At 40.7% G+C, this 57,671-nt stretch carries 39 protein-coding genes (1 of these 39 only partly in view); 26 read left to right on the top strand and 13 right to left on the bottom strand.

Going from position 1 to position 57,671, the window contains the following annotated elements:
- From guaB to ACFSKL_RS13775, 4 genes are all read right to left on the bottom strand, one after another.
- Positions 1–488, bottom strand: the beginning of a protein-coding gene (guaB, locus tag ACFSKL_RS13790) for an IMP dehydrogenase (RefSeq protein WP_376886854.1). 991 nt of this gene lie to the left of the window's left edge; only the first 488 of its 1,479 coding nucleotides appear in the window; it begins with the start codon at positions 486–488; the stop codon falls past the left edge of the window.
- A 308-nt stretch (positions 489–796) separates the two neighbouring features.
- Positions 797–2,143, bottom strand: a complete 1,347-nt coding sequence (locus tag ACFSKL_RS13785; RefSeq protein ID WP_376886853.1) for a dicarboxylate/amino acid:cation symporter — start codon at positions 2,141–2,143, stop codon at positions 797–799.
- A gap of 18 nt (positions 2,144–2,161) precedes the next feature.
- Positions 2,162–3,238: a chorismate synthase gene (gene aroC / locus ACFSKL_RS13780; RefSeq protein WP_376886852.1), complete on the bottom strand. Its 1,077-nt coding sequence runs from the start codon at positions 3,236–3,238 to the stop codon at positions 2,162–2,164.
- Positions 3,238–4,680, bottom strand: a complete 1,443-nt coding sequence (locus ACFSKL_RS13775; protein WP_376886850.1) for a BatD family protein — start codon at positions 4,678–4,680, stop codon at positions 3,238–3,240. The genes aroC and ACFSKL_RS13775 overlap by 1 nt, the downstream gene beginning before the upstream one ends.
- 117 nt (positions 4,681–4,797) lie before the next feature.
- Between ACFSKL_RS13775 and ACFSKL_RS13770 the strand changes: the two genes are divergently transcribed.
- The gene (locus ACFSKL_RS13770) at positions 4,798–4,989 is read left to right on the top strand and encodes a hypothetical protein (protein ID WP_376886849.1); all 192 of its coding nucleotides are present in this window, start codon (positions 4,798–4,800) and stop codon (positions 4,987–4,989) included.
- Positions 4,990–5,028: 39 nt separating this feature from the next.
- Here ACFSKL_RS13770 and queG read toward each other — a convergent pair whose 3' ends face one another.
- Both queG and ruvB read right to left on the bottom strand, forming a co-directional pair.
- Positions 5,029–5,970 (bottom strand): tRNA epoxyqueuosine(34) reductase QueG, encoded by a 942-nt coding sequence (gene queG / locus ACFSKL_RS13765; protein WP_376886847.1) that lies wholly within the window; start codon positions 5,968–5,970, stop codon positions 5,029–5,031.
- Between the two features lie 329 nt (positions 5,971–6,299).
- A complete protein-coding gene (gene ruvB, locus ACFSKL_RS13760) occupies positions 6,300–7,334 on the bottom strand; it encodes a Holliday junction branch migration DNA helicase RuvB (protein ID WP_376886846.1) in 1,035 nt (344 codons plus the stop codon).
- A gap of 154 nt (positions 7,335–7,488) precedes the next feature.
- Here ruvB and ACFSKL_RS13755 point away from each other — a divergent pair, with 154 nt between their 5' ends.
- The 10 genes from ACFSKL_RS13755 to ACFSKL_RS13710 all read left to right on the top strand — a co-directional run bounded on the left by ACFSKL_RS13755 (position 7,489) and on the right by ACFSKL_RS13710 (position 20,479).
- Entirely contained in the window at positions 7,489–8,553 is a 1,065-nt protein-coding gene (locus ACFSKL_RS13755) for an FAD:protein FMN transferase (RefSeq protein WP_376886845.1), read from the top strand.
- Between the two features lie 28 nt (positions 8,554–8,581).
- Positions 8,582–9,358 (top strand): ZIP family metal transporter, encoded by a 777-nt coding sequence (locus ACFSKL_RS13750; protein ID WP_376886843.1) that lies wholly within the window; start codon positions 8,582–8,584, stop codon positions 9,356–9,358.
- A 135-nt stretch (positions 9,359–9,493) separates the two neighbouring features.
- Complete coding sequence (locus ACFSKL_RS13745; RefSeq protein WP_376886841.1) at positions 9,494–9,916, top strand: IS1/IS1595 family N-terminal zinc-binding domain-containing protein; 423 nt, start codon at positions 9,494–9,496, stop codon at positions 9,914–9,916.
- Between the two features lie 157 nt (positions 9,917–10,073).
- Positions 10,074–10,337 (top strand): DUF4212 domain-containing protein, encoded by a 264-nt coding sequence (locus ACFSKL_RS13740; protein ID WP_376886839.1) that lies wholly within the window; start codon positions 10,074–10,076, stop codon positions 10,335–10,337.
- A gap of 19 nt (positions 10,338–10,356) precedes the next feature.
- Positions 10,357–12,042 carry a sodium:solute symporter family protein gene (locus tag ACFSKL_RS13735; RefSeq protein ID WP_376886837.1) on the top strand — a complete coding sequence of 562 codons (1,686 nt, stop codon included), beginning with the start codon at positions 10,357–10,359 and terminating at the stop codon, positions 12,040–12,042.
- A gap of 355 nt (positions 12,043–12,397) precedes the next feature.
- Complete coding sequence (locus ACFSKL_RS13730; RefSeq protein WP_376886835.1) at positions 12,398–15,121, top strand: ATP-binding protein; 2,724 nt, start codon at positions 12,398–12,400, stop codon at positions 15,119–15,121.
- 7 nt (positions 15,122–15,128) lie between these two features.
- Positions 15,129–15,485: a response regulator transcription factor gene (locus tag ACFSKL_RS13725; RefSeq protein ID WP_376886834.1), complete on the top strand. Its 357-nt coding sequence runs from the start codon at positions 15,129–15,131 to the stop codon at positions 15,483–15,485.
- A gap of 37 nt (positions 15,486–15,522) precedes the next feature.
- On the top strand, positions 15,523–17,415 hold the full coding sequence (gene acs / locus ACFSKL_RS13720; protein WP_376886832.1) for an acetate--CoA ligase: 1,893 nt from the start codon (positions 15,523–15,525) through the stop codon (positions 17,413–17,415).
- 441 nt (positions 17,416–17,856) lie between these two features.
- Entirely contained in the window at positions 17,857–19,803 is a 1,947-nt protein-coding gene (locus tag ACFSKL_RS13715; protein WP_376886830.1) for a DUF294 nucleotidyltransferase-like domain-containing protein, read from the top strand.
- Positions 19,793–20,479, top strand: a complete 687-nt coding sequence (locus ACFSKL_RS13710; protein WP_376886828.1) for a 3'-5' exonuclease — start codon at positions 19,793–19,795, stop codon at positions 20,477–20,479. The genes ACFSKL_RS13715 and ACFSKL_RS13710 overlap by 11 nt, the downstream gene beginning before the upstream one ends.
- 435 nt (positions 20,480–20,914) lie before the next feature.
- On the opposite strand, the gene ACFSKL_RS13705 is transcribed toward ACFSKL_RS13710, so the two are convergent.
- Positions 20,915–22,384, bottom strand: a complete 1,470-nt coding sequence (locus tag ACFSKL_RS13705) for a glycine--tRNA ligase (protein ID WP_376886826.1) — start codon at positions 22,382–22,384, stop codon at positions 20,915–20,917.
- A 217-nt stretch (positions 22,385–22,601) separates the two neighbouring features.
- Between ACFSKL_RS13705 and ACFSKL_RS13700 the strand changes: the two genes are divergently transcribed.
- Positions 22,602–23,237 carry an AlbA family DNA-binding domain-containing protein gene (locus tag ACFSKL_RS13700; RefSeq protein WP_376886824.1) on the top strand — a complete coding sequence of 212 codons (636 nt, stop codon included), beginning with the start codon at positions 22,602–22,604 and terminating at the stop codon, positions 23,235–23,237.
- Between the two features lie 4 nt (positions 23,238–23,241).
- Here ACFSKL_RS13700 and ACFSKL_RS13695 read toward each other — a convergent pair whose 3' ends face one another.
- Positions 23,242–24,156, bottom strand: a complete 915-nt coding sequence (locus tag ACFSKL_RS13695; RefSeq protein ID WP_376886822.1) for a 1-aminocyclopropane-1-carboxylate deaminase/D-cysteine desulfhydrase — start codon at positions 24,154–24,156, stop codon at positions 23,242–23,244.
- Between the two features lie 63 nt (positions 24,157–24,219).
- Between ACFSKL_RS13695 and ACFSKL_RS13690 the strand changes: the two genes are divergently transcribed.
- Positions 24,220–25,260, top strand: coding sequence for an RluA family pseudouridine synthase (locus ACFSKL_RS13690; RefSeq protein ID WP_376886820.1), 1,041 nt, complete (start codon positions 24,220–24,222; stop codon positions 25,258–25,260).
- 726 nt (positions 25,261–25,986) lie between these two features.
- Complete coding sequence (locus tag ACFSKL_RS13685) at positions 25,987–30,288, top strand: AsmA family protein (protein WP_376886819.1); 4,302 nt, start codon at positions 25,987–25,989, stop codon at positions 30,286–30,288.
- A 186-nt stretch (positions 30,289–30,474) separates the two neighbouring features.
- Here the strand turns inward: ACFSKL_RS13685 and mnmC2 are convergent, their stop codons facing one another.
- From mnmC2 to ACFSKL_RS13660, 5 genes are all read right to left on the bottom strand, one after another.
- Entirely contained in the window at positions 30,475–31,167 is a 693-nt protein-coding gene (gene mnmC2, locus ACFSKL_RS13680) for a tRNA (5-methylaminomethyl-2-thiouridine)(34)-methyltransferase MnmC2 (protein ID WP_376886818.1), read from the bottom strand.
- Positions 31,168–31,169: 2 nt separating this feature from the next.
- Positions 31,170–31,652 (bottom strand): 2-C-methyl-D-erythritol 2,4-cyclodiphosphate synthase, encoded by a 483-nt coding sequence (ispF, locus tag ACFSKL_RS13675; protein ID WP_376886817.1) that lies wholly within the window; start codon positions 31,650–31,652, stop codon positions 31,170–31,172.
- A gap of 314 nt (positions 31,653–31,966) precedes the next feature.
- Positions 31,967–33,211: a M16 family metallopeptidase gene (locus tag ACFSKL_RS13670; RefSeq protein ID WP_376886815.1), complete on the bottom strand. Its 1,245-nt coding sequence runs from the start codon at positions 33,209–33,211 to the stop codon at positions 31,967–31,969.
- Between the two features lie 203 nt (positions 33,212–33,414).
- Positions 33,415–33,618 carry a heavy-metal-associated domain-containing protein gene (locus tag ACFSKL_RS13665; protein ID WP_376886813.1) on the bottom strand — a complete coding sequence of 68 codons (204 nt, stop codon included), beginning with the start codon at positions 33,616–33,618 and terminating at the stop codon, positions 33,415–33,417.
- A gap of 155 nt (positions 33,619–33,773) precedes the next feature.
- Positions 33,774–35,954 carry a heavy metal translocating P-type ATPase gene (locus ACFSKL_RS13660; protein WP_376886811.1) on the bottom strand — a complete coding sequence of 727 codons (2,181 nt, stop codon included), beginning with the start codon at positions 35,952–35,954 and terminating at the stop codon, positions 33,774–33,776.
- Positions 35,955–36,402: 448 nt separating this feature from the next.
- Between ACFSKL_RS13660 and bshC the strand changes: the two genes are divergently transcribed.
- The 12 genes from bshC (at position 36,403) to lpdA (ending at position 57,573) form a co-directional block, all read left to right on the top strand.
- A complete protein-coding gene (gene bshC / locus ACFSKL_RS13655; RefSeq protein WP_376886810.1) occupies positions 36,403–37,983 on the top strand; it encodes a bacillithiol biosynthesis cysteine-adding enzyme BshC in 1,581 nt (526 codons plus the stop codon).
- The gene (locus ACFSKL_RS13650) at positions 37,964–38,530 is read left to right on the top strand and encodes a 5-formyltetrahydrofolate cyclo-ligase (protein ID WP_376886808.1); all 567 of its coding nucleotides are present in this window, start codon (positions 37,964–37,966) and stop codon (positions 38,528–38,530) included. The genes bshC and ACFSKL_RS13650 overlap by 20 nt, the downstream gene beginning before the upstream one ends.
- 34 nt (positions 38,531–38,564) lie before the next feature.
- Complete coding sequence (locus ACFSKL_RS13645) at positions 38,565–39,047, top strand: hypothetical protein (protein WP_376886807.1); 483 nt, start codon at positions 38,565–38,567, stop codon at positions 39,045–39,047.
- Between the two features lie 235 nt (positions 39,048–39,282).
- Entirely contained in the window at positions 39,283–42,219 is a 2,937-nt protein-coding gene (locus ACFSKL_RS13640) for a SusC/RagA family TonB-linked outer membrane protein (protein ID WP_376886806.1), read from the top strand.
- 13 nt (positions 42,220–42,232) lie between these two features.
- Entirely contained in the window at positions 42,233–43,684 is a 1,452-nt protein-coding gene (locus ACFSKL_RS13635; RefSeq protein ID WP_376886804.1) for a RagB/SusD family nutrient uptake outer membrane protein, read from the top strand.
- A 609-nt stretch (positions 43,685–44,293) separates the two neighbouring features.
- A complete protein-coding gene (locus ACFSKL_RS13630) occupies positions 44,294–47,515 on the top strand; it encodes a SusC/RagA family TonB-linked outer membrane protein (protein WP_376886803.1) in 3,222 nt (1,073 codons plus the stop codon).
- Positions 47,516–47,534: 19 nt separating this feature from the next.
- On the top strand, positions 47,535–49,178 hold the full coding sequence (locus tag ACFSKL_RS13625) for a SusD/RagB family nutrient-binding outer membrane lipoprotein (protein ID WP_376886801.1): 1,644 nt from the start codon (positions 47,535–47,537) through the stop codon (positions 49,176–49,178).
- Positions 49,179–49,197: 19 nt separating this feature from the next.
- Positions 49,198–50,172, top strand: coding sequence for a hypothetical protein (locus tag ACFSKL_RS13620; protein WP_376886799.1), 975 nt, complete (start codon positions 49,198–49,200; stop codon positions 50,170–50,172).
- A 274-nt stretch (positions 50,173–50,446) separates the two neighbouring features.
- Entirely contained in the window at positions 50,447–51,232 is a 786-nt protein-coding gene (locus ACFSKL_RS13615) for a hypothetical protein (RefSeq protein ID WP_376886797.1), read from the top strand.
- Between the two features lie 357 nt (positions 51,233–51,589).
- A complete protein-coding gene (locus tag ACFSKL_RS13610) occupies positions 51,590–54,391 on the top strand; it encodes a 2-oxoglutarate dehydrogenase E1 component (RefSeq protein ID WP_376886795.1) in 2,802 nt (933 codons plus the stop codon).
- A 114-nt stretch (positions 54,392–54,505) separates the two neighbouring features.
- On the top strand, positions 54,506–56,053 hold the full coding sequence (gene odhB / locus ACFSKL_RS13605; RefSeq protein WP_376886794.1) for a 2-oxoglutarate dehydrogenase complex dihydrolipoyllysine-residue succinyltransferase: 1,548 nt from the start codon (positions 54,506–54,508) through the stop codon (positions 56,051–56,053).
- 122 nt (positions 56,054–56,175) lie between these two features.
- Entirely contained in the window at positions 56,176–57,573 is a 1,398-nt protein-coding gene (lpdA, locus tag ACFSKL_RS13600) for a dihydrolipoyl dehydrogenase (protein ID WP_376886792.1), read from the top strand.
- The last annotated feature ends 98 nt before the right edge of the window (positions 57,574–57,671 follow it).

Genomic DNA, 57,671 nt, shown 5'->3' with positions numbered 1-57,671 from the left:
ATGAGGTTTTCCTTGGTCATGATGGTTTTGATATCCCTGTTTGGATCTTTGATAAACCTCAAATCCCTATTGGTAATGATCCCCATGAGGATTCTGTTTTCATCGACTACAGGGATTCCACCAATGTGGAATTCGGTCATGATCTTCTCAGCATCTCTTACTTTGGAATCGATATGGAGGGTGATAGGATCCAATATCATCCCTGACTGGGATCTCTTCACTTTCCTTACTTGGGCAGCTTGCTTTTCGATGGACATGTTTTTGTGGACAAATCCAAGACCACCTTCCAAAGCGATGGCAATAGCCAATTCAGCTTCAGTGACGGTATCCATCGCAGCTGAGACCAAAGGGATGTTTAGCCTGATATTCTTCGTAAGTTGTGTTGAGGTATTGGTGTCGCGCGGGAGGACTTCTGAGTATCCTGGGACAAGTAGCACGTCATCGTAGGTGAGTGCTTCAAAGAGGAATTTATCTGAATTTCGGTTCATAGCAAATTTGGTTAGGTAACCCTATTTGCACGCCAAAGTTACAAACAATTCTGATAGCCAATCTAATCATACTCAAATAAATTTTGTTTTAGGTAAAAAATATTTTCAAAACAGGATTATCTGTAGTTGTACAGACAGGTGTTTTGATATGTTGTGTAGAATGCAGTTAATCGTAAATCAAAATGGAAAAATCAGCTCCCATTTGCTTTGCAAAATAATAATGGGGGAAGCTAAAGATACTGTCCTTCCACAAAAAAAAGCTGTCTCGTTACCAAGACAGCTTTTTATATCATTATGTGAGGTAAACCTTACTTTTCTTCTAAATCATCCACATTTGGAGTCAAAGGATTGGAATCTCTAATCAATCCCGTAGGAAGTTCCCCTTCTGTACTGGCTACTACGCAACAGACCGCAGCATCCCCGGTTACATTGACAGCTGTCCTGAACATATCCAAGATCCTATCAGGAGCAATGATCAATGCGATACCCGCTGCCGGAACATTGATTGACTCCAATACGATGATCAACATGATCAAGCCTGCCCCAGGAACACCTGCCGAACCGATAGAAGCCAATGTGGCTGTCAGGACGATCGTCAACTGTTGTGTAAGGCTCAAATCCATACCCAAAGCCTGGGCAATAAAGACAGCTGCAACTCCCTGATACAAGCTGGTACCATCCATGTTGATGGTAGCTCCCAAGGGTAAAACAAAACTGCTGACTTCTTCAGAAACACCGATTTCTTCCTCAACCTGCTTCATCGTCACCGGCAAAGTAGCTGAACTGGAACTAGTCGAGAAAGCCAATAACTGCGCTGGGCGTATGGCTTTGAAGAAATGCATATAACTGATTTTGGTAAAGCCTTTCAAGATGGAGGGATAAACCACAAATGCCATCAAAAACAATCCACCTACAACCACCAAGCTGTATTTCAACAAGGCATATAGCAGGACGAAAGCTGACTCTGGGTTTTCGCCTGCAATTTCCACTATCAAGGAAGCCATCAATGCGAAAACACCATAGGGAGCAATCAACATGATGAAGCCTACGATTTTAATAATGACATCATTGATGCCATCAAAAAACGCAATGACTGGTTGGGATTTTTTCTTGGGAATCTGAAGAAGGGCAATCCCCATGATAATTGCAAAGAACACTACCTGCAGCATCAACGAATTGTCAGAAGCAGCATTAAACAAATTCTCGGGAACAATGTCTACCAAAGGTTGTAAAGGACTTTGATTTTGAATTGCTTCAGCTTGTTTGGTCTTAGAGCCAGCGGCATCATCATATAGTGCCATTAGGTTTTCTTTGGTGTCATTTGGCAAACTTTTGCCAGGCTGGAAGATATTGACCAGCGCCAATCCCAGAGAAATCGCAATCACTGTTGTGAATATATATGTAAAGATGGTTTTTCCACCGATCCGTGAAAGTTTGGAGATATCACCCAAATTGGAAACCCCAACGATCAATGAAGCAAAAACCAAAGGAACAGCAATCATTTTGAGGGAATTGATAAAAATTGTGCCAATCGGTTTGATATAGTCTATCGTGAAATCCGGTGAGATTCCAAACTGTATAATGACCAATCCGAAAACCAAACCTAGCACCAATCCAGCAATGATCTGGGTGTGTAACGGTATTTTTTTAAACATAATATTTGGGTTAATTTATTACAACTTATTCGCCCTGCTGATCAGCAGATAATCTGCCAAAACCAAAGCTCCCATAGCTTCTACAATAGGTACAGCTCTAGGTACTACACATGGGTCATGCCTCCCTTTTCCGGAAACAGTTACAGATTCCCCCACTTCATTCACCGATTCTTGATCGATCATGATAGTTGCTACGGGCTTAAAAGCTACTTTGAAGTAAATATCCTCGCCGTTTGAAATACCACCTTGTATTCCTCCGCTGTAGTTGGTGCGCGTTTTGACCTTATCACCCTCTGTGTAAAAGATGTCATTGTGTTCCGAGCCACGCATTTTGACCCCTTCGAATCCACTGCCATATTCAAAACCCTTGACGGCATTGATGCTAAGCATGGCTTTCCCCAATTCTGCATTCAGGCGGTCAAATACAGGTTCTCCCAGTCCTGGAGGAACTCCCTTGGCAACGCATGATACCACACCTCCTACGGTGTCTCTGGATTTTCGGATTTCGTCTATGAAATCGATCATCTTTTCAGCCATTACCGGATCAGGACAACGGATGATGTTGTTTTCTGTTTGGTCAAGGTCTAAGTCCAGATAGGATTTCTCCAACTTGAGGTCACCAACTTGGCTGACATAGGCTTGGATACTGATCCCAAAATGTTTTAACATCAGTTTTGCAATAGCACCTGCAGCTACACGGGCAGAGGTTTCCCTTGCACTACTTCTTCCGCCTCCCCTGTAATCGCGGATTCCATACTTTTCTTGGTAGGTATAATCTGCATGGGAAGGTCTGAATTTATCTGCGATATGACCATAATCTTTACTCTTTTGGTCAGTATTCATGATAACCATCCCAATGGGTGTGCCGGTGCTTTTTCCTTCAAAAACCCCCGATAGAATCTGGAACTCATCCTCTTCTTTTCTTTGGGTGGTGATTTTGGATTGTCCGGGTTTTCTCCGCTGCATTTCATTTCTGATATACTCCTCGTCGATTTTCAAACCTGCCGGACAGCCATCGATGATTACTCCCAGCCCTTTTCCGTGTGACTCACCAAAGGTGCTTATTCTAAATAGTTTTCCAAATGAATTACCCATTACCGCTTTTTCATAATCAAGACAGCCAACAAAACTATTGAAACTGCCAATAATAAATTGATAAAGATGGAAAAATAGTACTTATATCGCTGGTTTAAAAGTTTATTGTTCTCAACTTCTATCAAATCGTATATTCCACCAAGACGTTGATTGGAAATTGCCTGGTTTACCTTAGATTCTCCTGTGATATTCAGGATAGCTTTCGGACGGAGTGTGTCGTATTTCGCCAGGTTTGGATTGAAATATATCCATTCAAAATGGTCCGCCAGTGCCACTTCTCCGGGTTCATTGATGGTCATATAGTAGCTGAATTCTTTGATGCCGGTGACTTTGCCCATGCCTCTATTGACCTGCTGTCTTACATTGGGATCGTAAGTATTGAGCTTTTGGATTTGTTTTGTCTTTGGTTTGGAGATGGAGTTGACATTTCCCTCACCTGAAATCCCGAAATTATAGGTGATACCTTCCCCTGTTTCGGCATTGAGTTCTTTGATGTTTTCCCTGAGTTGAAAAACCCCAATGCTGACTTCATTCCTAAGGGGATGCGGAGGCAATGGTTTGACTTTGATTGATTTTGCTGCGGAATAGAAGGTTTTGAAATCTTCCAACCTATTGCTTCCAAAGAAAGTGGGGTTTTTGGCAACTTTGTATTTGATCATTTCCCAAGAAATGGAAGGGATGTTTATTTCACCTTCAGAGAAAGGGAAAAATGTAGCTTCATAAACCTTGTATTTGATCCAGTTTTTTCCATTGATACTTACTCTTTCAGGCTGGATACTCGTGATATTGAAATTCTCCTCCCAGGCATTGCTTGGCTTGAGTTTTTTGAGAATCCCATCCAGTTGCCTACCTGGTTCATGCCAGCTGAATGTCGCCTGATTGGCTTCTGCTATATAGAATGCCAAACTGACATTTACCCCTTCGCCAACAAAGACTTCTGGTTTGTCTACCGAAGTTGCAAAAAATGCTTCATCATCAATTTCAATAAACTCTGGCTCTTCCCTTGACCTGCCAAACATGTCATCAAATGGATCGGAAGCACTCGATTGCCGTTGGGTTGACCTTGCATCTACTACCGTGATGTTTTTTCCATTGGAAGCGTAGTCATTGCCATTGATTTTTACTGTGAAATTTGGTACTTCAAACTCACCTTTTCTACTAGGTCGATAATACTGGATGATGCTGTTGGTGCTACTCATCTGTCCATTGATGATATTCATGGACGAGGATTGGGAAATCCCCTGTTTTTGGAAACCAACAATTTCGGGAAACTGGTCATAAGATTTGATTTTATCGTCCGAAATCGTTACCTTGATTGTAAAGTTTTCATTCAGGGCGATTTCACTGGGACCGAGTTCGATCTTTACTTCTTGAGCTAACACACTTGAGCAAATAAAGCCGAGAATAAATACCAAAACCCAGGTGGTCGTCGTTCTTATCATAGTTGTCTGTTTCAAAATATAACCGCAAATTAACTTTATATTTTAAACGCAACAAACCAGAAGTAGTATCGTATCATTATAAAAATTGATTCTGTTTAACCTAATACATTTTGAGCCATGCTAGAATACGTTAAAACCATCTTATTGAAAGTGAGTTTTGACAAAGCGCTCTTCGAAAAAGAGCTGAGAAAAAGCCTTAATTTGATCCTACCAGCAGAGATCAGTGAATTTAAGGCCTGGTGTTACAGGACGTTTTCCCGTATTTACGAACCAGTACTTAACAAATATTTTGTCAAACTTGCAGGTTAAAAAACCTAAAGGCTCTGAAAAGAGCCTTTTTTTATGTTTTCATTTTTTCAGAAAAGCTATGTTTCTTTTCAACCCTTCCAATTTGGTCCGCTTTACAGCTGATTTCTGGAATACCTTGTTGAATGTCTCTTGGGTTATTTCTTCCCAATCTTTTCCCGAAAAACCTTCAAGCTCTGGGTGAGGCAAAAAGTCTGGCTCCTGATGTGGCTTCGAAAATCTATTCCATGGACAAACATCCTGACAGATATCACATCCAAAAATCCAATTTTCAAATTTGCCTTTCACTTCTGTGGGAATTTGATCCTTAAGCTCGATCGTAAAATATGAAATGCATTTTGAGCCATCTACCACACCCGGTTGGACGATGGCATCTGTCGGGCAAGCATCGATACATTTGGTACAACTTCCGCAATAATCCTTGGTCATTGGTGTATCGGGACTCACTTCCAGGTCTATGATCAGCTCTGCAATGAAAAAGAAACTACCCATTTGCCTGTTGAGCAATAGGCTGTTTTTGCCTGTCCAGCCCAGTCCGGATTTTTTGGCCCATTGCCTCTCCATTACGGGAGCAGAGTCGACAAAGGCCCTTCCGCCGATTTCACCAATCTCTTCATTCAGTTTTTGCAATAAGTCCTTCAACTTATCCTTGATTACAAAATGATAATCCTTGCCATAGGCATATTTGGCAATTTTGTAATCCTTTGGGTTTGTAGTAATCTTTTTTGGTGGAGCGTAATTATAGATTAAGCTTACGACTGTCTTTGCTCCCTCCACGAGTTTCGTCGGGTCTAGCCTTTTGTCAAAATTGTTAGCCAAATACCCCATTTGGCCATGGTAGTTTTGGTTGAGCCAAGCTTCAAGCCTTGGGGCTTCTTCTTCCAAAAATCCTGCTTTCGAAATCCCACAGAACTCAAAGCCCAGGTTTTTGGCCTGGGTTTTTATGATTTGGGCATATTTATCTTTGGAGATAAGGGAGCTCATTTAATGTAAGTAAAATGGTTTATTTTTTCGATAAGAAGATAGAAATACAGTGAAAATAGGGTTGAAATACAATAGAAATAATTTGGGGTATCAGATATGATTTGAATTAATCTATTCCCATATGTCTCACCAAAGGGATGTTTCGCGAACCTTTCTAAAGAAAGGTAGAGATTATTTCAACCCAACCATGAAAGTGAACCCTAGTATCTATCAATATCAGGAATCAAATATCCACCAATATCTATTTCAATAATATTTCGCCGAAGGCATATTTCAGCGAAGCTATATTTCTACCTATTTCACTTCAGTTATATTTCAGTAAACCTGAATTATGAAAACAAACTGCCTGTTTCACTTCCGAAATTCGGTTTGATCTTCAGGTGTTTGTAGGCCAATTCTGTCGCCATTCTTCCCCGGGCAGTACGCTTGAGGTATCCTTCTTGGATCAAGAAAGGCTCGTATACTTCTTCGATCGTCTCTGCTTCTTCCCCACATGCTGTAGCTATGGTTCCGAGACCAACAGGGCCACCTTTGAATTTTTCGATGATGGTCATCAGGATTCTGTTGTCCATTTCGTCCAGGCCATTTTCATCTACATCCAATGCATTCAGGGCAAATTTTGCAATATCCAAGGTGATGGTGCCATTTCCTTTGATCTCTGCAAAATCCCGCGTTCTGCGAAGGAGCATATTGGCAATCCTTGGCGTACCACGGCTTCTTCTGGCAATTTCAAACGCAGCAATTTCATCAATGGGAGTTTGGAGGATACTTGCTGATCGGATGACGATGTCTGTCAGCAATTTTGCGTCATAATATTCCAATCTGGAATTGATCCCAAACCTTGCCCGTAGAGGAGAGGTAAGTAATCCTGACCTGGTTGTCGCACCAATAAGCGTAAATGGGCTTAAAGAGATTTGCACAGATCGTGCATTCGGACCTGAATCCAACATGATATCGATCCTAAAATCTTCCATGGCTGAATACAGATATTCCTCTACGATAGGATTGAGCCTATGAATCTCGTCTATAAACAATACATCCCCTTCTTCAAGGTTGGTCAAAAGTCCCGCCAAATCAGAGGGTTTGTCAAGAACAGGACCGGATGTGATTTTGATGCCTGCCTGCAATTCGTTGGCAATAATATTACTCAAGGTAGTCTTGCCCAACCCCGGAGGGCCATGCAGCAAGACATGGTCAAGGGGTTCTTGCCTCCTTTTTGCAGCCAAGACGAAAATTTTCAAGTTTTCAACAATCTTATGCTGTCCCGTAAAGTCATCAAAACTCAAAGGACGGAGGGCTTTTTCGATCTCCTTGTCCTTAGGGCTCAAATGCTCATCGTCTCCGCTTAAATAATCTTCTCTCATGGTATCAAATTCAATAGGTACAAAGATAGAAAATTCAGCCAAGGCAAAAAGATAAATGATTTTTCCAATTACCCATTGCAATCGTATTGCAACTTTGGCTGTTTCGACCCAGAAATTCAAAAATTAGACTTAAATTCGCAAAAAAATAAACTCTATGCGTAGTAATGCGAACAAGAATATAATATACTCAATTATTCTTTTTCTTCTGATAGCGATCGTCTATCTATACAGACAAAACCAACAAAAGCCGATTGAGCAAGTAGTTGAAGTCTCTTCTGATAAAGTAGTGGTTTCTGGAAAAACAATGGGGTCTATTACTTACAGAGTTGTCTATTTGGATAAGGATTCCCGTAACTTTAAAGTAGAAATCGACTCTATACTTGTGGATTTCAACCAGTCTTTGTCCACTTATATCCCAGACTCCGAAATCAGTACATTCAATCGGACAGACACTTTGTTTTTTGGGTCAACTTATTTTCCGGAGGTATTGGAGACTAGCAGAAAGGTATTTGAACTGACCGGTGGGGCATTTGACCCGACTGTAGGTCCGATGGTGAATCTTTGGGGTTTTGGTCCTGGAGGACCACAGTTGAAAGACAGTGTGAATATCGATGCGATGCTTAGAATGGTCGATTTTTCTGCCATTCATTTTGATCAGAAAAAAGTCTGGAAAACGAGACCCGGGATGTATTTGGATTTTTCTGCTGTAGCAAAGGGTTTGGCAGTGGATGTGGTGGCGGATTTCCTAGAAGCAAATGGCATCCAAAATATGTTGGTCGAAATCGGGGGTGAATTGGTTGCAAAGGGAGTGAATGCTGAAGGGGAGCTATGGAAAGTGGGGATCAACAGGCCGGAAGAAGGGGTGAGTACAAATGATCTTTATAGCATCGTAGCCATGGATAACCAAGGAATGGCGACTTCTGGAAATTATAGAAACTACTATGAATTGGAAGGGAAAAAAATATCCCACACCATCAATCCCAAAACAGGAAGGCCTGTGAACCATGGGCTTTTGAGCGCAACAGTCTTGGCGGAAAACTGCATGTACGCAGATGCATTAGCCACTGCCTTGATGGTCATGGGTACGGAGAAAGCAATAGAATTACAGAAAAATGCTGATTTTGAAATATTCTTGATATACAGCGATGAGAATGGGGAGACATCATCTTATGCAAGTGAGGGACTCAAGCCTTTTTTATCATTTACCGTTCCACAATAATATCCACCAGCCCAAATTTTGATTTAGCATGTTAGTGAATTTCCTATTGCTGTTTTTCACCGCTTTGATAGCGGGTAGTCTTGCTTATTTTATACCTAGCTGGCAAGAAAGGTATTTCAAGCTTATTTTGGTTTTTGCAGGCTCTTACCTGTTTGCGATTACGGTGCTACACATACTCCCTGAGTTGTTTGTAGGCACAGATGATGCCACCAATATGGGCTTGTATATCCTGTTGGGATTTCTCTTGCAGCAGGTATTGGAGTTGTTTTCTTCAGGTGTTGAGCATGGTCATATCCACCACCATGGCCATCATCATGGGATTGAGTCTGGAGTTTGGACATTGATGATAGGTTTGTTTTTACATGCATTCTTGGAGGGGACATTGCTTTCCCATGATGGGATCTTGGTAGCGCATGACCATGCTGCACATGAAGGGCATCACCACCACCATCACCATGGCAGTAACAACCTGATGTTTGGGATTATGCTCCATAAAGGGCCGGAAGCCTTTGCCCTAGTTGCTGTATTGATGAGTGCTTTGAAAAAACGTTGGGTTTTTGTGCTTCTGATCATATTTGCATTGGCCTCACCTTTGGGGATGATCTTGAGTTCGGTGTTGTTTGAGCAGGAATTCATAGGAAGAGGAGCGCTCAATGTCTTTTATGGAATGGTTGCCGGTGGCTTTTTGCACATTTCCACCACGATCTTTTTTGAAAGTAGTCCAGACCATCGGTTTCATTTGAACAAGGTTATCATCAGTATCCTGGCTTTTGCATTGGCGATTTCGTTTGAAATGCTTTCTTGATTTTTAAAGTTGGCATTGCATGCGAATTCCAGTATTTAATTTGGCGATTGGCTTTTCTTTATTGAAAGAAACTTATATCTTGCTAAAATATTATACTTTCGCTAAATTAATATACCAAGCCCAAAACCGAGTCTGATGGAGAAGCCAATATGTCCCAAGTGTGAACATGTCCAAGTTGTGAAAAGTGGTGTTGTAGGCGGAAGACAGAGGTTTAAATGTAAAAAATGTGGTTATCATTTTACAGTTAACAAACTCGGTAAATCCATCGACAAATACTATGTGGTAAAAGCACTCCAACTCTACATTGAAGGAATATCATACAGGGAAATTGAAAGGATATTGGGAGTAAGCCATGTTTCGGTCATGAATTGGGTGAAGCAGTACAAAATAAAAGTCCCTGAAAGCAATGATTACAGACCAACCTATAGGGTGCTAAACCACACAGAATTGGTCAAATTTATGGCTATTAAAGAGAATCTTACCGATACTGGAATGTTGATCACTGAGTTGGGGGACAAATTTATGATTATCAAGTGGGAAAGGTTCAAGAACCGGTAGGCAGAATATTATTTTTTCTCTATAATTAATTACCATTAAACTATTCACATTTTTTCTTTTCTACAGTAACTTTTCAATTTAGATGTGGAAGTAGTATCACCTATTCTTTAAAAAGTCAATTTTAATGGTGTCAAATGGCATCAACAACCCAATAACCATGTCAAAAAACAAATTTAGTAAAGAAGCCTATTGGAAAAAGAACCTCAAGATCTTGGGAGTTCTGCTTTTTATTTGGTTCGCAGTCTCCTTTGGATGCGGAATTTTATTCGTCGAAGAACTCAACTTCATCAGGCTTGGAGGTTTCAAGTTAGGATTTTGGTTTGCCCAGCAAGGATCCATTTATTCTTTTGTGATATTGATTTTTGCGTATGTCATACGCATGAATCAGCTCGATAAGGAATTTGATGTAAACGAAGAATAACCCCACAAAGAAACCATAAATGGAGATTTTAACTTGGACATATATACTGGTAGGAGCATCATTTGCCCTTTACATAGGAATTGCGATTTATACGAGGGCTGGTTCTACCAAAGAGTTTTATACAGCAGGTGGAGGTGTATCCCCACTTGCCAATGGAATGGCAACGGCAGCTGATTGGATGTCGGCAGCATCATTTATTTCCATGGCAGGCATCATTGCCTTTTCCGGATATGATGGTTCTGTTTATCTGATGGGTTGGACTGGTGGCTATGTCCTTTTGGCATTGCTTTTAGCCCCCTATTTGAGGAAATTCGGGAAATTCACCGTTCCTGATTTTGTCGGGGATCGCTATTATTCCAACAAAGCCCGGGTGGTGGCAGTGATTTGCGCACTATTTATTTCATTCACTTATGTAGCAGGTCAGATGCGCGGTGTGGGGATCGTATTCTCCCGCTATTTGGAAGTAGATATCAATACAGGAGTGATTATCGGGATGTGTATCGTTTTCTTTTATGCCGTTTTGGGCGGAATGAAGGGGATTACCTACACACAGGTAGCCCAATATTGTGTTTTGATATTTGCCTTTATGGTACCTGCCATATTCGTTTCCATGCAGTTGACAGGCAATCCTGTGCCACAGTTGGGTATGGGAGGTACGGTAGCTGACGGAAGTTATCTTTTGGACAAATTGGACGGTGTTTTGACTGATCTTGGTTTTGTAGCATACACGTCGGGTAGAAAGGGGATGGCTGATATATTTGCCATTACACTGGCTTTGATGGTAGGTACGGCAGGATTGCCACATGTGATTGTCCGCTTTTTCACTGTTCCCAGAGTAAAAGATGCCCGTCTCTCTGCCGGATATGCGTTGGTATTTATTGCCATTCTCTATACTACAGCCCCTGCCGTAGCTGTATTTGGCATTTATAATGCAATCGAAACTGTCGCAGACAAACCTGTAGATGAATTGCCTGAATGGGTAGAAAATTGGGAGAAGACCAATTTGATTTCCGTGAATGATAAAAATGGTGATGGGATCGTGCAATATTCTGCAAATGCAGAGACTAATGAACTCAATATTGACAAAGATATCATGGTGTTGGCAAGCCCTGAGATAGCAAATCTACCGAATTGGGTAATAGGCTTGGTGGCTGCCGGGGGAATGGCAGCAGCACTTTCTACGGCAGCAGGACTTCTTTTGGTGATTTCCACTTCAGTTTCCAGGGATTTGTTCAGGACATTCAAGCCAAATATGACCGAAAAAAGAGAATTGCTGATAGCAAGATTTTCCGCTGCCGGCGCAGTAGTATTGGCAGGGTATTTTGGTGTCAATCCCCCTGGGTTTGTTGCGGAAGTTGTCGCTTTTGCTTTCGGACTGGCTGCGGCGTCTTTCTTCCCAGTGATCATTATGGGGATTTTCTCCACTAGGATGAACAAAGAGGGCTCGATTGCAGGAATGTTGTCCGGCTTGATATTCACCATTGGCTATATTTCATATTTCAAATTTATCAGTCCAGAGTTAAACAGTGTGGATAACTGGCTGTTTGGGATCTCCCCTGAGGGAATCGGTTCTATTGGGATGCTGATCAATTTCGTCGTATGCTTTATGGTATCGAAAATGACTCCTGCACCCCCACAGGATGTACAGGATATGATTCAGGAGATCAGAATCCCCAGAGGTGCAGGCAAAGCGCATGACCATTGACAAAGAGTAAGGTTCAATAACAGGATGTCAAAAGGAAATCGCAAATAGTATTTCTGGGAGCGATGGTCTTCCGTTTTGGGGTTGCCTTGATCTGGATCCCACGATCAAGACAACTCTGAAAGATTTCAGACTAAAAACGAATATATTAAGACCCAAATGAAAGAAGCGTTAAAAAATCAATACTTGTGGGTAGTGTTTTTCTTTGGGATAATTCTTTTGAATTATCCCATTATGGCGATATACAATATCCAAGAAGTTTGGTTTGGGATACCGGCTCTTTTCCTTTTTGTCTTCTCCATTTGGTTGGGGATTATAATTGCCACGTTCTTGATTATCAAAAGACTCAAGAAGAAGGATGTTTAGCAATGCATTGATCATATCGTTTACCTTTGGTTATTTGGCATTGCTTTTTGCGATAGCTTGGTTTTCAGAACGCTCTGCAAATAAAGGCAGAACGCTCTCCAATCATCCTGCGATTTACGCTTTGACTTTGGCGGTGTATTGTACCGCTTGGACTTATTATGGTTCGGTAGGCAGGGCAGCGACAAATGGTCTTGAGTTTTTGACGATTTATATAGGACCAAGTTTGGTTGCGCCCCTCTGGTGGATCGTGATGCGGAAGATAATCAGGATATCCAAGGTTCAGAGGATATCATCCATCGCTGACTTTATTTCGAGCAGGTATGGCAAAAATGTAGCTTTGGGTGGTGTGGTGACGATGGTCTGCCTCTTGGGGATATTGCCATATACATCTATCCAAATCAAAGGTATCGCCTCTTCTTTTCAGATATTGCAGGGCGGTGGAGTCACGGAGGCTTTGGCGAACCTTCCTTTTTATCAGGACACAGCGTTCTACTTGGCTTTGGTGCTGGCTTTGTTTACAGTTTTGTTTGGGACAAGGGATATCGAAGCTACAGCACAGCATGAGGGGATGGTCATGGCAGTGGCATTTGAATCGATTTTCAAATTGATCGCATTTCTGATTGTGGGGGTATTTGTTTCCTACTTCGTGTTTGATGGTTTTACCGATATTTTTGATAAAGCGGCAGCACAGGGATTGGATCACCTCTTTGTCATGCAGGGGGAGAGCAGTAATTCTGAATGGTTTTGGATGAGTGTTTTGTCCATGATGGCGATTTTGTTTTTGCCTAGACAGTTCCAGATGGGTGTGATAGAGAATAAGGATGAAAAACACCTTGATACGGCAATGTGGCTTTTCCCTTTATATTTATTGTTGATCAACGTTTTTGTGTTGCCGATTGCATTTGGTGGGTTGGTCCATTTTCCGGCAGGGACTTATGAAGCGGATACCTTTGTCTTGGCATTCCCAATAGCCTTTGATCAGCAATGGTTGGCGATCTTGGTCTATTTGGGAGGGTTTTCGGCTGCAACCGGTATGATTATCGTATCCACGATAGCACTGAGTACCATGGTGAGCAATAACCTTGTCATGCCTCTGTTGCTGATCAATGAACATTTTCAAAAAAAGTACCAGCATAAACTTAGTCAAATCCTGATTTGGTCGAGGAGGTTTGCCATTTTTATGATCATTTTTGCCGCATATTTATACTACAAGCAAATTGCCGGGCAATTTTCATTGGTTTCTATTGGATTGATTTCCTTTGTGGCCATTGCCCAGTTTACCCCAGCTATTATTGGGGGGATTTTTTGGAAAAAAGGGGCTAGGCTTGGTGCATTGGTTGGGATTCTTGCAGGCTTTATTATTTGGTTTTATACGCTCGTTGTACCTACCATGATCAGTGCGGACTACCTGCCAGGCACATTGATGACCGAAGGATTGTTTGGTTTGTCATATCTGAAACCCCAGTCCTTGTTTGGATTTACCGAGCTGAGTTATATCAGTCATGGTTTGTTCTACAGTTTGACCTTGAATACGATGTTATATGTCCTTATTTCGGTTTTCAGCAAACAGACTTCCAAAGAACATAACCAAGCAGTAATTTTTGTTGATATTTTTAGGTACAGCACTTCTTTGGATGCATCGGTGATCTGGAAGGGGCAAGCGTATTTGCCGGATTTGAAAACATTGTTGGTTAATTTTATTGGACCTGTAAAAACAGATGAGGCTCTCCAAGATTTCATACAGAACTCTGGAAAAAGGTTAAATGACAAGATTTACGCCGATCCGGAATTGGTAAACTATTCTGAGCGATTGCTTTCCGGGATTATAGGATCTGCATCAGCAAGAATCATGGTTGCTTCCGTGGTCAAGGAAGAGGAGATCAGCATGGAAGAAGTATTGGGGATTTTGAAGGAGACACAGGAATTGAAGACATTGAACCAGCAGCTCAAATCAAATAGTCTTGAATTGAAAAAAGCTTCGGAAAAATTGCGGACACTCAATGAATCTTTACAACTCAATGATATGCTGAAAGATGAGTTTATCTCTACCGTCACGCATGAAATGAGGACTCCGATTACATCAATCAGGGCATTTTCTGAAATTTTACAAGATCAAAACTTACCTGAGGAGGATCGGGCAAGATTTTTGGAAATTATCATTGGGGAAACCAAAAGAATGAGTAGGTTGATTGACCAAGTTTTGGATTTGGAGCGTTTTGATTCAGGAAGGCAAGAGTTGAATTTGGAAAATACCGATTCAAGGAAGCTTATTTTGGAAGCGATTGATTCTATGAAGCACATTTTCCAGGAAAAAAAACTTCGGTTCGAGTATAGCTTGATGGATTTTGATGCGATGGTTTCCATGGATAGGGATAGAATCAAGCAGGTCATCTTGAACCTCCTTTCCAATGCTTCCAAGTTTGCCAAGACGGCAGTTGTCCTCAAAGCAGAGGTCAATGAGAAGGATTTGTTGATAAGCGTTTGGGATGATGGAAAAGGCATCCCTGAAGATGAAGTGCCATATATCTTTGACAAATTCTTTCAAGCAAGAAACCAAACCAGCAAAAAGCCACTGGGTAGTGGTTTGGGTTTGGCTATTTCAAAAAAAATAGTAGAATACCATCACGGTAAAATAGAAGTAAGTAGAGTGTCAAACAAAACCCGATTTGAATTCTCTCTGCCATTAACCCAAAATATAACCAAGTCAATCAATTGATAATATTATGAACAAGATTTTGATAGTAGACGATGAACCCAATATCCTTTTGTCTTTGGAATACCTCTTCAAAAAAGAAGGGTTTATGGTTTTTATAGCTAGGGACGGAGAGGAGGCTTTGGAGATAATCACGGAAACCAAACCCGAACTAGTCCTGTTGGATATCATGATGCCAAAGGTGGATGGCTATGAAGTCTGTAAATACATCAAGGAGAAATACGCAAAAATCAAAGTGGTGTTCCTCTCTGCAAAGAGCAAGCAGCAGGATGTCCAAAAAGGGCTCAACCTTGGCGCTGATCTGTACATGACCAAGCCATTTGGCAACAAAGACTTGGTATCTAAAGTGAAAAATTTATTGAACTGATTAAATCTAAAATTTTAAATCCTAAAATAACCATACCATGAGTGATAGAATTCATACCCTTAGCGGATACTTTCATGAATATCAAAAATCTGTAACACAACCAGAGGAGTTTTGGGCGCGGATAGCGGATTCCTTTCATTGGAAAAAAAGATGGGATAAAGTCTTACAGTGGGATTTTGAAGGGCCGGATGTGAAGTGGTTCGTGAATGGAAAGTTGAATATTACAGAGAATATCCTTGAGCGGCATTTATATACTTTGGGTGATAGGCCTGCCATCATCTGGGAAGCAAATGACCCAAATGAAGCAGGTCGTACGATAACTTACAGGGAGCTTTATCACGAAGTTTGCCGATTTTCAAATGCATTGAAAGCAAAAGGAATAGGAATAGGCGATAAGGTGATCATCTATATGCCTATGGTTCCAGAGGCTGCCATTGCAATGTTGGCTTGTGCTAGGATAGGAGCGATTCATTCTGTGGTTTTTGCAGGATTTAGTTCCTCAGCCTTGTCAGACAGGATCAATGATTGCGGAGCAAAAGCAGTGTTGACATCTGATGGGAATTTCAGGGGTGGCAAAAAAATCCCCGTAAAGGCAGTTGTCGACGAAGCTTTGGAGAAATCATCTGTAGAAACTGTCATTGTGTACCAAAGGACGGAACAGGATGTTACGATGAAAGAAGGTAGGGACTATTGGTGGCATGAAGTGATCGAGGGGGAAGCTGACACCAATACAGCTGAAGAAATGGACAGCGAGGATATGTTGTTTATCCTCTACACTTCGGGATCTACGGGAAAGCCAAAAGGAGTAGTGCATACCACAGGGGGCTATATGGTGTACACCAAGTATTCTTTTGAAAATGTCTTCCAATATTCTCCGGGGGACGTTTATTGGTGTACGGCAGATGTTGGGTGGATCACTGGGCACTCTTACATCGTTTATGGGCCATTGTTGGCTGGAGCCACTTCCATTATGTTTGAGGGAGTACCTACATATCCCGATGCTGGAAGATTTTGGGCAGTAGTAGAGAAATACAAGGTCAACCAGTTTTATACAGCTCCGACAGCAATCAGGGCTTTGCAAGCCTATGGAACAGATCCTATTGAGCCTTACGATTTGAGTTCATTAAAAGTCTTGGGGTCTGTAGGAGAGCCGATCAATGAAGAAGCTTGGCATTGGTATCACACACATATTGGTAAAACAAAATGCCCGATTGTAGACACTTGGTGGCAGACTGAAACTGGTGGGATTATGATTTCGCCTATTGCGGGTATCACCCCGACCAAACCTGCCTTTGCTACATTGCCACTCCCGGGAGTGCAGCTGAGTATTGTCGATCCTGAAGGAAAAGAGCTCACTGGGAATTCGGTAGAGGGGAATCTGTGTATCAAGTTTCCTTGGCCCGGAATGATCAGAACGACCTATGGAGATCATGACAGATGCAAGCAGACTTATTTCTCAACATACAAAGGGATGTATTTTACGGGTGATGGTGTCAAAAGAGACCATGACGGTTACTATAGGATCCTGGGTAGGGTAGATGATGTGATCAACGTCTCTGGACACAGAATGGGAACGGCAGAAGTCGAGAATGCGATCAATGAGCATCCTTTGGTCATCGAATCGGCAGTGGTAGGGTATCCACATGAAGTCAAAGGTCAGGGAATCTACGCTTATGTGATTTGTGACATGACAAATAGGACAGAAGAGAACTTGGTCAATGAGATCAAAGCCACTGTTTCCAAAATCATTGGGCCGATAGCCAAACCGGATAAAATCCAGATCGTATCCGGACTTCCAAAAACCAGGTCAGGGAAGATCATGCGAAGAATCCTCAGAAAGGTGGCTGAAGGGAATCTTGACAGCATGGGCGATATTTCTACATTGCTGGATCCGGAGGTGGTCAAGGAGATCATCGATGGGAAGAAATAGGGATATAGATGAAGTAATGTTGAAATAAGCCTTCGGCGAAATATTACTGACGTGAAATAGATGGAGATATTGTTTAGGTGAAATATCACTATTGTGAAATAGACAGAAATATCAATTTGCTGAAATAATGTTGAAATAAACCTTTGGAGAAGGATTACTTTCGTGAAATAGATGGAAATATGGCTTCGCTGAAATATTACTTGCGTGAGATAGTTGGAAATATAGCTTTGCTGAAGTAATGTAGTAATAGGACTCTGGTATAGATTAAACAAGTTCAGCGAAATATTTTATTCACTTCTACCAATTAGAAATCCAAGATTTCTTTTACCATCATATTTGAGGGGAAATATCAAATTATATCGCCGAAGGCATGTTTCCTTCTTATTTCTATAATATTTCAAGCTTAAATCTTAGAAAATGCACCTTTTAAATGAATAAGATATGTCCAATGTCATTGTCAATAGGGTAAAAGAATTCCTGAAAAGATATCCTCCATTTACATTTTTGAATGATGGTACTTTAGGCTTGGTATCAAAGGAAGTGGAAGTGAAGTATTTCTCCAAAGGGGAATACCTTTTCAGTCAAGGAGATCCCGCCCAAAACTTCTTTTTTGTATTGAAGGAAGGAATTGTCCAACTGGCAGAGCAAAAGGATGAAAAGGAAAATGTAGTGGAGGTTTGTGATGAAGGTGATGTGTTTGGGGTATTGGCATTGTTGGGTAAGCGTCCTTACATCCTCAGCGCCCAAGCCATAGAGGACAGTTTGGTATATGCCATTCCTGTTGGCGTATTTGAAAAGATACTGGAGGAGAATAGCAGGGTAAGTTTATATTTTGCCGCAGGATTTGCATCTGGCCAAGTGGTCGTCAGATCAGACCTGTCCCAATCACAAAAGGCTAGGAGTGAGTTCAAAGAATTGTCCAAAGACAATGGTTTGATGATCTTCACCGGTCAGTCGGACTTGAATTTTTCGTCGGATGTGCTATGTTGCTTGATAGGGAAAAACATAGGTGAAGCGGCAAAATCAATGTCTGAAAAAGGTGTTGGGTCAGTAATTATTGTCGATGAAAACAAATTTCCACTGGGCATTATCACCGACAAAGATATTAGGAATAAAGTAGTTGCCCGGGGTTTGTCATATGAAACTCCCGTCGAAGAGATCATGACCAAGCCAGTTATTACAAAGACCAAAGATGCAGGTTTTTCGGATCTCTATTTGACTATGATCAAAAACAGGCTGCACCATCTTATTTTTACCGAAGATGGAACTTCCCAGAGTCCAGTGACAGGGATTCTTTCGGATCATGATATTTTGTTGTCCCAAGGGAATAGTCCGGCTGTGTTGATCAATGCATTGATGAATACCTGGGATGTCAATGAGATGGCAAAAGTCAGAAATCGAGCGGAATTGCTTTTGAAATATTATCTGGAGAATGAAGTAGCCATGGATTTTGTGGCTAACATCATTTCTGAAATCAATGATATCATCATCCAACGTGCCATCAGGATAGCCAAGAATAAGCATGATGTAGATTTTCCAGAGGCATCGAAAGTGAAGTTTTGCTTCCTATCCTTAGGCAGTGAAGGACGTGAAGAGCAACTTTTGCGAACAGACCTAGACAATGCCATCGTGTATGAGGATGTTCCCCAGGTACAGCAGGAGGAAGTACAAAAGTACATGCTGACCATAGCGGAAGATGTCATTGAAACCTTGCTGATCTGTGGATTTCAGCCCTGTCCTGCCGATATGATGGCCAATAATCCCCAGTGGTGTCAGCCACTTTCCAAATGGAAGGAATATTTCTCTGATTGGATCATCAGTCCAAACCAGAAAGCCTTGCTTCATGCGACGATTTTTTTCGATTTCAGGCCTGTTTTTGGGCATAAGGCTTTGTCTGATGAAATGACAGACCATATTTACCAAGAGATCTCAGGGAAGACTATTTTCCTAAATTTCTTGGCGAAAAATGCGCTGCTCAATCCAGCTCCATTGGGCTTTTTTCGAAATTTTATAGTGGAAAAGACGGGAGAGCATAGGGATAAGTTCGATATCAAATTAAGGGCTATGATGCCTTTGACTGATATAGCCAGGATTTTGGTTTTGAGCCATAGGGTGGTTGGGATCAATAATACCTTCAAAAGATTTGAGAAATTGGCGGAGTTGGAGCCACACCATCAGGAATTGCTGCTGGAGGCTGGGAAAGCTTATGAAATTCTGATGAGAATGCGGGCGATTGAGGGGATGAGGTCAGAAAGTGGAGGACGATATATTCAACCCGAAGTACTGGGTAAACTGCAGCGGCAATTGCTCAAAAATACTTTTGCTCCTATAGATGAGCTACAGAAAATCATGCGAGTGAGGTTTCAATTGGATTATTTTGCAAGTTGATATGGGATGGTTTGATCTATTTTCGAGGAAAAAAATTTCCAAATCTGATTTTGTTAAGGAATATGAGGCCTTGTTTGATAAAAAGATCCCCAAACTCAGGCCTATTTCCCAACTCAGGTTTGTTGTTTTGGATACAGAGACGACCGGATTTGATTTCAAAAAAGATTACATAGTGTCTTTTGGAGCTATCAAACTCAAAGGGTATAGCATGCTGATCCAGGAAACTTTCGAAACATACTTGGATGCCCCAGTCCAAAATGCAAGCTCAATCCAAGTACATGAGATACTGTATCCAATAGAGATTTCTCCATTGAAAGATTTTGCCGCCGATTTTTTGAAGTACGTAGGTACTGACATCATTGTAGGACACCATATCGGATTTGATTTGGCCATGATGGATAAGATTTTCAAATCTTTTGGATTGAATGAACTTTTGAATCCAGTCATAGATACCAAGGACTTAGCCATTCGCTTGGAGAAAGGGCCGCATTACGATCGAAGAATGGGTAAGAGAGAAGAATACTCTTTAGATAGCCTTTGTGAGCGGTACGGGATTCCATTGGATGATCGGCATACTGCAGCAGGAGATGCTTTTCTTACCGCCCAGCTTTTGATGAAACTCCTAAAGCTCGCAGAACAAAAGGGGATAACAAATTTTGGTGAATTGATGGGGTGATTATTTTCAATTATACCAGTTTGTTAATTTGAAGGTATAAGTTAAGAGAAAAATAGGCATTAGTTATCAGTCGATAAGTTATCAGTCCACCATTTGGTGTAAATCATTGACTTTCCGCTTCTCAAATTTTAATATCTAAATCAATATAAAATATCCCCCAAATTTTCCCAGTCCCGATAAATCGTACCAATCTGGGGGGAAATCCCTCGCCTTTAGGCGAAGACTTTAGTGTTTTTTTTCTTTGCGAGCTTGGTGTTTTTACTTTGTGCTTTTTGTGGTAAAAATTATAACCACAAAGCACAAAGTTTCTCACAAACACAAAGTGCCGGATATACTATAGTAGTTTAGTTTTCTGATTTTTCAACCTAAAAAAAAGGAGCAAGCCCAAAAGCCTGCTCCTTGATTTTTTAATTTTCCAATCTTATAATCTTCCAATCAACCTACCTTCTCGAAAATTCTTCTAAAGCTACAAGCTTCAGCCAATCTTCCCTGGAGTTCGGAAATAGTCACCCTTTCCTGCTCAGTGGTGTCTCTATGTCTGATGGTGACGGTGTTGTCTTCCAAAGTCTGGTGGTCTACGGCAATACAGTATGGCGTTCCGATCAGATCTTGACGGGTATAACGCTTGCCTATAGATCCAGAGTCTTCATAGATGATATTGAAATCATACTTCAGCGCATCAAAGATTTCTTTTCCTTTTTCAGGCAATCCGTCTTTTTTGGTCAATGGAAGTATCGCTGCTTTGACTGGGGCAATGGCCGGATGAAACTTCAGATAAGTCCTTTGCTTTCCGTCCACCTCTTCGTCTACAAATGCATTGCATAAAGTCATCAAAAACAGACGGTCTGCACCAATCGATGTTTCGATTACATACGGGATGTAGTTTTGGTTGATCTCCGGATCAAAGTATTGTTGTTTTTTCTTGGAGTACTCTTGGTGGCTCTTCAGGTCAAAATCTGTCCTAGAGTGAATCCCCTCTACTTCCTTGAACCCAAACGGGAACTGGTATTCCAAATCCATCGCAGCATTGGCATAATGTGCCAATTTCTCATGGTCATGTCTTCTGAGTTTTTCGGCAGGAATCCCCAAAGCCAAATGCCAACGCATTCTGGTGTCTGCCCACTGCTTATACCATTCCAATTCTGAACCAGGCCTTACAAAAAACTGCATTTCCATTTGTTCGAATTCCCTCATCCTGAAAATAAACTGCCTTGCAACGATTTCATTTCTGAAAGCCTTGCCTATCTGGGCAATTCCAAATGGGACTTTCATTCTGGCTGTTTTTTGTACATTCAGGAAATTGACGAAAATACCCTGTGCTGTCTCCGGTCTCAAATAAATGGTAGAAGAATCTTCCGCTACAGAACCCACTTGTGTAGAAAACATCAAATTGAACTGGCGTACATCTGTCCAGTTAGTCGTTCCGGAAATTGGGCATTTGATGTCTTCATTGATGATCAAATCCCTTACACCAGCAAGGTCTTCGGCTTCCAAAAGCCTTCCCATAGCATTGAGAAGTTCTTGGGCTTTCGCTTTGTCTCCGGAATTTTCGTAAGTAGCCGCTTTATCTTCGATAAGGACATCAGCTCTGTATCTTTTTTTGGAATCTTTATTATCGATCATCGGATCGTTGAAACTGTCCACGTGGCCGGAAGCTTTCCAAGTAGTCGGATGCATAAAAATCGACGCATCTATGCCTACGATATTATCGTTGAGTCGGGTCATTGTTTCCCACCATAGCCTCTTAAGGTTGTTTTTCAGTTCAACCCCATAAGCACCATAGTCATAGACTGCTTGCAGACCGTCATAAATTTCCGACGAAGGATACACAAAACCATATTCTTTGGCGTGTGCAATTATATCTTTCAACTGTGCGTTTTCCGCAGTTTGTTCATTTTTTGCCATAGCCGCAAAATTAAGTAAACTTATCGAGAACTTAAAGGAAAGGATAAGGGATGAGATGAATCAAAACGCTTGTTCCGACGTTAATAGGCTTGGTCTGGTTATCGGTCTTGTTTGGCTGATTTTGCCAATAAGGGTAAATTTGTTAACCTTATCTCTTAAATTGATGTTGTGGAGAAAGTATTGATCGATCTTTCCCTAAGTAATAATAGAATCAAAAATGACATTGCATGATATCCATAGATTTGCGAGGCAAGGGGAGGGTTTAAAGATTGAGTTCAAAAAGAAGGCTGCCCATCCTGAGAAAATTGTCCGAGAGTTGATTGCTTTGGCAAATACAGAGGGAGGGGTCTTGCTGGTCGGTGTGGACGATGATGGTACGGTCAGTGGTCAGCGGTTTATAGAAGAGGAGGTTTTTGTGATGGAAAGAGCCATTCAGGATTTGATATTCCCTAGCTTGATGTATGAAATTGACGTTTTTAAGCTCAACCCAAAGAAGGGAGTGGCAGTATTCCAAATCCCAAAATCAGATGGCAGGCCCCACTATCTTAAGGAAAATGACAGAAAGAAGTCATTTGTAAGGGTGGGGGATAGAACCGTACAGGCAAGTAGGGAAGTATGGGAAATATTGAGGAGGGGAAAAACCCCTCGGGATATAGTCTTTACTTATGGCCAGAAAGAGACCATTTTGATGCAGGCATTGGCTGTGAAGGAAAGAATCACGCTGAAGGAATTTGCTTTTTTGGCCAAGCTGCCAAAGTTTTTGGCTTCAAAAACACTTGTCCGTCTGGTCTTGGCAAATGTACTGCAGATAGTTCCGCAAGAGTCGGAAGATTATTATAAAATCAAAGGATAGTAGTCTACAACGGCAGGGAAGTTCCATATCTATGGTTGAAACCTGCCATTCCTTGAAGCCCACCCGTGTGAAGTATCAAGATTTTTGATCCAGTAGGCAGTTGATCCTGTTTGATCATATCAAATAATCCATATACCATCTTTCCTGTATAAATTGGCTCAAGAGCGATGTCGAATTCCAAATAAAACCACTTCACAAAATCAATCAAATCTGAATTTACTTTTCCATAGCCTCCAAAATGATATTCATCGAGAATCTGAGTATTTCCCTTTGGTGAGATTTTGTATTTCTCCAACTGTGAGTTGATGTCATGATGGATAAAATCCCCCTTCAAGGAAGAGAAACCCAATAAGGTTTGGCTGTCGTTGATTTTGCTTGCGAGTCCCAGAAATGTGCCACCTGTGCCGATTGAAGTAGTAATATGGGTAAAATCCCCATCGTTTTCATCTAGGATTTCCTTTGTGCCTTTGATGGCCTCTTCGTTGGTTCCCCCTTCTGGAATGAGGTAAAAGTTTCCGAATTTTTCTTTCAATGAGAGTAAGAAATCAACTTCGGTCTTCTTTCTGTACTCTTCCCTGCTGATATAATGGATACTCATCCCATGCCCTGAGGCGGCAGCAAGTGTTGGGTTCAATGGCAGGGTTTCTTCTCCACGGATGATCCCGATACTGTGGAGGTTTGCGCTTTTTGCGGCAGCGGCACTTGCATAGATATGATTCGAATATGCACCCCCAAAAGTCAAGATAGTATCATGCCCATCTCTGATTGCCTTTTCCAGGTTGTATTTCAGTTTGAAGAATTTATTGCCAGATGCAAGCTCGTGTATTTGATCCAGCCGTTTGATTGAAACTTCTATTCCTTTGTTTTCCCAGAGTGGATATGAGATCTTTTCCGTGGTGATCGATTGGGGTATCAGCATCTTTCATTTATTTATTATGGACAAATATCAGAAACTTTGTCAAAGTAGCCTTACTTTTGTGTCATGGCAGAGGAATTTGAATTAGAAAACTTCGATGAAGAGGAAGTTGAGCTTTTTGAACATTACAGTTTCAGTATTGATAAAAAACAATCCTTGATCAGGATTGATAAGTTTTTGACCGATAAAATAGCAAATGCTACCAGAAACAAGATTCAGACCGCAATAGACAACGGACATATCCTTGTTAATGGAAATGCAGTAAAATCAAACTACAAGATCAAGCCTTTGGATGAAATCAAGGTATATCTGGAAAAACCTGTGATGAACTCAGAGGTAGTGCCGGAAGAGATACCATTGGATATCGTATTTGAAGATGAATATCTTTTGATCATCAATAAGCCCGCAGGAATGGTCGTACATCCTGCACATGGGAATTGGACTGGGACTTTGGTAAATGGGCTTGTCCATTATTTCAACCAGTTGCCTGAATTGCCAGGGAACAGTGGAAGGCCAGGCCTGGTCCACAGGATAGATAAGGATACTTCCGGTTTGCTCGTTATAGCAAAATCCGAAACCGCCATGACAGATCTTGCAAGCCAGTTTTTCCACCATACCATAGACAGGACATATTTGGCCTTGGTGTGGGGAGAGCCACAGGAAGATGAAGGGACGATCAATGCCAATGTTGGCAGAAGTGCCAAGGATAGAAAAGTAATGGCTTCTTTCCCAGATGGAAGTGAAGGCAAGCATGCTGTGACCCACTACAAAGTGATGAAAAGGTTGCGTTATGTATCCTTGATCCAGTGCAATCTGGAGACGGGAAGGACACATCAGATCCGGACACATATGAAACATATTGGCCATCCATTGTTCAACGACGCCATGTATGGGGGTGACAAGATCAGAAAAGGGACACAGTTTTCAAAATATAAATCATTTATCCAAAACTGTTTCAAGATAATACCAAGACAGGCTTTGCATGCCAAGTCTCTGGGTTTTGTGCATCCTATTACAAAGGAAAGGATGTATTTTGAAGCACCATTGCCTGAGGATTTCTTGACTGTATTGGAGAAATGGGAGCAATATGTAGTTTACGAAAACTGATCCCAAACTATTCTTCTGTTCATGTCCAAACAATCTTATGGTTGACGGAGATTTTTGGTTTATTTGGTAAAATCAAATGAATTGTATGTTGAGAATAAAAAATAGGGCACATTTTTATAAACAGAATGGCTTTTTTCTTTTTTAAAACACAAAAACTAAAAGGTTTTAGCTGGTTTTTTCTTATGGAAACTAAGATGCAGTTATCAAGTTTTCAAAAAATGAATTTTCGCAATCGTTGTAATTATTATTCAGTTAAAAATACTGGTCAAAAATTAAATATAATGTAAATTTTCGCTTGATTTGTTATTATATTTTCAAGAATAAAATTTGGTTCGTACATTTGTAATGTAATCAGAGACAAAAAGTGCTTCTTTTTACAATGTTTGAAGTGAGTCGGTCACAGTTCTAGTGAAGAAAAGAGGTTCGAATCCTCATCAATCATCAGGTTATTTTGGGTTTATTGTTAATTGACTAAGCTATGAAATTGTATTTCATAGCTTTTTTTATTTTCTATACCTCGTTATTTTTTCATAGCAGCCATATCCTTTTTGAATAATTTATGCGTTAACTGATATAAGAAAGTAAATCATAGCCTGAACATCTTTACAATGTGGGGCGATTATCTTTAAAATTTCTTCTTTTGCATCCGATTTGTATTACTTTTACTTTAGTGGAAAGATGATGTCAGATTCAAAAAGCCAAAATGAAAAATCTAAAAAGAAGGGTTTGAAATTTCTCAAACCCTTGGGTATTGTTTTGGCAATTTTATTGGTTTTACAGGTCGTCATTTACTTTTCTTCCGATTTTTTTCTGAGAAATTATCTAAAAAATAAGGTAAGTATTGCCTCGGAAGAAAAATATGAAATTGATTTTGATAGGTTCTATATTTCACTTTTTCAGAGAGGGATAATTTTTGAAGGGTTTACGCTCAATCCGGTGGACGAAGTATTTACTGAATTGGAGGATATTCCTTATTACAAGATATCCATACCGAAAATTTCCCTGACACGGTTCAATTATCTATTTGGAAAAAAAGAACTACAGGTGGGTGCAATTGACCTCAATAATCCTTTTATAGAATTTAGGCTGGAAGACGAGTTGGAGGAAATGTATGAAGAAGGTGAAACTTCGGCATTGAAATTATTGGAAGATGAGATCAAGAAATCATTTGGCGATGTAGGCTTGAAAGAGATCAGGGTCAAGAATCTGAAGATCAATGATGCGGATTTGCTTTTCAAAAACTTTATTTCCCAGCGGGCCATCAAGATGGACAATGCCAATATCCATGTCAAGGATATTCAGCTATTGCAATCACGAAGCCCTGAGACACCATTCAATGCGGAAGGTTTTGCTTTGGATTTGGAGAATTTTGAGATTTTACTTGCGGATAGTGTGCACTCCATCCAAGCCGAAGAAGTACACGTGTCTTCTCTTGAGCAATTTATAGAGGCCAAAAAGGTTGAAATCATTCCGGATTTGGACCGGTTTTCAACCAATTACTTTCAGATAAGCCTAGAAGACTTGAGATTGACGGATGCTGATATCAACAAGGTTTTCTATACCTCAGAAGTAGAGGTCGGAGAACTGAAATTGTTGAGGCCAAAGTTCAGCTTGTTTTCAACGGTAAGCGAATCCAAATCGGAGAAAGGGGTTTTTGACTTATATGAGCTGGTAAAAGGGATTTTGAATTCCATTTCAATCCGCGACTTGAATATTGAAGAAGGGGAATTTGTCCAGAGGGATGTAAAAGACTTGAACAATTACAGGATTAAGGCAGACCAAATCGATTTTGCGATGCACGAAGTCTATATAGGTCCCGATGAATCGAAGAAGAGAGACCAGTTTTTTTATGCCCAAGACGCCTCTTTGGAGCTCAAAAAAGTGGAAGTGGCATTGGGTGACAAGATCCATGTAATTAAAAGTGATTTGGTGACTTTATCTTCATTTTCTGATGCGATCGGAATTTTGAATGCCACAATTATCCCAATAGAGAGCAAAGATAGTCTAAAGAATACCACGCTATTTGAAATCAAGGTACCTGAATTGAATTTGAGTGATGCAAATTTGAGGAAAATATACAACCAGGGGATCATCGATATCCAGGAAGTGTATATCGATAGGCCTGAGATATTGTTGAGAGATGTGCAAGGCAATTTTGATGGGGAAAGCAAGCCATTTGACTTGCAGGATTTGACGGAGGATTTTTTGAAGGCGATTTACATACAAAGACTGGAAGTGAACCAAGGATCTTTGGTTGTGGATAACAATATAAGGGTCAGGCAGGATAGCCTGTCATTTGGAAATGTAAGTTTTGTGTTGGAAAAATTTGCGCTCGATGAGTCCACAGATAATGGAAACAACAAAGGGTTCTTCTTGGCTGAGGAGTTGCAGATTGAACTGACCGATTATGCCTTGAAGCTGGCAGATAACTTACATGTATTCAAGGCTGACAGGTTGTTTTTGGATACCAAGGCCTCTATGGTCCAGATTGATGGGTTTTCTATTCGGCCATTTTCTCCAAACCAAATCCAAGCTTCCTTGGACAGGTATGACAAAAGAACGGTATTGGATATTTCTGTTCCTTCTTTTTCTGCGACAGGAGTGGATATATCCGAAGCATTTTTCAATGAGAAATTGAAAATCCACCAAATTCGAGTCCCTTCTCCAAAGATCAATATCTATAGCTACAGGACCAAAGACGATGACGGTGAAGAGAAAATCGAGAAGGAAGAATTGATTGATCTTTTGGGCAATTATTTCACCGAAGTTTCTGTCGATTCTCTGATATTAATCAAGGGGAGTCTAAACTATGAAAATTATGTAAGGGATCGTCTGCGAACTTTTTCCGAAGAGAATGTAAGCATTGCGGTCAAAAATTTCCACATCGACCAAAACACAAAGCCAGAGGATTTCAGGCTTCTTTACTCTGAGGAAGTTGATTTGAAATTGAACAATTATGTTTTCAGTATTGCGGATGGAAAGTATAATATCATCGCTGATAGGATCAATTTCAATACTTCAAGGGAAGAGATTGTCACTTCAAATGTACGCTTGACACCAAGCAAATCAGCTGATTTCAAAACCCAGATCTCTGCAGTAATTCCCACATTGGCTTTCACGGGAGTTGATCTGGAAGCTTTCCTCTTTGACAACATCCTGAGTCTGAATAAAGTAAAATTCTCAGGCTCTTCAGTCAATATACTCGTAAACAAAGATATGGAGGGGATTGAAGGTTCCGATGGACAGAAAACCAGGGAAAGGGTTTTGCCAAAAACCATCAGTACGATCAATATAGACACCGTGTCAGCTGAAAATGCGAATTTCAGCCTTTCATTTCAGGAAGAAGGAGTCAAGAGTGAATTGGTAAATACAGGGATCAACCTTACTGTATTCGATTTTTTGTTGGATTCGACGATTTTGGCCAAAGGCGATATTTCCGGGTTTTTTGGAGGCTTGGCATTGGAAGTGGATGAGTTCTGGCTGACCCTTTCGGACAGTGTCCATCGGGTTACTTTTTCAAAAGTTGAGCTGGATACACGGTATGAAGGTATTTTGCTGAATAATCTAAGGGTAATTCCACAATCCCTGTACGGAAAACCCGGTTCTCCAGTCTTTTCGGGACATATTCCGACTGCCTTGATCAAAACTTCTGCATTGGCGGATATCCAAATGAAAAAAGATCTATGGTTCAGTGAACTGAGGTTGTTCAGGCCGGATATAGAGATTTTTTTGGATGATGTATCAGTTGGGGACAAAGAAGAGGTGGTTAAGGAAGAAATAGAATCTGTATTGGAGACGATTCGGATTGATGAATTTGAGATTGTGGAAGGCAATTTGGCTTTTTTCAATAAGGATAGCTCAAAAGAACCTAGACATTTCAACAAGCTGAATATCGCGATGGATGAAATAAAACTAGACTTGAAGGATATTTCAGGATTCGATAAGTCCGATTTTCTCAAAAAAGGTTTCCAAGTGAGTATCCCCAATTATAAGATTTACACCAAAGACAGCTTAAGTGTGATCAATATTGGATTGGCAACAGTCAAGAATGAATTGATTTCTCTTCAAAATGTATCTATGAAGCCAAGGATGGGTAGGTATGCTTATGCAAGGGAAGTTGGCAAAGAGATTGATATTGTAGAGATTTTTGTCCCGGAGGTATTGGTCCATCAGCCAGATTTGGAGATGCTGATCGATAGCCAAGAACTGCATGCCTCAATTTTGGAAATTGCTGATCTTGATGCCGTCATCTATAGGGACAAACGGTTTCCAGCACCGGAGAACGTATACAAATACATGCCTCAGGAACTCATGAAGCAGGTTGGGGTTGTGGTTCGTTTGGACACTTTGGAGGTCAAAAATGGCATGATCAAATACGTAGAGTTTCCAAAAAAAGGATTGGTTCCCGGGAAAATCCATTTCGCTGAGCTTTATGCGACAATTTTCCCTTTCCATTTGGGAAAAGATCCGGAGGATTATCAAGTAGAACAAGCAAAGCTACTGGCCATGGCCAAGCTCAATGGCGAAGCAGATATCAACCTACAGGGAGAGATGTCATTCACAGCTCCCTATCCGATGACGATCAATGCACAGATTGGTGAGTTTGACCTGCAATCGATCAATTCCATTCTAATTCCAAATGCTTTTGCCCGGATCAGGGAAGGTCGTGTAAAGGGTGGCAATTGGTATTTTACGGCAGACAACAAAGAAGCAAAGGGAAGCATGGTTTTCCTTTACAATGACCTCAAAATGGATTTGTTGGATGAGCGGACGTTGGAAAAAGGATTGGGGAGGAAAAAAATACTCACTTTTGTATTGAATGTTTTTGCGGTAAGGAGTAACAATCCGCGAAAATTCCCGAGAAATACAGTTCGGGGATCCATATACGAACCGAGGAATACAGAGAAATTTATATTCAACTATTGGTGGACTACCACAATTTCCGGCTTGAAGGGAAGTGTTGGCCTGGGCCAATCCAAACCACCGAAGAAATTGCCAGTTTTGAAAAGGAAAGAAGATGAGAAATAGGTTGATTTACAGGAATGTGGAGTCTTACGTGGATTTTTAGATACCAGGGCTAGCGCCCCTTTGTGTTGAAATCTGGGCAACAATTAAGTTTCGTAATTCGAGAATTTGAATTTATAAACAGCAATAATGTAAGTATCAGGCATATTCGCATTGATCATTTGAATATAAAAGCAAGAAAAATAAACCTTATTCGAGTTTCTTTTTCACCGCCCTAGTCATTTCTTTTTTTCCTGGAGGGCCTGGTAGAGTTTCTACAGTCATTCCCAATTCCTCCAAGTCCCTTTTGAGTTGCCCTTTGGCCGAATATGTCACGAATATACCGCCTGGATTTATGGCTTCGATTACTTTTGCAAGTATTTCTTTTGTCCAAAGCTCTGGCTGTTTGCTGGGGGCAAATGCATCAAAAAAGACAATGTCTGATGGGTAAAGTTGTGCCTCCTCCAATGTGACGATATCTTTCTTCATATTGAAATATTCGGACATGATTGCTCCTTCATTCCACTTGGCATCGTGGATGCCCTGGAAGTAGGGTGCAAAGTGGGAAATAGTCTCATCCACTTTGGTATAATTCAGCTGCGAGTAGATGTTTTCCTCCAATGGGAAAGGTTCAATGCTGTGATAGAGGACAGGGATCTTGTTTTGCTCAGCCCATACAAGTGTGAGCCAGGCGTTCAATCCAGTGCCAAACCCTACTTCAAAAATCCTGATTGGCTGTACGCCTTGATTGTGCATGTACCATGTCTCCAATCCGTAAAGCATAAAAACATGGACAGACTCTCTATAAGCGCCATGAAAGGAATGGTATGATTCGTTCAATTCAGGTAGAAACAATGAATGCGATCCATCCTCTGTCGTGATGATTTTTACTTCTCTCTCCATAATTATTTTTTTTCGATAAGGACTGCACAATAAGCAGACACACCTTCCTGTCTGCCAACAAAACCTAATTTTTCAGTTGTAGTCGCTTTGATGGAAATATCTTCTTCGTCTATTCCCATCACTTCTGCCAGACATTTTTTCATTTCGGGAATGTGCGGATTGATCTTTGGAAGCTGAAGACAGATTGTAGAATCGATATTTCCTACTTGGTAGCCTTTTTCCCTCAAAAGCAACATGACATCTTTGAGGAGGATTTTGCTGTCTATGCCTTTGTACTGGGGATCTGTGTCTGAGAAATGAAAACCGATATCCCGCATATTTGCCGCACCAAGCAGTGCATCGCAGATCACATGAATCAAGACATCCGCATCCGAATGGCCCACAGCGCCCTTTTCAAAAGGTATCTGAATTCCTCCCAGCCAAAAATCATATCCTTCTTTCAATTGATGGACATCATAACCAAAGCCAACTCTTATTTTTCCCATTTTTTATAAAATTATCAATTTGTATGGTTTTTCGGTATTTAAAATTGTCTTTATACTTTCCTCTTACTTCTGGTCTCACTTTAGGGAGGCAAAGAGAGAAATCTCGAACTGAAATTTATAGATACTATTCATTTTCCCACTTCTTAGTACAAAGACGGAACGAGACCTCTCCTACAGTCGAGGTGACGTAGTCGTAGAAAGCTGTCTGTGAATCTTGTATCCCCGATATTCACTTTACGTCTTGTATCTTATTCTAGCTTCTTAAATATTAAGTCTAGAGTCTTTTTTCTTGCCTCTTGCTTCTCCTCCACACCTTAGCTCGAAATTTTACTCTTATAATATACTACGGAAGAATTTTCTTCCCTCAAGATAGTATTTGCCCAATCCAAAATCTTCTCTGAAGGGATTTTTGTTTTTTTCTCGTATTCTATTTGATAATAATTCGGATTACCTAGATGGGCGTAATATGCCAAACTCATTGCCCTATTCAATAGCTGGATGGACTCATAGGTCTTCATGGCTTCCGCTTGGTTTTTGACCTTTGCGAGAATGCCATCAGATATGGAATTTCTTTTGAAGTTTTCTACTACTTCATCCAATGCCTTCTCAGCATCTTCTGCGCTTTGGCCTTTTTCCATTTTCCCAGAGAAAACCATCAATCCTGGATCCACAGTGCCAAGGATATATCCTCCAACAGAAGCGAAAATATTACCGTTTTTCACAAGGTTCTGTTCCAAAGTAGAGGATCTTCCAAATCCCAGAATATCTGTAACCAAATCTGCTTCCAAATATCCCTGCTGCATTTTACCGGGCATGTGATATACTTTATACAATGCATCGGTAGGGACATCTGCTTCTACAATTTTTGACTTTTTGCCGACTTGGGGAAGTTCTTCCGTAATGGTTTTCTTGGGGATTTGTCCCGAAGGGATATCGGCAAACCATTTTTCCGAGAGTTTTTTTACCTGCTCTAATGTGACATCACCAGCTACGACCATGACAGCATTGTCCGGAGTATAGTGGGTGTGGTAAAACTCCTCAACATACTCTTTCTTGTAGTTGACGATATCCTCAATATCCTTCCCAATAGTTGGCCATCTATATGGATGTCTATCGTATGCCAAATCCCTTATATGGTGGAATACGTCCCCATAAGGTTGGTTTAGATATCTTTGTTTGAATTCTTCAATGACTACTTTCCGCTGTGTTTCAATGGTTTTGTTACTCAAGTTGAGGTGTTTCATCCTATCAGACTCTAGCCAAAAGGCTGTTTCGATATTGACAGCCGGTAATGTGATATAGTAATTGGTAATATCGGTATTGGTAAATGCATTGCAGGAACCACCAACTTTCTCAAGTGCAGTATCGAATACGGGAACATGCTTGGAACTACCAAACATCAAGTGTTCAAAGTAATGGGCAAGTCCTGTTTTTCCTTCAGTTTCATTTCTTGAGCCCACTTTGTACAAGATGTTGACTACGGCAATCTTTGCGGTATGATCCTCGTGGACCAATACCTGAAGACCATTGTCAAGCATGAATTGTTGGTAGTTGATCATATTTTTGTTTTGGGCAAAGCTAAGAAAATAAAGCAATATGATTATCCGCAATGACACTTGAAAGTGAAATTTACACTTGTGATCATGCGGATAATCTCCAACAGGCTGTGCGCCTGCGTCATAGCTGACTGATGACAGTCGAAAAACAGGAAAGGGCGGCTTTACGAACTATGTTTGAATGCTATTGGCAATCGGATTATCTATTAAATCTTTTCTGCCTTATAGCCAGATTTTTCTAATGCTTTGAAAATATCGCTTTCAGATATATCCCCTTCCACAGTCAATATCCTGTCAGGATGTGCCAAATCGACTTTCCAAGATGCATTTCCGATCTTTTCCATCTCAGGGGTGATTGAGGCTACACATGCCCCGCATTTTACATTGGTTTTGAATTGTTGTGTTTTCATATTTTTATTTGTTTTTGTATTCGAGCTTGCAATAGGCAAGCACTTCGGGTTTTTCATTTCGCCTTTTTGTGCTGATGGCTAATCAACGATTCAGCTAGGTCAGCTTCCATCCAATCTTCATTTCCTTAAATCCTCAATTGCCCGTTGACAAACTTTCATTTCTTCAATCTCAAACTGTTCAAGACTACCGAAACAGATGAGAGTGCCATCGCGCCACCAGCAATCATTGGATTCAATAGAAATCCGAATAGGGGATACAGTACTCCTGCAGCTATAGGAATTCCGATGATGTTGTAGATGAATGCCCAAAATAGGTTTTGATGGATGATTTTGATGGATTTTTTGGTCAGATTCAGGGCTTTTGGGATGTCATTCAGGTTTGAGTGGACCAAAGTGATCTCAGCTATGTCCATCGCTATATCTGTACCTTGTCCCATGGCAATGCTCAAATCAGCAACACTCAAGGCTTCACTGTCATTGATTCCGTCGCCAACCATCGCTACCTTTCTACCCTGCAATTGGAGATTTTTGATGTATTCTGATTTGCCCTGAGGCAACATTTCGGCTTTGAAATTGGGAATGCCTACCTGTTTGGCAATCAATGCAGCAGTTTTGTGCTGATCACCAGTCAACATATGGACTTCAATCCCCATTTTCTTCAAATTAGAGATAGCTTCTTTGGAAGTCTCTTTGATCAGGTCTGCGATTTTGAAGAACCCGAGGGGCTGCTCGTTTTTAGCTGCAAAGACTACGATATACCCTTCTTCCAGCGCATGGTTTGCTTTTGTTTCCAACTCTGGGTTTTCCAAAATCCCTTCGTCTTTCAACCAGTTAAGATTTCCAATCCTATAAGTTTGTCCTTCCAAGAATCCTTGCACCCCTTTTCCTGTAATACTTTTGAAGTTTTCGATGGAGATATCTCCTTCTTGAAAGTACTCAGCAATGGCATTTGCCAATGGATGCTCACTTTTCTTTTCCAAGTTGTAGATAGCTTTTCTATCCAATTCATCGCAATTTCCAGTACTGACAAATTCAGCGACTTTTGGTTTTCCTTCTGTAATTGTACCTGTTTTGTCGAGGACAATGCTATCTATTTTGACCCCTTTTTCCAGACTTTCTGCTTCTTTGATCAATATTCCCAACTCTGCACCTTTTCCCATAGCAGTGATGATGGCTGTGGGTGTTGCCAAGCCCAGAGCACATGGGCATGCAATGACAAACACTGTGATCATTGCCAACATTCCCCTGAGCCATGATTCTTCTACCCCACTGAATCCCCAGGTCACAAAGGTCAATAAGCCGATTAGCAAGACTACAGGGACAAATACAGCAGCGACCTTGTCGACTAGTTTTTGTACGGGTGCTTTGGAGCCTTGGGCTGATTTTACCCGAGCTATTATCTGGGATAAAAGCGTGTCGTCACTGATTTTTTCTACCTCAAATACAAGACTCCCCGCTTGGTTGATCGTTCCGGCAAAGACCTTTGAATTGACTGTTTTCAGCACCGGAATCGGTTCGCCTGTGAGCATATTTTCATCGACATAGGACTCTCCTTCTATGATTTTTCCATCCAAGGGGATTTTTTGCCCCGGTTTTATGAGGATTTTTTCACCCAGCTTCACATCGGCGGTCTTTTTGATGATTTCGCTTCCATTTTCCAATACAACAAGATCAGAAGGCTGGAGCCCCATCAATTTTTTCAAAGCTTCACCTGTACCCGCTTTTGCACCGGCTTCCATGGTTTTTCCCAACAATATAAAAAACAGAATCACAGCCGCTGCTTCAAAATATACATGGGATTCCAATCCCTTTGCTTCAAGAAATGATGGGAAAAATGTGTTGAAACTACTGTACAAATAGGCTATACCGGTACTGATGGCTACCAAAGAGTCCATGTTGGCACTGAAATTTTTGGTTTGGATCCAGGCATTTTTGAAAAATTGATTGCCAAACACCAAAAGGATTGGTGTTGTCAATGCCCACATTACATAATTGCCATATGGCATGTGCATCCAAAACATGCCAATCACAAATACCGGGAATGCCAAAATACCGGCATAGAGGGTTTTCCTTTTGATCTTGAGGTATGCTTCCCGATTGATTTCTTCCTGCTCTTGTGCCTCGACATCATTGATCACAAGGTTGTATCCTGTGGATTGGATTTTCTTTTGAAGTTCCTCCAAGCTGACGGACTGCTCTTCCCACTCGATTGTTGCTGCGTGGTTTGCATAGTTCACAGAAGCCTCCTTTACTCCTGGGGAACTCTTCAGTGTTTTTTCTATCGATATAGCGCATGAAGCACAACTCATGCCTTCTACTGGAATTTCTTTTTTCATCTTACTGATAATTCTCCTTTGCTTTAGACAAATGTAGGGTTACCGTTATTGGGGGACTTATATAATTTTTGATTTTTATCAACTTCAACCAGGGATAGGGTTTTCTACTGTCAATAATCAAGGAGTTTGTCTCTCTATCTTCTTTGTATTTCATACATCTTTCTTCTACTTCATAATTCGATGTTTGGATTTCGACATTTTTCGAATCAAGAATGCCAGAGAAAGGATTTTTCAGACAGATACTTCAATTTATATCTATCGTATTTCAACTTTATTTCAAACCTTTCTCTTTTCAGCTTTTGCCGTCTTTTTGTTTTTAACCTTCGGTTTCTCTCCAGCGATCCCAGTCCACCATTCTTGTAATAGAGAAAAAATCACGAACTTTATGCTTTGTAAACAAGTTTATTGATCTTGTATTCGTAACCATTCTTATTGAACCCGATTTTCCATGATCAAATCCACAGTGGACCCTGCCTGTACAGGCCAATTTTCCCAATTGTTTTTAGATTACCTAGATGAAAAACCAGCTTTGGCTGAGTTTTACAATTATTTCCCCAAACTGGAAAATTTCGGAAAATTGATTCAAGGGAAAAATTTCCCACAAGAGAACCGGGAGGTTTTGGTAGCTACACTTCAAAAACAGTATGAAGGGATTGTATTGGACGGAGATTTTGAAGGGCAACTGTCAAGCCTTGGAAAGGAGAATACATTTACAGTAACGACTGGCCATCAACTGAATTTGTTCACAGGACCGCTTTATTTCATCTATAAAATTGTCTCCACTATCAATCTTGCACAAAGGTTGGCCGCTGCATATCCTGAAAGCAATTTTGTGCCTGTTTATTGGATGGCAACAGAAGACCATGATTTTGATGAGATCAATTATTTCAAACTTGATGGGAAGAAATATCAATGGAAAACAGACCAAAAAGGAGCAGTGGGGGATTTTGAATTGGATGAATCTTTCAGGGATTTTCTGAAATCCGTTGATTTTGCACCGGATTTTTTTGTTGAAGCTTATTCACAGTCCAAGACACTTTCTGAGGCTGTAAGGAAGTATGTCCATCATTTGTTTGGAGAAAAGGGCTTGGTTGTCGTCGATGGAAACGATCCTGCTTTTAAGCAAATTCTCATTCCGGTGATAGAAAAAGACCTGCTGGAAAACATTCCGAATGAAGAAGCGCAAAAGCAAACAGACAAGCTGGAAGCTTTAGGGTATAAAAGTCAGATATTTCCAAGGGAGATTAATTTCTTCTACATGGAGAAGGGGCTCAGGGAGCGCATCGAAAAATCAGGAAATACCTTTCATGTGTTGGATTCTGATGTGAAATTCAAAGAAGAAGAGATCAAAGCCTTGATTCAGTCGAATCCTGAACGTTTCAGCCCCAATGTAGTGCTCAGGCCCTTGTATCAAGAGATGATATTGCCGAACATTGCCTATATCGGAGGTCCGGCAGAAGTGATCTATTGGTTACAGTTGAAAGGGGTGTTTGATTATTTTGGCGTGCAGTTTCCAGCTGTTATGCCTAGAAACTTTGCTTTGATTTTGGACAAATTGACAGTGAAAAAACAAGCACAGTTGGGCTTGGATGATAGAGATTTGTTTACTGATTATGTTTCTTGGAGAAAAGGTTTTGTGGCAGAGCATTCCAGTTTGGATGTTTTTTTGAAGGATGAAAAAGAAAAGCTTGCGAAGATTTTTGACGAATCGGCAGCAGAAGCAAAAGAAGTAGATGTTACCTTACAACATGCTTTTGAATCGGCAAAAGTCCGGGCAACCAAGATTATGGAGCACCTAGCGGGAAAAGTGCGAAAAGCTGAAGAAAAGAGATTGGAAGTACAGATTTCTAGGATGGATGCTATTAGACAATTCATCCTGCCGGGTGGAAGCCCACAAGAGAGGGTTGAGAATTTTATGAAATTCTATTTGGAAGACACCGATTTTGTTGGGAGACTCTTTGAGGTATTTGAGCCATTGGATTTTTCTTTTATGATCTTAAAATTGGAAGATGACAAAGGAGGAAATTAGAGCCTTATATAAATCGAAAAGAAAACAGCTCACGCAAGAAGAGATCGAAATACTGTCACTTGGAATACGGGATGGTTTTTTGGATATTTTGAAAGAGAGAAAGGATATCCGACATATTCACCTTTTTCTACCTATCAAAAAGCTGAATGAAATCAATACTTTTCCTATTTTGGAAGAATTGTTACCGAAAGGGTATTTTCTATATACTTCAATTTTGAACAATGGATCTGGTACAATGGAAACAGTGCAGTTGAATGGTTCTATGGAATTTGAATTTGATGCATTTGGTATTCCTGTCCCAAAGAAAATAATCCCCATTTCTACTGAGAAGATCCAGGTAGTATTGATGCCTTTATTGGCATATGACAAAAAAGGCAATCGGCTGGGGTATGGCAAAGGGTATTATGACCGATTTTTAATTGGTTTAGATTCAACTGTTTTGAAAATTGGGCTAAGTTTTTTTGGCCCTTTAGAGGAAATTCCATCAGAATGGCACGATATTCCCTTGGATATCTGTGTTACACCCAGTGAGGTGTTTTTGTTCTGATTATATAAGAAATCAATTATTAAACTTATTCAAAATGAAAAAGATTCTTTACACTTTACTGCTATTTGCCTTTATGGCAATCGGAAATGAGACCTTGGCACAAGGTTATAATACAGGTATCGGTTTGAGAGCCGGTGTAGGAAATGGGCTAACTGTAAAGCACTTTATCAACGATAAGGCTGCTTTGGAGGGAATTCTGCATACCAGATGGAGAGGTCTGTTGATTACTGGACTTTATGAAGTACACAATGATATAAGTGAAGTCAAAGGTTTACGTTGGTTTTATGGTGGTGGTGCGCATCTTGGGACTTGGAATGCAGACAGGGGAAATCAGCCATGGGGTGATAGGGGTAGAAGCTACACCGTAGTCGGAATAGATGGTATTATAGGTCTGGACTATAAGTTTGATGGAGCACCGATCAACTTGTCACTAGACTATAAACCGGCATTTAATATTGTTGGGCATACCGGCTTTTGGGGAGATGAAGTAGCCTTGTCTATTAGGTTTACATTCTAGGTTTTCTTAACGAATATATATTGCAAAATCCACGGTATGAATACCGTGGATTTTTTTGATTATAGTTATTTACATTATTTTTTATATGTTTTTTTGAATGTTTTGAATTCATTAAACCTTTTTTAATGAATTGTTGAAAATTGTTCGATCAAAATGTCAAAATTAGATTAATATCATTATTGATATAATAATTATTTAAAGTAAATTACATATCAAAACAAAAAAAAAATAATAGATGAAAAAAGTTTTACTATTTGTGATTATGCTATTGGCCTTCGCATATAATGGGAAAGTTATGGCACAACAACAGGTTACTGGGACAATTATATCTGCAGATGATAACTTGCCTCTACCTGGTGTTAATGTACGCGTCAAAGGTGCTTCAAGAGGTGCGATTTCTGATATTGATGGTCGGTTCTCAATCCAAGCCTCGTCTGGTGAAGTTTTGGTTTTTTCTTTCGTTGGTTTTACGACACTGGAAAGGACCGTTGGAAGTAGTAATGTTTTAGATGTCACTATGGACATGGATGATAAGATTTTAGGAGAAGTAGTTGTTACTGGATACAAAACCCAAAATGCTCGGGAAATCGCAGGATCAATTAATGTTGTTTCAGGAGAACAAATCAGAGAAGTTCCTATTGCATCTTTTGATCAAGCGCTTCAAGGTCGGGCACCAGGTGTGCTTATCCAGGCTAATTCCGGTCAACCTGGGGCTGCAGCCAATGTTACAATCAGAGGAAAAGGGACTATCAATGGCTCCAATAACCCATTGTACATATTAGACGGAATTCAGATCTCTGCTGCTGATTTTGCTACGCTCAACCCAAATGATTTTGAATCATTTTCCATATTGAAGGATGCGGCATCCACATCGATTTATGGTTCGAGGGGGGCAAACGGGGTAATTGTCATTACTACCAAGAGAGGTAAAAGTGGAAAAACCAGAGTGAATTACGATTTTCAATTTGGCATTTCGCAAGCTCCTACCCATCCAGAAAAAGTGATGAATACAGACGAAAAATTAGATTATGAATTGGCAAATGGGAATCCATACGGATGGACTGATAGCGAATTGGCTGAATTGAGACAAACCAATACAAATTGGGAAGACGTTCTGCTGAGGACTGGCTACACCCAAAACCATCAAATTTCAGCAGCAGGTGGAAATGAGAACACCACATTCTTTTTATCCGGATCTGTTTTTGATCAGACAGGAACTGTGCCCAATACGGATTTGAGAAGGTATACTGCTAGAATGAACGTAGAAACGAAAGTCAGTAATTTTACTTTTGGATTGAATGTATCCGGTGGTTTCTCCAAATTCAACAATACATTGGAAGGAGACTCTTTCATTGGTTCTCCTTTGAATGCAATCAGGTGGTCAAATCCTTATGAGACACCATATCAATCTGATGGAAGTTACACGCAATTAGTTTCTGGACAGCCAAATTCTTTGCAAGAGCTTTTGGAAAATCAAACACTAAGAAATCAGCTTAAAGGTGTTGCAATAGGTTTTGTTCAATATGATGCCCCTTTCTTGGAAGGTCTATCAGTTAGAACTAATTGGGGTATAGACTATACTCAAAATGAAACTCAGCAATTTTTGGATAGGAGTACATATAGAGGTTTTATTGCTCAGGGAAGAAATGGAAGTCTAGAAAGAGGTTTTGCAAGAAACTTCAGGTATACTGGTACTACTTCTGTGTCTTACAGGAAACAGATCAACGTTGATAATGAATTCAGTGTTTCGCTCTATAATGAAGTGATTGAAAATGATTCTACTCAATTTGGGTTCACTGGGTATGGGCTGGTAGGACCGTTTCAAAATGAAGCAGGTATCACCCCTGGGAATCCGTTGAATGGTTATATCCCAAATGTTAGGGGAAATGGAGGGCAAAATGCACTTATTTCTTATTTTGCAGACGCCACGTATGGATATAAAGGAAGATATTTCTTAAGTGGTGGTATAAGAAGAGATGGTTCTTCACGATTTGGAGCGAATAATAAATATGCGACATTTGGATCTATCGGGCTCAGCTGGATCATAAGTGATGAAGAGTTTATGCAAAGCTTGAAAGGCAATTTCTTCAATGAGATGAAATTGAAAGCAAGTTACGGTACAGTTGGAAATCAAGAAGGGATTGGGAATTTTGATTCGAGAGAATTGTTTGGTAGGTCAATTTACAATGGTATAGGAGGGATTGGGTTGATTGGACTTCCAAATCCTGCTTTAAGATGGGAGAAACAAAAGATGTTTAATGTAGGATTGGAATTTGCATTGGCAAATGGACGGATCAATGGTATTCTTGAATACTATAATAATGTAACGGATGATCTATTCTTGAACAGACAGCTTTCTAGGACTTCTGGTTTTACTTCTCAAAATACTAACATTGGTAGTATGGGGAATAGGGGTTATGAAATTTCTTTTATTGGGAAAATTATAGATAGACCGGATTTTAAGTGGGAATTGAATGCTAACCTGACTTACAATCAAAATGAAGTACTTTCATTGGTAGGTGGTCAACAAGAATTTATTGAAGGTGATTTTATAACAAGAGTTGGAGAGCCTATCAATAGTTTGTATTTGGTAAGATATGCAGGTGTTGATCCTGCCAATGGAGATGCTTTGTACCTCAATGCTGAAAATGAATTGACCAATCAATACAATCCAGCTGATCGGGTGATTTTAGGAACTACCGATGCCCCTCTTTTCGGTGGATTTGGCACTTCGGTTACCTATAAAGGTTTGAGATTTGATGCGTTGTTTAGTTATGTGGCGGGAAATGATCTTTATAACAATGATAGGAACAATATAGAAAACCCAGGGTATCTGTTTGACAACCTTTCAAGGGTTATGATCAATGAATGGAGAACACCAGGGCAAATTACAGATATTCCAGCTGCTGACAATGCCTTTTTCTCAGGAACAAGTAGGTTCGTTGAGTCGGGGGATTTCATCAGGCTACGAAATGTAAATCTGTCGTACGCTCTACCTTCAAGTTTGACTGAATCACTGAAAATTGCTTCGCTCAGAGTATTTGTTCAAGGGCAAAACTTATTGACATTTACAGATTTTAGAGGTTTTGATCCAGAGCTTTCTGGCAACTTGATCGGATCTCAGTATCCTGCTTTGAGAACAGTTACATTGGGTGTTAATGTTGGGTTTTAAATAAATGAAATTTATGAAATTGAAATATATAATTTTCGGACTTGCTGTTACAGGAGCTTCAATGTTTACTTCATGTAATGGCGTAATTGAAATAGAGCCAGAGTTTGTGCTGGATGGGAGTCAAAGATTCAATAACTTAGATGATTATGAGTTTTCATTGACAGGTACATATGCGCAGTTCAGGTCTACAGCGTATTATGGCAATGCTTCTGGACCTGCTGGTGGGTATTCGGTTTTACCAGATATGATGTCCGATAACCTTACCGAGACCGGTGAGTCTTTGGCGAACTTCAGGCAATTGGTGAATTTTGACTATGCTGCTGATAATGCCGCTATTGAAGGGCTTTGGACTGCAGCTTATAGAATCATTGCACAAGCCAATATTACTTTAAGGGGAATAGATGAATTTGCTTCTGAAAATCCAGGGCAGTACAATAGAATCAAAGGTCAGGCATTGGCCATTAGGGCTTATGTCCATTTTGATCTATTGAGATATTTTGGAGATAATTTAGCATTGAACTCTAACACGTTGGGTGTGCCGTATAAAACTGAATTCAATCAGGAAAATATTGCTAGGCCTACAGTGGCTCAGACTTGGCAAAGTATTTTTGCAGATTTGGCAGAAGCAAAAGCTCTGCTTTCTGATACTGATGTAGCGATAAATTCATCTGGTAACTTTTCCTTGAGAGCGAATATCGATGAGATTACAGTGGATGCGATTTTAGCAAGAGCTTATTTATATTCAGGTCAATACCAGCAGGCTATTACAGCTGCTACTTCTGTTATTGACCAAGTTCCTTTAGTGGCCAGAACAAGCTTCGCAGCTATTTGGAGAGATGAAAACATAGGCAGCTCTGAGTTGATTTGGAGTATTCCGTTCAATTCAGGAGAAGGAACTCCTGCTACCAATGTCTATTTTCCAAGTGGTAATAGATCGTCTTTTAGACCTTCAGAAGAGGTAATAGGTCAGTTTGATTCACAAAATGACATAAGGTACAACGCGTATTTTAGAACTATAGGGAATAGAATTGTAGTAAGTAAATTTCTTGGGAAAGGCAATTTGGCTGATGGTATAGTAAATTGGAAAGTAATAAGGGTTAGTGAGATGTACCTTATTAGAGCGGAAGCTTATACTAATATTCCTGGCAATGGCCTCAATGCTTTAGCAGACTTAAACACCTTAAGAGCAGCTAGAATCACTGGTTATGTCCCTGCTGTGCTGATTGGTCAGGCTTTGGTTGATGCGATAGAGTTGGAGCGTAGAAAAGAGTTGTTTGTAGAAGGCCATAGATTCTTTGATCTTAAAAGAACAACAAGAAATCTAGTTAGGTCTGACTGTGGTGCCAATTTTACAACCTGCTCACTTCCTGTAGGAAATAGGGCGTGGGTTTGGCCAATACCAATCGGTGAAATTATTGCCAATGACCTGATAAATGAAACTGATCAGAATCCAGGCTACAATTGATTGTCCCTAGCTGGTTTTTGAAGAGGTGAGTTAGCCTCGTCGATTAAGTTTTCTTAACGGATATATATTGCAAAATCCACGGTATTCATACCGTGGGTTTTTTTGTTTTTTTTAATGGGTAAATTCCCGAGATTGAATTTGTTTTATTTGACGATTTTTGTTTGAGTACAAACTTAGTTTTAACCTGTTTTTAATGATGTCACATTTTTTTCATGAAATTTATAATAATTCTAAACCAATTTTTTGATCATTGCTGTTTTTGGGCTTGAAATAAACAAGAAAATAACCCTAAATGTGCTTCTGTTGTCATTTTTGGCAGATTGTCCTTTAATCGGACATAAGCCGTGATGTGTCCGAAACCTGAAAAAACGGACAAAAAACCTTCTGTGGAGCATTAAAACCGTACATATTAAAATTCGTCAAAAATTATATTTTTTTGAAATTAAATATCTTTTTATCTATTTAAAATTGTAAAATATAAAAATTATAATTTAAAATTATATTATACGATCATTTGGCGTGTGAATATTTTGATACTTCGTGTTTATATAAAATTTTGATTTTTGGTTGATTTAACCAATATTTACTATTCAACTAAATTAATACCCTATGAAAAAAGCTTTACTTTTATTGTTTGTGGTCATTGCATTCGGGATAAATTTCGAGGTGATGGCACAGCAAAAAACGATCACTGGAACAGTGATTTCGGAGGAGGATGGTCTGGGTCTACCCGGTGCAACCATCCTTGTAAAAGGTACCACGATTGGTGCAACGACAGATCTTGATGGTAAGTATTCTATCTCAGTACCCGCAGGATCCAACGTGTTGGTTTTCTCATTTGTGGGATTGGCTACACAAGAGGTTACCATTGGCAATCAGTCCACGATAAATGTGACACTGCTGACGGACGCGGAGCAGCTGTCGGAAGTCGTTGTAACTGCTATCGGGATTGAAAGGGAGAAAAAGGCATTGGGATATGCGGTGACTTCTGTTGGGGAGGAATTGATCTCCAACCGTCCCGAAGCAGATGTTTCCCGTGTCCTCCAAGGAAAAGTGGCAGGGGTAAATATCACTGCTACCAATGGTACTACCGGGGCTGGCACAAACATCGTGATCAGGGGGTATTCCTCTGCAACTGGCTCTAACCAACCGCTATTCATCGTGGATGGTGTTCCTTTCAACTCAGGGACAAATGCCCAGAACTCCTTCAACCAAGGTGGTGCAGCTACTTCAAGTAGGTTTTTGGATATTGATCCAAACAACATTGAAAGTGTCAATGTCCTGAAGGGACTTTCGGCGACAGTCTTGTATGGTGACCAGGGAAGGAATGGTGTAATCTTGATTACAACCAAAACAGGAGGTAAAAGAAAAGCTGCTGAAGTAACCTTGAACCAGTCTTATTTTGCAAATCAGGCAGCGTCTTTGCCAACTTATGGTCAGGAATATGGGAATGGTTTTCAACAAGAGGGCGGATTTTTCTTCTCCAATTTTGGACCAAGAATGGATTTGGGTGAGACGGTTCCTCACCCTATAGCCAGTTCCTCAGTAGCGAATATTCGGAATGCATTCCCGCAATACTTTGATGCCAATGGTGACCCTATCAGATATGATTACAGGGCTTATGATGATCCAAGCAAGGTGTTTTTCAGAACAGGAAATATCCATAACACCTCCCTGCAGATATCGGGTGGGGCGGAAACGGTTTCTTACAATGCCAGCTTTGGGTATACAACCGAACAAGGTTTTATTCCAAACAACGACATGGAGAAATTTAACTTTGGCCTTGGTGTCACAGCAGCTGTATCGGATAAGTTGACGGCTAAGTCCAGTTTTACTTTTGCTATTACAGATTTGACAGCCCCTCCGATCAATGCGGCATTTGGGTCTGGACCTGATGGGGGAATCCCTTCAGTCTTGGCGCACATCCTTTATACTCCTAGATCTGTTGATTTGGGTGGATTGCCTTTTGAAAATCCACTGGATAATAGTTCTGTTTATTTCAGGTCAGGTAATGATATTGTGAACCCGCTTTGGGCAGTGAAATATTATTCCAATGTGAGCAGGGTAAATAGGTTTTTTAATTCTACCTCGTTGAACTACGATTTCTCTGATAAATTTGCTTTGACCTATAGGGTTGGTTTGGATACCTACACAGAATCGCAAGAGCAGAGGCTAAATAAAGGGGGACCTAGTTCCAATGTGAACGTTCAGAATGGGTATTTTAGGTCTGTGGACATTAGAAATACTATCTGGAACCAGGATTTGGTCTTAAGTTTCAATGAAGATTTGTCTGATAAGGTACGCTTGACTGCTTTGGTGGGTGGAAATTATAGGTATGATAGCTACCAGCAAACAGGTATAGCCTCTTCTGGCCAGTTGGCTTTCGGTTTGTTTAGACATACCAATTTCGAAGCTTCGTCCTCACGCGACGCATTTAGTGGCTTGCCGCTGAACGAAACAGAGGAACAAAGAAGGATGGGGATTTATTCCCAAATTACCTTGGACTATAATGATTACCTATTTTTGAACCTTTCAGCAAGAAATGATTGGACTTCAACAGTGGAGCCAGAAAACAGAAGGATTTTGTATCCTGGAGCTTCGGTTTCTTTTATACCTACAGAGGCATTCAGCATGAATTCTTCTACACTGAATGATCTCAAGCTCAGGTTGGGGTATGGTACTTCGGCAGGTTTCCCAGACCCTTACAGGACAAGGACGCTTATCAACCAAAATGCCAGAGGATTTGAAAGAGGTGGGACTGTGTATCCAACACAATCCTTAGGTGGAGTAGCCGGGGGTGGAGTGTTTTTGGGCAACCCAAATTTGAAACCTGAACTGATCCAAGAGATTGAATTTGGTACGGAAGCAGTAATGTTTAACAACAGGTTGAGGTTTGACCTTTCACTTTATGAAAAAAACACAAGGGATCTCATCACATTTGCACCCATAGATCCGGCATCGGGATTTAGTAGAACAGCCTTGAATATTGGAAGGATCAGAACCAGGGGGATTGAGTTTCAGGCAACAGGTTCTCCAATAAAGACTGCAGGTGGGTTCTCATGGGAGTCCACAGTGAACTGGGGGCTTTATAGGTCTGTGACAATGGAGTTGGGAGAAGGGTTGGAAGAAGTATTGGTTGCTGGTTTTACCGATTTGGGAAACTTTGCCATACCTGGAGAGCCATTCAATGTAATGAAAATGACTGGATTGCTAAGGCATGAGGAGACTGGACAGCCTATTGTATTGCCAACGGGTGATTATGCTACTACTCCGGGGCCAGTGATTGTAGGTGATCCCAATCCAGATTGGGTAGGTTCATGGATCAACACTTTTAGATACAAAGGGTTTAGCCTGAATGTCATGTTGGAATATAGGCATGGTGGGGATATATACAGTAATACTGTGACAGCTACGCTGGCAAGGGGTGTGACCAAAGACCCTGTTGCAGACAGGGAAATGACGTTCATTTTGCCTGGGGTGAAGGCAGATGGAAGTCCAAATGACATCCAGGTGACTGCATCAAATTATTTCTTCAACAACTACCATGGAGATCCGAGGGAGCCAAATGTTTTTGATGGAAGTACGATCAGGTTAAGGGAGTTGTCACTTGGATACGAAGTGCCGCAGACACTCGTTTCAAGAACACCATTCAAAAGAGCTTCGGTTGCGGTTAGTGGGACAAACCTTTGGTTTAGAGCCTTGAATTTTCCTCCAAATATGAATTTTGATCCTGATGTATTGGGACTTGGAGTGGGGAATGGACTAGGTTTTGATTTTGTGACAGGACCAAGCTCAAGAAGGTTTGGTGGTACCCTTACCTTAACTTTCTAAACCTCAAAACTTGACAATTATGAAAATGAAAATATATAGCCTATTACTGGCAATGACACTTATCATAGTGAGTTCTTGTGATCTAGATTTGTTGGATGATCCAAATGTGCCTTCCATAGATACAGCGAATCCAACCTATATCACTACAAGAATACAGGTAGATTTTGCAAGATTCTTTGAAGCTACTGGGTTTCATGGCATGAGAATGACCAGAATGATCAACCAAAACCAGAACAACTATCAGTCAGCTTATGTAGCGGTGACTTTCAATCCAATTTGGTTAAGGGCTTATCAGGATATTCTGAATGATATCAAATTACTGGAGCAACTGGCAGAAGCTGGGGATATTAATTATGATTATCATTTGGGTATTGCCAGGACATTGCGTGCTTATGTATTGATGACCTTAACGGATGTATTTGGTGAAGTCCCATGGTCTGAGGCCCTGGATCCGTTGACTACAAGAAGTCCAAAAGTTGACTCAGGAGAAGATGTCTACCAAGCTGCTTTAGCTTCCTTACAGCAAGCTAAAGCAAGTTTTGGAGGGACAAGACCCGTAGTCCTTCCTGTGGATTTGTTTTATGCGAATGATCAGGCAAAATGGTTGAAGTTGATCAGTACTTTGGAATTGAAGTATCATTTGAACAGAAGGTTGGTAGATCCTACAGGTAGTAGGGCAGCAATCAACTCTTTGGTTGAAGCCGATAATTTTATTGGGGATGGAGAGGATTTTGTGTTCAGATATGGGACAAGTTTGAATGATCCAGATTCAAGACATCCAAGATTTGCTGCTACTTACACAGCAGGTGGAGGTGATTACCAATCTACTTGGTACATGTTCAACCTGATAGAGGAGGGGCCGAAGCCATTTGACGACCCAAGGGTAAGGTACTACCTGTATAGGCAAGTGATAGCCAACCCAACTGATCCCGATAAATTGAGATGCTTGGGTGAGATTGCTCCCGGACATTATTTAGCTGGAGGATATCCGTTTTGTTTGCCTGGTACTAGAGGGTATTGGGGGAGGGACCACTTGAATAATGAAGGTATTCCACCTGATGGCTTAGAAAGAACCGTTTGGGGGCTTTACCCGGCTGGTGGTCGCTTTGATAATGATTCTGCAACTCCAGTGAATAATCCTAGTCTGGGTAATCAGGGTGCTGGAATTCAGCCAATCCTATTGTCTGCATTTGTTGATTTTATGCTAGCAGAAGCAGTCCAGGAAGGTGGGGCAAATGGAGATGCGAAAGAATTGTTGCTTTCCGGAGTTTCCAAGCATTTGAATTATGTAAGGGCTTTTGCGGAGAATTCCAATGAATCCGGAGTTGTGGAATCCTTTGATCCGAAAGAGGATTTCGATGACAAAGTTGCTTCATATTTGACTTACATCGAAAATGAGTTTGAAAGCTCCAACGCTCCAATGAGAGTTATAGGCAGAGAATATTGGCTTTCATTGTACGGAAATGGAATAGAGTCTTACAATCTCTATAGAAGAACAGGGCAGCCAAGTGGAATGCAGCCGGGTTTGTTGGCAGATGTGGGTCAATTCCCAAGGTCTTATTTGTATCCAAATGATTATATGGTTACGAATATCAATGCCAACCAAAGAGCGTTTACCGATAGGGTATTCTGGGATAACAATCCAGCAGGGTTTATTTACTAATAGATAAGAACATACACATATGAAAAATATAAATAAAACATACGGGCTATTGGCAACATTGATCCTTTTGGTCAGTTCTTGTGCCGATTTTGTCGATCCTGTAATCCCATACAAGGATTTTGATACAGGAGGTTATCTGAGGACAATCGATCGTACAAGTGATTCATTTAACTTCTTTGATTTACCTAATTCCAACTTTGCACTGATCTTGGAATCTGTAGATGCCAATGATGGCAGGGACTTGGTAAGTGTGGAAGTACGAGTGAGACATAGGAGATTGATTCCCGATGTAGGCTTGGAGTATCTACCTGAATTGGGAGTTGAAGACCGATTGGTATTGACGCTAACAGAAAGTGATTTTGCAGCCAATTCAGAATCAAGATTTACGAGAGCCACTTTTTCCATTCCTGCTATGGATGCTATTGAGGCAGTGGGATTGTCGGAGGACGATATTGAGCAAGGGGATGTGTTTGAGTTTAGACTGGTTTTGAAAGATAAGAAAGATCGGATTTTCAGTGATCACAATAGGAGCTCTGATGTGGCAGGAGGAAACTTCTATGATTCACCTTTCTTTTACAATGTAACCGTAGTTTGCCCTTCTGATTTGGATGGAACCTTCAGTTATGTCACAACTGGGATTTCGGCAGGTCCAGGTGGAAATGCAGGGGCTTGTGGGGGTACTGTTTCTGGAGAGATTACACTTACCCAAACTAGTCCAGCGCAATATTCACTTTCTGATGCTTCTTTTGGGGTATTTGGATGTGCTTGGGGTGATACTCCTCCGGCAGGGAGTTTGAGATTGACAGATGCATGTGGTTTCTTGCAGTTTGCAGGAACAGACAAATATGGTGATCCATATACCATCACAATTGTAAGCAACGATGGTGCAAGCCTGACTTTCAATTGGTCGAATGCATATGGCGATGGTGGGACAACTACTTTGACTTCGGATGATGAAGATTTTGTCTTCCCTGACAATTTAAGAACAAGTTAAAAATGGTTTAGTGATGCTGAAAAGAGGCTGCCTTTTAGAAAGGTGGTCTCTTTTTTTTAAAAAAAAGATTCACAAAAAAAGTCATAGTAGCTGGTAGGGTGTATTTGTCGGAACTTGTAGTTTACTGATCGAAGTACTTAGATAAATAGCACAACTGCGGACTTGTTCGGTGTTGAAAATAATGAAGGGAATGGGATTGTTTCATGATAATTCTAAATTGGGTAAAGAAGAATCCATCTACCATTAAAAATATATTCTTAATATGGGCAACCTTATGAAAAATTGCAAATTTCACCTGCCATGCAGAATGGTGATGACTGTCCTTACATTTCTGTATTATATGCTTGTCTCAGGCTTATCCTGGGCCCAGCAGGAGTCAATACAGAAAACCGTCAGGGCAACAAATATACAGGAGATGTTCATGAATAGACCAAATTTTATGGGAGGAAATTCAGTATATGGTATTCCGGAAGCGCCAAAAATGTTGGAAGGAAATTATTACCTGGATCCAAACTGGAATAGGGGGTCGATTTTACTTTATAATGAAGATGAAATATTGAATGATTATTTTATCCGGTACCAAATAGAAGAGGATCAGCTTGAAGTAATGGCAAATGAAGAGGGTAGCATAGTGAAAATAAATGGCGTGTCAGTGAAGAATTTTATAAGTGTTGATAGTGTTACAAAATCACAGCGGATATTTATGAACCAAAGAGATTTTGTGTCTGACTCAGAAGAAGTTATGGGGTTTTATGAGGTGCTTGTGGATGGTGATATGATGCTTGTGAAAACTACAAAGGCAACTTTTAGAAATTCCAATTACAATACAGCCCTGATGATGGGTGAAAAAAATGACAGAATCGTAAAAAGAGACTCGTACTATTATATAGTAGGGGATTCCGCTCATGCAATCTCTTCAAAAATGAATCAATTTTTAGAATTATTCGGAGATAAAAGACCTGAGATAAGGAGGTATATCAATAAATACAATGTGGACATCAAGAGCGAGCTTGGTTTGGTCAGGGTTTTTAATTTTTATAACAACCGAAGAGAAGATTAGCCACTGGGATGATTTTAGGTACTGGCTGTTTGTGTCAGGATCCTCGAAACCTCACTGATTTAATCCTTCACTGTAATGCTACCCATTTGGATTGCTTTGCAAATTTTTATTTTGAGTTAATTGTTAATTTATTTTCAAAACAAAAGCCGGATTGCATCTCATAAAAAATCCGTGGATAATTGTTTCTCAATATAAAATTCTGATTTTAGAAGCTAAAAATTTAGAGATTTGGGGTTTGTTCTGAATCATAAATAAAGTGTATATCCAAGACAATAAGGATTATTTGTATAAGCGAATAAACAGTTTTCTAATAAAAACAATCCTAAGTACATTTGCATCATTAGCAAAAACTCAATCATGGATAAATATTCCTATATCGCCAATGCTCATGTAGCTTATATCGATGAGCTATACGCAGAATACAAGAACAACCCAGAGGCAGTAGATCCTAGCTGGAAGACATTTTTTGATGGATTTGAATTTGCCATCACGCAATATGGTGAGGATGAAAATGGAGGTGCCCAGGTGTCTTCTGTTTCCAATCAATCCAAACCAGCAGCAAATGGTGCCCTTGCTACCAGGGGTACCATTATGGATATGGAGCAATTGCCAAAGGAAATCAAAGTTCGAGCTTTGATACATGCACACAGATCCAGGGCCCATCTTCGGTCAAAAACCAATCCTGTAAGAGAAAGAAGGGATAGAAAAGCACTGATCGATTTGGAAGATTTTGGTTTGGGACAAAATGACCTAAACACCGAATTCCAGGCAGGAAATGAAATAGGGATTGGAGCAGCAAAGCTTTCCAAAATCATCGAATCCCTTAAGACTATCTATGAAGGCCCGATGGGTTTTGAATACCTCTATATCAGAGATCCTGAAATGCTCGATTGGTTGAAGACCAAAATTGAGAAAGAAGCGCTTTCTTTCAATCCTCCAACAGAAGAAAAGAAAAGAATCCTATCCAAATTGAATGAAGCGGTAGTTTTCGAAAACTTTTTGCATACAAAATACCTTGGACAGAAAAGATTTTCCCTTGAAGGAGGCGAAAGTACAATTCCATTTTTGGATGCAGTCATCAATAAAGGCGCGCAGCTTGGAGTAGAGGAGGTCATGATTGGGATGGCACATAGAGGAAGATTGAATGTCCTTGCCAACATCATGGGCAAAACATACGAGCAGATTTTTTCTGAATTTGAGGGTACAGCTAAGCCCGACCTCACCATGGGTGATGGTGATGTGAAATACCACATGGGTTATTCTAGTGATATCACTACGATAGATGATAAAAAAGTAAATCTCAAGCTGGCTCCAAACCCTTCCCACTTGGAAGCGGTAAATCCAGTTGTGGAAGGTTTTATTCGAGCCAAAATAGATTCTCAGCACAAGGGTGATTCTACCAAAGCCCTTCCGATCCTGATCCACGGAGATGCGGCTGTGGCCGGGCAGGGGATTGTCTATGAAGTGACCCAAATGGCAGGCTTGAAGGGCTACAATACTGGTGGGACGATCCATTTTGTCATCAACAACCAGGTTGGGTTTACCACTGATTTTGATGATGCCAGATCTTCTATCTACTGTACAGACGTTGCCAAAATCATTGATGCGCCGGTAATCCACGTGAATGGTGATGATGCCGAAGCAGTCGTTTTTGCAGCGAGGCTTGCAACAGAATTCCGCCAAAAGTTCAATAGGGATATCTTTATAGATATGGTTTGTTACCGTCGTCACGGCCACAACGAATCTGATGAGCCTAAATTCACCCAGCCAGAGCTTTATAACATCATTTCAAAGCACCCTAACCCAAGGGAGATTTATGTGAAAAGACTTTCTGAAAGAGGGGATTTAGATGCAAAAATCGCCAAGCAGATGGATGCTGAGTTTAGGCAATTGCTTCAGGACAGGTTGAACATGGTCAAAGAAAAGCCTCTTCCATATCAGTTTACCAAATTTGAAAAAGAATGGCAGTCCTTGAGGAGATCTACTCCCGAAGACTTTGATCAGTCTCCCGAAACTTTTGTTTCTGAAGATTTTATCAAAAAAGTAGCTGATGCTATCACCCAAGTGCCAAAAGGCTTCAAGCCAATCAAGCAAATAGATATTCAGCTGAAGCAAAGAAAAGAAATGTTCTTCAACGCCAAGTCTTTGAACTGGGCATCGGCAGAACTCCTTGCCTATGGATCCTTGCTTCTGGAAGGGAAAACAGTCAGGATCACTGGTCAGGATGTTCAGAGAGGGACATTTTCCCACAGACATGCGGTGGTACATGATTCCACAACCAACAAACCTTACAATTTCCTAAAGGAAATGAAGGACAGCAAAGGCCAGTTTAGCATATACAATTCTTTGCTTTCGGAATATGCCGTACTCGGTTTTGAGTATGGTTACGCAATGGCAAGTCCAAATTCCCTGGTCATCTGGGAAGCCCAATTCGGTGATTTTGCCAATGGTGCACAGACGATGATTGACCAGTTTATTTCCTCAGGGGAGTCGAAGTGGCAAAAGATGAATGGTTTGGTCATGTTGCTTCCCCATGGATATGAAGGACAGGGACCGGAGCATTCCAATGCCAGGCCGGAAAGATTCTTGCAGCTTTCTGCCGAATACAATATGGTCGTTGCCAACATCACAGAGCCTTCCAATTTCTTCCATATGTTGAGAAGACAGATGGCATGGGAATTCAGGAAGCCTTGTATCGTGATGTCCCCAAAATCCCTTTTGAGACATCCAAAGGTAGTTTCTCCAATTGAAGAGTTTACTTCAGGAGGTTTTAGGGAAATCATCCTTGACAAGACTGTCAAAGCCAAGGATGTAAAACGTGTATTGCTTTGTTCTGGAAAAATCTATTACGATCTTGATGAAGTAAGGGAAAAAGAAAAAGTAAAAGACGTGGCCATCATTAGGATAGAGCAACTTCATCCATTGCCTAAAAAGCAGATTACCGAGGCGATAGCTGCTTACAAAGGGGCAGAAGTGGTTTGGGTTCAGGAAGAGCCTGAAAACATGGGTTACTGGAATTATATCTTGAGAATGCTTTACAAAGAGCTTCCTATGGATGTGATTGCAAGAAAAATGAGTGCGTCACCAGCTACAGGATACAACAAAGTCCATGTGGAGGAGCAATCCAATATCGTAAAAAAAGCATTAAAACTTTCATAAAAACCCCTAGCCAGCTTCCATTGGGTAAGCTGGCTTAGGTTTAATTTAAAATTATTCATGTTAAATTAGCCTTAAACCTTTTATGTTTGGTTTGGGGGTAAAAAAGAAAAAGCAATGAGCCTAGAAATCAAAGTCCCTACCGTTGGGGAATCTATCAGTGAAGTGACCATTGGACAGTGGTTCAAAAAAGACGGTGACTTCGTAGAAATGGATGAAGTGATCTGTGAATTGGAGTCCGATAAAGCTACTTTTGAATTGGCGGCAGAGGCTGCCGGGATATTGAAAACCAAAGCTGCTGAAGGCGATACCCTTGAGATCGGCGCAGTGATCTGTGAGATCAACACAGATGGCCAAGCTGGAGGAAAAATCGAAAAATCAGACAAACCTGCTGAATCATCATCTTCTTCTTCGGGAGGAGGGAAAACCGGTGAGATCAAAGACATGATTGTCCCTACTGTGGGTGAATCGATAACAGAAGTGACTTTGGCAAATTGGCTAAAAGCTGATGGGGATTATGTGGAATTGGATGAAATCATCGCTGAGGTAGATTCTGACAAAGCTACTTTTGAACTTCCTGCTGAGGCAAATGGCATTTTGAGACATGTAGCCCAAGAAGGGGATACATTGGAGATCGGTGGGTTGATCTGTAAGATTGAAGTAATGGAAGGTGGTGCACCAGCTTCTGAGGATTCTTCGGAGTCTGATTCCAAAGACTCAGCAACTTCATCAAGTCCAACTTCTTCAAATGAAACCTATGCCACTGGACATGCTTCTCCCGCAGCTGCAAAGATTCTTGCAGAAAAAGGAATCAGTGCCAATGAGATCAAAGGAACTGGCAAGGACGGAAGGATTACAAAAGAAGATGCCGAAAAAGCAGAAAAATCAGCTCCAAAGCCAGCAGCTAAGCCAGCTGAATCCAAAAAAGAAGAAAAGCCTGAAGCTGCACCAAAAGTAGCTGGATCAAGAGATAGCAGAAGGGAGAAAATGACTTCTCTCAGGAAAACTGTTTCCAGAAGATTGGTTGCTGTGAAAAATGAGACTGCCATGTTGACCACTTTCAATGAAGTGAACATGGGGCCAATCATGGAAATGAGGAAGAAATTCAAAGATCAATTCAAAGAAAAGCATGGTGTAAACCTAGGTTTCATGTCATTCTTCACCAAGGCAGTTTGTGTTGCATTGCAAGAGTGGCCAGCCGTGAATGCTCAGATTGACGGAAATGAAATTGTCTACAATGATTTCTGTGATATTTCAATTGCAGTTTCTGCACCAAAAGGGTTGGTGGTTCCTGTAATCAGAAATGCAGAGGCCATGAGTTTTGAGGAAATCGAAAAAGAAGTGGTAAGGTTGGCGACAAAAGCCAGGGACAACAAATTGTCGATTGAGGAAATGACAGGTGGTACATTCACGTTGACCAATGGAGGTATCTTTGGATCCATGATGTCTACTCCAATCATCAATGCACCTCAATCCGCTATCTTGGGTATGCACAATATCGTAGAAAGACCAATGGCGGTAAACGGCGAAGTGAAAATCCTTCCAATGATGTACTTGGCACTTTCCTATGACCACAGAATCATCGATGGCAGAGAATCAGTCAGCTTCCTGGTAAGGGTAAAGCAACTCCTGGAAGATCCTACGAGATTGTTGTTTGGAGTTTAAAAAAGGATGAATTAGGAAGGTAGAGGGATGAATAGCTCCTCTACCTTTTTATTATAAAATCAAGTTTTAATTTGGGAGATTCAAGTCTTGTTTCTTGTGTCTCACATCTAATGTCTAAAAAAATGTACGACGTAATCGTAATAGGCTCCGGACCTGGAGGATATGTAGCGGCTATCAGAGCTGCCCAATTGGGGATGAAAACTGCCATTGTAGAGAAATACCCAACTCTTGGCGGGACTTGTTTGAATGTAGGGTGTATTCCCTCCAAGGCATTGTTGGATTCCTCTGAGCATTACCATAATGCAGCCCATACTTTCAAGACACACGGCATCAACCTTAGCAGCCTGAAAGTGGATATCAAGCAGATGATTGCCAGAAAAGATGATGTTGTAAAGCAAAATGTAGATGGTATCCAGTATTTGATGAAGAAAAATAAAATTGATGTCCATCAAGGTTTGGGATCTTTTATTGATAAAACAACCATCAAAGTAACCAAGGATGATGGGTCTTCCGAGAATATCCAGGGAAAGAACATCATTATTGCAACAGGTTCAAAGCCGTCATCATTGCCATTTATCAAGTTGGATAAGAAAAGGGTCATCACTTCTACGGAAGCTTTGAATCTGAAAGAAATCCCCAAAAACCTGATCGTAATCGGTGGTGGTGTGATTGGTATGGAGTTGGGTTCTGTCTATGGAAGAATGGGGGCGAAAGTTTCTGTAGTCGAATACATGGATTCGCTGATCCCTACTATGGACAAAACCATGGGCAAGGAATTGCAGAAGTCCCTGAAGAAATTGGGCTTTGAGTTCTACTTGAAACACAAGGTTGTAGAAGTTGAGAACAAAGGCAAAGAGGTAATAGTGAAAGCTGAAAATTCCAAGGGAGAAACTGTAGAGCTGAAAGCAGATTATGTATTGGTTTCCATAGGTAGAAGACCTTATACAGATGGATTGAATGCCGAAGCTGCAGGAGTGAAAATTACCGACCGAGGCCAAGTGGAAGTTGATGATCATTTGAGGACCAATGTGCCAAATATATTTGCGATTGGGGATGTGGTCAAAGGTGCCATGCTGGCGCACAAAGCTGAGGAAGAAGGGACTTTTGTAGCAGAGGTAATCGCAGGGCAAAAACCGCATATCAATTATAATCTCATCCCAGGGGTAGTTTACACTTGGCCAGAAGTGGCAGCCGTGGGTTATACTGAAGAGCAATTGAAAGAGAAAGGTGTCAAATACAAAACAGGTAAGTTCCCATTCATGGCATCAGGTCGTGCAAGGGCGTCTATGGATACTGATGGATTGGTAAAAGTTTTGGCAGATGCTGAGACAGACGAAATCCTAGGAGTGCATATGATCGGTCCGCGAACTGCTGATATGATCGCAGAGGCTGTTGTCGCCATGGAATTCAGGGCATCAGCAGAGGATATTGCAAGAATGTCGCACGCACATCCGACCTATACAGAAGCTTTCAAAGAAGCATGTTTGGCTGCTACTGATAATAGGGCTTTGCATATTTAAGGAATTCTTTTCTTGCTTCAGAAGGCAAGTTTCATTGAAAAAAGAGCAGGGAGAATAGGAGTTACCTATAGCTTCCTGCTTTTTTTTGATTCCAATTT

It is taken from the genome of Belliella marina, from assembly GCF_042682445.1.
GTDB classification, from domain to species: Bacteria; Bacteroidota; Bacteroidia; order Cytophagales; family Cyclobacteriaceae; genus Belliella; species Belliella marina.
This window is presented reverse-complemented; position numbering and strand designations above follow the sequence as displayed.

Bases quoted from the DNA above. Each gene is read 5' to 3' on its own strand.
- ACFSKL_RS13785 (WP_376886853.1), bottom strand. From the start codon at position 2,143: ATGTTTAAAAAAATACCGTTACACACCCAGATCATTGCTGGATTGGTG.
- aroC (WP_376886852.1), bottom strand. From the start codon at position 3,238: ATGGGTAATTCATTTGGAAAACTATTTAGAATAAGCACCTTTGGTGAG.
- ACFSKL_RS13775 (WP_376886850.1), bottom strand. From the start codon at position 4,680: ATGATAAGAACGACGACCACCTGGGTTTTGGTATTTATTCTCGGCTTT.
- ACFSKL_RS13770 (WP_376886849.1), top strand. From the start codon at position 4,798: ATGCTAGAATACGTTAAAACCATCTTATTGAAAGTGAGTTTTGACAAA.
- queG (WP_376886847.1), bottom strand. From the start codon at position 5,970: ATGAGCTCCCTTATCTCCAAAGATAAATATGCCCAAATCATAAAAACC.
- ruvB (WP_376886846.1), bottom strand. From the start codon at position 7,334: ATGAGAGAAGATTATTTAAGCGGAGACGATGAGCATTTGAGCCCTAAG.
- ACFSKL_RS13755 (WP_376886845.1), top strand. From the start codon at position 7,489: ATGCGTAGTAATGCGAACAAGAATATAATATACTCAATTATTCTTTTT.
- ACFSKL_RS13750 (WP_376886843.1), top strand. From the start codon at position 8,582: ATGTTAGTGAATTTCCTATTGCTGTTTTTCACCGCTTTGATAGCGGGT.
- ACFSKL_RS13745 (WP_376886841.1), top strand. From the start codon at position 9,494: ATGGAGAAGCCAATATGTCCCAAGTGTGAACATGTCCAAGTTGTGAAA.
- ACFSKL_RS13740 (WP_376886839.1), top strand. From the start codon at position 10,074: ATGTCAAAAAACAAATTTAGTAAAGAAGCCTATTGGAAAAAGAACCTC.
- ACFSKL_RS13735 (WP_376886837.1), top strand. From the start codon at position 10,357: ATGGAGATTTTAACTTGGACATATATACTGGTAGGAGCATCATTTGCC.
- ACFSKL_RS13730 (WP_376886835.1), top strand. From the start codon at position 12,398: ATGTTTAGCAATGCATTGATCATATCGTTTACCTTTGGTTATTTGGCA.
- ACFSKL_RS13725 (WP_376886834.1), top strand. From the start codon at position 15,129: ATGAACAAGATTTTGATAGTAGACGATGAACCCAATATCCTTTTGTCT.
- acs (WP_376886832.1), top strand. From the start codon at position 15,523: ATGAGTGATAGAATTCATACCCTTAGCGGATACTTTCATGAATATCAA.
- ACFSKL_RS13715 (WP_376886830.1), top strand. From the start codon at position 17,857: ATGTCCAATGTCATTGTCAATAGGGTAAAAGAATTCCTGAAAAGATAT.
- ACFSKL_RS13705 (WP_376886826.1), bottom strand. From the start codon at position 22,384: ATGGCAAAAAATGAACAAACTGCGGAAAACGCACAGTTGAAAGATATA.
- ACFSKL_RS13700 (WP_376886824.1), top strand. From the start codon at position 22,602: ATGACATTGCATGATATCCATAGATTTGCGAGGCAAGGGGAGGGTTTA.
- ACFSKL_RS13695 (WP_376886822.1), bottom strand. From the start codon at position 24,156: ATGCTGATACCCCAATCGATCACCACGGAAAAGATCTCATATCCACTC.
- ACFSKL_RS13690 (WP_376886820.1), top strand. From the start codon at position 24,220: ATGGCAGAGGAATTTGAATTAGAAAACTTCGATGAAGAGGAAGTTGAG.
- mnmC2 (WP_376886818.1), bottom strand. From the start codon at position 31,167: ATGGAGAGAGAAGTAAAAATCATCACGACAGAGGATGGATCGCATTCA.
- ispF (WP_376886817.1), bottom strand. From the start codon at position 31,652: ATGGGAAAAATAAGAGTTGGCTTTGGTTATGATGTCCATCAATTGAAA.
- ACFSKL_RS13670 (WP_376886815.1), bottom strand. From the start codon at position 33,211: ATGATCAACTACCAACAATTCATGCTTGACAATGGTCTTCAGGTATTG.
- ACFSKL_RS13665 (WP_376886813.1), bottom strand. From the start codon at position 33,618: ATGAAAACACAACAATTCAAAACCAATGTAAAATGCGGGGCATGTGTA.
- ACFSKL_RS13660 (WP_376886811.1), bottom strand. From the start codon at position 35,954: ATGAAAAAAGAAATTCCAGTAGAAGGCATGAGTTGTGCTTCATGCGCT.
- bshC (WP_376886810.1), top strand. From the start codon at position 36,403: ATGATCAAATCCACAGTGGACCCTGCCTGTACAGGCCAATTTTCCCAA.
- ACFSKL_RS13650 (WP_376886808.1), top strand. From the start codon at position 37,964: ATGACAAAGGAGGAAATTAGAGCCTTATATAAATCGAAAAGAAAACAG.
- ACFSKL_RS13645 (WP_376886807.1), top strand. From the start codon at position 38,565: ATGAAAAAGATTCTTTACACTTTACTGCTATTTGCCTTTATGGCAATC.
- ACFSKL_RS13640 (WP_376886806.1), top strand. From the start codon at position 39,283: ATGAAAAAAGTTTTACTATTTGTGATTATGCTATTGGCCTTCGCATAT.
- ACFSKL_RS13635 (WP_376886804.1), top strand. From the start codon at position 42,233: ATGAAATTGAAATATATAATTTTCGGACTTGCTGTTACAGGAGCTTCA.
- ACFSKL_RS13630 (WP_376886803.1), top strand. From the start codon at position 44,294: ATGAAAAAAGCTTTACTTTTATTGTTTGTGGTCATTGCATTCGGGATA.
- ACFSKL_RS13625 (WP_376886801.1), top strand. From the start codon at position 47,535: ATGAAAATGAAAATATATAGCCTATTACTGGCAATGACACTTATCATA.
- ACFSKL_RS13620 (WP_376886799.1), top strand. From the start codon at position 49,198: ATGAAAAATATAAATAAAACATACGGGCTATTGGCAACATTGATCCTT.
- ACFSKL_RS13615 (WP_376886797.1), top strand. From the start codon at position 50,447: ATGAAAAATTGCAAATTTCACCTGCCATGCAGAATGGTGATGACTGTC.
- ACFSKL_RS13610 (WP_376886795.1), top strand. From the start codon at position 51,590: ATGGATAAATATTCCTATATCGCCAATGCTCATGTAGCTTATATCGAT.
- odhB (WP_376886794.1), top strand. From the start codon at position 54,506: ATGAGCCTAGAAATCAAAGTCCCTACCGTTGGGGAATCTATCAGTGAA.
- lpdA (WP_376886792.1), top strand. From the start codon at position 56,176: ATGTACGACGTAATCGTAATAGGCTCCGGACCTGGAGGATATGTAGCG.